Annotated in this window: 45 protein-coding genes and 2 pseudogenes (1 of these 47 cut by a window edge); 30 read left to right on the top strand and 17 right to left on the bottom strand. The window is 68.9% G+C overall.

Annotation, left to right across the window (positions count from 1 at the left end):
* Positions 1-462, bottom strand: the 5' portion of a protein-coding gene (locus Q8Q88_RS17975) for a GNAT family N-acetyltransferase (protein WP_305676557.1). 72 nt of this gene lie to the left of the window's left edge; 462 of the gene's 534 nt are visible here — the first part of the coding sequence; the start codon lies at positions 460-462; its stop codon lies beyond the left edge, outside the window.
* A 38-nt stretch (positions 463-500) separates the two neighbouring features.
* Here Q8Q88_RS17975 and Q8Q88_RS17980 point away from each other — a divergent pair, with 38 nt between their 5' ends.
* From Q8Q88_RS17980 to dxs, 5 genes are all read left to right on the top strand, one after another.
* The gene (locus Q8Q88_RS17980) at positions 501-1,427 is read left to right on the top strand and encodes a histone deacetylase family protein (protein ID WP_305676558.1); all 927 of its coding nucleotides are present in this window, start codon (positions 501-503) and stop codon (positions 1,425-1,427) included.
* Positions 1,428-1,475: 48 nt separating this feature from the next.
* A complete protein-coding gene (locus tag Q8Q88_RS17985; RefSeq protein ID WP_305676559.1) occupies positions 1,476-2,093 on the top strand; it encodes a histidine phosphatase family protein in 618 nt (205 codons plus the stop codon).
* Between the two features lie 64 nt (positions 2,094-2,157).
* Positions 2,158-2,400, top strand: coding sequence for an exodeoxyribonuclease VII small subunit (locus Q8Q88_RS17990; protein WP_305676560.1), 243 nt, complete (start codon positions 2,158-2,160; stop codon positions 2,398-2,400).
* Between the two features lies 1 nt (position 2,401).
* Positions 2,402-3,280, top strand: a complete 879-nt coding sequence (locus Q8Q88_RS17995; RefSeq protein WP_305676561.1) for a polyprenyl synthetase family protein — start codon at positions 2,402-2,404, stop codon at positions 3,278-3,280.
* A gap of 26 nt (positions 3,281-3,306) precedes the next feature.
* Positions 3,307-5,223 (top strand): 1-deoxy-D-xylulose-5-phosphate synthase, encoded by a 1,917-nt coding sequence (gene dxs, locus Q8Q88_RS18000; protein ID WP_305676562.1) that lies wholly within the window; start codon positions 3,307-3,309, stop codon positions 5,221-5,223.
* Here the strand turns inward: dxs and Q8Q88_RS18005 are convergent, their stop codons facing one another.
* Genes Q8Q88_RS18005 through flgF form a run of 6 tightly spaced genes read right to left on the bottom strand, consistent with a single transcriptional unit; the run spans position 5,224 to position 9,271 of the window.
* A complete protein-coding gene (locus Q8Q88_RS18005; protein WP_305676563.1) occupies positions 5,224-5,670 on the bottom strand; it encodes a hypothetical protein in 447 nt (148 codons plus the stop codon). It lies immediately after the preceding gene.
* A 33-nt stretch (positions 5,671-5,703) separates the two neighbouring features.
* Entirely contained in the window at positions 5,704-6,183 is a 480-nt protein-coding gene (locus Q8Q88_RS18010; protein WP_305676564.1) for a hypothetical protein, read from the bottom strand.
* A 58-nt stretch (positions 6,184-6,241) separates the two neighbouring features.
* Positions 6,242-6,973: a flagellar basal body L-ring protein FlgH gene (gene flgH, locus Q8Q88_RS18015; RefSeq protein ID WP_305676565.1), complete on the bottom strand. Its 732-nt coding sequence runs from the start codon at positions 6,971-6,973 to the stop codon at positions 6,242-6,244.
* A gap of 14 nt (positions 6,974-6,987) precedes the next feature.
* Positions 6,988-7,731 carry a flagellar basal body P-ring formation chaperone FlgA gene (flgA, locus tag Q8Q88_RS18020; protein ID WP_305676566.1) on the bottom strand — a complete coding sequence of 248 codons (744 nt, stop codon included), beginning with the start codon at positions 7,729-7,731 and terminating at the stop codon, positions 6,988-6,990.
* 2 nt (positions 7,732-7,733) lie between these two features.
* Positions 7,734-8,522, bottom strand: a complete 789-nt coding sequence (gene flgG, locus Q8Q88_RS18025; protein WP_305676567.1) for a flagellar basal-body rod protein FlgG — start codon at positions 8,520-8,522, stop codon at positions 7,734-7,736.
* A gap of 14 nt (positions 8,523-8,536) precedes the next feature.
* The gene (gene flgF / locus Q8Q88_RS18030) at positions 8,537-9,271 is read right to left on the bottom strand and encodes a flagellar basal-body rod protein FlgF (RefSeq protein ID WP_305676568.1); all 735 of its coding nucleotides are present in this window, start codon (positions 9,269-9,271) and stop codon (positions 8,537-8,539) included.
* A gap of 220 nt (positions 9,272-9,491) precedes the next feature.
* Here flgF and Q8Q88_RS18035 point away from each other — a divergent pair, with 220 nt between their 5' ends.
* The 5 genes from Q8Q88_RS18035 to Q8Q88_RS18055 are packed head-to-tail and all read left to right on the top strand — an operon-like array spanning position 9,492 to position 15,452.
* The gene (locus tag Q8Q88_RS18035; RefSeq protein WP_305676569.1) at positions 9,492-10,079 is read left to right on the top strand and encodes a flagellar basal body-associated FliL family protein; all 588 of its coding nucleotides are present in this window, start codon (positions 9,492-9,494) and stop codon (positions 10,077-10,079) included.
* Between the two features lie 28 nt (positions 10,080-10,107).
* Complete coding sequence (gene fliM, locus Q8Q88_RS18040) at positions 10,108-11,196, top strand: flagellar motor switch protein FliM (RefSeq protein ID WP_371129874.1); 1,089 nt, start codon at positions 10,108-10,110, stop codon at positions 11,194-11,196.
* On the top strand, positions 11,193-11,711 hold the full coding sequence (locus Q8Q88_RS18045; protein ID WP_305676570.1) for a DUF6468 domain-containing protein: 519 nt from the start codon (positions 11,193-11,195) through the stop codon (positions 11,709-11,711). Before fliM ends, Q8Q88_RS18045 begins: the two co-directional genes overlap by 4 nt.
* Entirely contained in the window at positions 11,708-12,514 is an 807-nt protein-coding gene (locus Q8Q88_RS18050; protein ID WP_305676571.1) for a MotE family protein, read from the top strand. The genes Q8Q88_RS18045 and Q8Q88_RS18050 overlap by 4 nt, the downstream gene beginning before the upstream one ends.
* A gap of 4 nt (positions 12,515-12,518) precedes the next feature.
* Positions 12,519-15,452, top strand: coding sequence for a tetratricopeptide repeat protein (locus Q8Q88_RS18055; RefSeq protein ID WP_305676572.1), 2,934 nt, complete (start codon positions 12,519-12,521; stop codon positions 15,450-15,452).
* A gap of 136 nt (positions 15,453-15,588) precedes the next feature.
* Here the strand turns inward: Q8Q88_RS18055 and fliP are convergent, their stop codons facing one another.
* Complete coding sequence (fliP, locus tag Q8Q88_RS18060; RefSeq protein ID WP_371129875.1) at positions 15,589-16,386, bottom strand: flagellar type III secretion system pore protein FliP; 798 nt, start codon at positions 16,384-16,386, stop codon at positions 15,589-15,591.
* The gene (locus Q8Q88_RS18065; RefSeq protein ID WP_305676573.1) at positions 16,386-16,670 is read right to left on the bottom strand and encodes a flagellar biosynthetic protein FliO; all 285 of its coding nucleotides are present in this window, start codon (positions 16,668-16,670) and stop codon (positions 16,386-16,388) included. The genes fliP and Q8Q88_RS18065 overlap by 1 nt, the downstream gene beginning before the upstream one ends.
* A gap of 101 nt (positions 16,671-16,771) precedes the next feature.
* Between Q8Q88_RS18065 and Q8Q88_RS18070 the strand changes: the two genes are divergently transcribed.
* From Q8Q88_RS18070 to Q8Q88_RS18095, 6 genes are all read left to right on the top strand, one after another.
* Entirely contained in the window at positions 16,772-17,191 is a 420-nt protein-coding gene (locus Q8Q88_RS18070; RefSeq protein ID WP_305676574.1) for a flagellar basal body protein, read from the top strand.
* A gap of 11 nt (positions 17,192-17,202) precedes the next feature.
* On the top strand, positions 17,203-17,622 hold the full coding sequence (gene flgC / locus Q8Q88_RS18075; RefSeq protein ID WP_305676575.1) for a flagellar basal body rod protein FlgC: 420 nt from the start codon (positions 17,203-17,205) through the stop codon (positions 17,620-17,622).
* 11 nt (positions 17,623-17,633) lie between these two features.
* Positions 17,634-17,939: a flagellar hook-basal body complex protein FliE gene (locus Q8Q88_RS18080; protein WP_305676576.1), complete on the top strand. Its 306-nt coding sequence runs from the start codon at positions 17,634-17,636 to the stop codon at positions 17,937-17,939.
* A 203-nt stretch (positions 17,940-18,142) separates the two neighbouring features.
* Positions 18,143-18,832, top strand: coding sequence for a hypothetical protein (locus Q8Q88_RS18085; RefSeq protein WP_305676577.1), 690 nt, complete (start codon positions 18,143-18,145; stop codon positions 18,830-18,832).
* Positions 18,833-18,902: 70 nt separating this feature from the next.
* A complete protein-coding gene (locus Q8Q88_RS18090; RefSeq protein ID WP_305676578.1) occupies positions 18,903-19,676 on the top strand; it encodes an ABC transporter ATP-binding protein in 774 nt (257 codons plus the stop codon).
* Positions 19,673-21,229, top strand: coding sequence for a glycine betaine ABC transporter substrate-binding protein (locus Q8Q88_RS18095; protein ID WP_305676579.1), 1,557 nt, complete (start codon positions 19,673-19,675; stop codon positions 21,227-21,229). The genes Q8Q88_RS18090 and Q8Q88_RS18095 overlap by 4 nt, the downstream gene beginning before the upstream one ends.
* Before the next feature lie 24 nt (positions 21,230-21,253).
* Here the strand turns inward: Q8Q88_RS18095 and Q8Q88_RS18100 are convergent, their stop codons facing one another.
* A complete protein-coding gene (locus Q8Q88_RS18100) occupies positions 21,254-21,649 on the bottom strand; it encodes a hypothetical protein (protein ID WP_305676580.1) in 396 nt (131 codons plus the stop codon).
* Between the two features lie 214 nt (positions 21,650-21,863).
* Between Q8Q88_RS18100 and fliQ the strand changes: the two genes are divergently transcribed.
* The 9 genes from fliQ to Q8Q88_RS18145 all read left to right on the top strand — a co-directional run bounded on the left by fliQ (position 21,864) and on the right by Q8Q88_RS18145 (position 28,822).
* A complete protein-coding gene (gene fliQ / locus Q8Q88_RS18105) occupies positions 21,864-22,127 on the top strand; it encodes a flagellar biosynthesis protein FliQ (protein WP_254836300.1) in 264 nt (87 codons plus the stop codon).
* Positions 22,128-22,137: 10 nt separating this feature from the next.
* Entirely contained in the window at positions 22,138-22,896 is a 759-nt protein-coding gene (fliR, locus tag Q8Q88_RS18110; RefSeq protein ID WP_305676581.1) for a flagellar biosynthetic protein FliR, read from the top strand.
* 1 nt (position 22,897) lies between these two features.
* A complete protein-coding gene (flhB, locus tag Q8Q88_RS18115) occupies positions 22,898-23,977 on the top strand; it encodes a flagellar biosynthesis protein FlhB (protein ID WP_305676582.1) in 1,080 nt (359 codons plus the stop codon).
* Between the two features lie 88 nt (positions 23,978-24,065).
* Positions 24,066-26,138, top strand: coding sequence for a cell cycle histidine kinase CckA (gene cckA / locus Q8Q88_RS18120; protein ID WP_305676583.1), 2,073 nt, complete (start codon positions 24,066-24,068; stop codon positions 26,136-26,138).
* Positions 26,139-26,160: 22 nt separating this feature from the next.
* Positions 26,161-27,078, top strand: coding sequence for a mechanosensitive ion channel family protein (locus tag Q8Q88_RS18125; RefSeq protein WP_305676584.1), 918 nt, complete (start codon positions 26,161-26,163; stop codon positions 27,076-27,078).
* A 104-nt stretch (positions 27,079-27,182) separates the two neighbouring features.
* Complete coding sequence (locus tag Q8Q88_RS18130; protein ID WP_305676585.1) at positions 27,183-27,536, top strand: helix-turn-helix transcriptional regulator; 354 nt, start codon at positions 27,183-27,185, stop codon at positions 27,534-27,536.
* Positions 27,520-28,020: an SRPBCC domain-containing protein gene (locus Q8Q88_RS18135; protein ID WP_305676586.1), complete on the top strand. Its 501-nt coding sequence runs from the start codon at positions 27,520-27,522 to the stop codon at positions 28,018-28,020. The genes Q8Q88_RS18130 and Q8Q88_RS18135 overlap by 17 nt, the downstream gene beginning before the upstream one ends.
* A complete protein-coding gene (locus Q8Q88_RS18140; RefSeq protein WP_305676587.1) occupies positions 28,017-28,373 on the top strand; it encodes a hypothetical protein in 357 nt (118 codons plus the stop codon). The genes Q8Q88_RS18135 and Q8Q88_RS18140 overlap by 4 nt, the downstream gene beginning before the upstream one ends.
* Before the next feature lie 68 nt (positions 28,374-28,441).
* A complete protein-coding gene (locus Q8Q88_RS18145) occupies positions 28,442-28,822 on the top strand; it encodes a VOC family protein (RefSeq protein ID WP_305676588.1) in 381 nt (126 codons plus the stop codon).
* Positions 28,823-28,825: 3 nt separating this feature from the next.
* Here Q8Q88_RS18145 and Q8Q88_RS18150 read toward each other — a convergent pair whose 3' ends face one another.
* Positions 28,826-28,993, bottom strand: a complete 168-nt coding sequence (locus tag Q8Q88_RS18150; RefSeq protein WP_305676589.1) for a hypothetical protein — start codon at positions 28,991-28,993, stop codon at positions 28,826-28,828.
* A gap of 168 nt (positions 28,994-29,161) precedes the next feature.
* On the opposite strand from Q8Q88_RS18150, the gene Q8Q88_RS18155 reads away from it, so the two are divergent.
* Positions 29,162-31,480, top strand: coding sequence for a TonB-dependent receptor (locus tag Q8Q88_RS18155; RefSeq protein ID WP_305676590.1), 2,319 nt, complete (start codon positions 29,162-29,164; stop codon positions 31,478-31,480).
* A gap of 381 nt (positions 31,481-31,861) precedes the next feature.
* On the opposite strand, the gene Q8Q88_RS18160 is transcribed toward Q8Q88_RS18155, so the two are convergent.
* Positions 31,862-32,296, bottom strand: a complete 435-nt coding sequence (locus Q8Q88_RS18160; RefSeq protein ID WP_305676591.1) for a hypothetical protein — start codon at positions 32,294-32,296, stop codon at positions 31,862-31,864.
* A 215-nt stretch (positions 32,297-32,511) separates the two neighbouring features.
* Between Q8Q88_RS18160 and Q8Q88_RS18165 the strand changes: the two genes are divergently transcribed.
* Positions 32,512-34,389, top strand: a complete 1,878-nt coding sequence (locus Q8Q88_RS18165; protein WP_305676592.1) for a DEAD/DEAH box helicase — start codon at positions 32,512-32,514, stop codon at positions 34,387-34,389.
* Between the two features lie 101 nt (positions 34,390-34,490).
* Positions 34,491-35,228, top strand: a complete 738-nt coding sequence (locus tag Q8Q88_RS18170; RefSeq protein ID WP_305676593.1) for a TVP38/TMEM64 family protein — start codon at positions 34,491-34,493, stop codon at positions 35,226-35,228.
* Here Q8Q88_RS18170 and Q8Q88_RS18175 read toward each other — a convergent pair whose 3' ends face one another.
* Positions 35,229-35,420, bottom strand: a complete 192-nt coding sequence (locus tag Q8Q88_RS18175) for a hypothetical protein (protein WP_305676594.1) — start codon at positions 35,418-35,420, stop codon at positions 35,229-35,231.
* 60 nt (positions 35,421-35,480) lie between these two features.
* Positions 35,481-37,103, bottom strand: a complete 1,623-nt coding sequence (locus Q8Q88_RS18180) for an acyl-CoA synthetase (RefSeq protein ID WP_305676595.1) — start codon at positions 37,101-37,103, stop codon at positions 35,481-35,483.
* Positions 37,104-37,447: 344 nt separating this feature from the next.
* Between Q8Q88_RS18180 and Q8Q88_RS18185 the strand changes: the two genes are divergently transcribed.
* Positions 37,448-38,107 (top strand): choice-of-anchor C family PEP-CTERM protein, encoded by a 660-nt coding sequence (locus Q8Q88_RS18185; RefSeq protein ID WP_305676596.1) that lies wholly within the window; start codon positions 37,448-37,450, stop codon positions 38,105-38,107.
* 28 nt (positions 38,108-38,135) lie between these two features.
* On the opposite strand, the gene Q8Q88_RS18190 is transcribed toward Q8Q88_RS18185, so the two are convergent.
* Positions 38,136-39,149, bottom strand: a complete 1,014-nt coding sequence (locus tag Q8Q88_RS18190) for a fatty acid desaturase (protein ID WP_305676597.1) — start codon at positions 39,147-39,149, stop codon at positions 38,136-38,138.
* Positions 39,150-39,339: 190 nt separating this feature from the next.
* Between Q8Q88_RS18190 and Q8Q88_RS18195 the strand changes: the two genes are divergently transcribed.
* Positions 39,340-41,160: a DUF885 family protein gene (locus Q8Q88_RS18195; RefSeq protein ID WP_371129876.1), complete on the top strand. Its 1,821-nt coding sequence runs from the start codon at positions 39,340-39,342 to the stop codon at positions 41,158-41,160.
* A 5-nt stretch (positions 41,161-41,165) separates the two neighbouring features.
* Here the strand turns inward: Q8Q88_RS18195 and Q8Q88_RS24795 are convergent.
* Together Q8Q88_RS24795 and Q8Q88_RS18200 are read right to left on the bottom strand one after the other, a co-directional pair.
* A pseudogene (locus tag Q8Q88_RS24795) lies at positions 41,166-41,351 on the bottom strand (GNAT family N-acetyltransferase); the annotation flags it as partial.
* Between the two features lie 15 nt (positions 41,352-41,366).
* Positions 41,367-41,489: pseudogene (locus tag Q8Q88_RS18200) on the bottom strand (IS630 family transposase); the annotation flags it as partial.

Below are 41,489 nucleotides of genomic sequence, written 5' to 3' on the forward strand. Positions count from 1 at the left end.
GTATTCGCCCGCGCGGACAAAACCGTGCCGCTCGTAGAATCGCTGCGCGCCGTGGTTCTCCGACCAGACCCCGATCCACAGGTCGCGCGGGCCATCGGCCAGCAGCCAGTCGACGGCCTGTGCGAACAACCGACGTCCGGTCCCGCCGTTCTGCCAGGACTTCAGCAGATAGAGGCGTTTCAGCTCGCCGCAGGCGGGTGTGACCTCGGGGTGAGGTAGGGTGCAGGGTCCGACCAGCGCATGGCCCACGACATCGCCGTCGACCTCGACCAGCCAGGTGGCCTTGGCGGGATCGGCCAGGTCGGCGCGGGCCCGCTCCACGTCGTAGACCTCGGCGAGGAAGACGGCCAGTTCGTCGGCCGGATAGAGGTGGCCGAACGTCTCGCTGAAGGTGCCGGCGCCGATGGCCGCGACAATCTCGGCCTCGTCGGGACGGGCGCGGCGGATTATGGGTTCCTGCATGCTGCTCGCTTCGATCTGCGGGGAAGGATGAGTCGCCGATGACCGTTGGGCTGTACACCCATCTCGACATGCTCGACCACCGTCCGGGCGAAGGCCATTACGAGCGGCCCGAACGGCTGAGCGCGGTGGTCGGCGCTTTGGACGACGCCAGCGACCTTCATCTGGACCGCCGCGAGGCCCCGCTGGTGGAAGCCGCCGACCTCGCCCGGGTGCATCTGGCCGACTATGTGGACGCCATCGTCGCCTCGGCGCCGACCACCGGGCGGTTGATGCTGGATGGCGACACCTTCATGTCCCCCGGCAGCCTGGCGGCGGCGCGACGCGCGGCCGGCGCGGTGGCCAGCGCCGTGCGTGACGTGGCCGCCGGGGACCTGCAGCGCGCCTTCTGCGCCGTACGCCCGCCCGGCCACCACGCCGAGCCGCACCTGCCCATGGGCTTCTGCATCTTCTCCAACGTGGCGGTCGCCGCGCGGGTGGCCCAGGCCGCGGGCCTGAAGCGCGTGGCGGTGGTCGATTTCGACGTCCACCACGGCAACGGCACCCAGGCCGCGCTCGGCGGCGTGGAGGACACCTTCTTCGTCTCCGTCCAGCAGTGGCCCATGTGGCCCGGCACCGGTCACCCGTCGGAGGCCGTTCCCGGCAATATCCGCAACGCCGTGGTGCCGCCCGGCGCCTCGCGGGAGGCCTGGCGCCAACAGTTCGAGGGCCTGATGACCCATGTGGACGCCTTCGCCCCGGACCTGATTCTGGTCTCCGCCGGCTTCGACGCCCACGCCCGCGACCCGATCGGCGACTCGACCCAGAACCTGGAGGCCGAGGATTTCGATTGGGCCACCAGGGCCATAGTCTCAGTCGCCAACGCCCACGCGAAAGGCCGGGTTGTGTCCTCGCTCGAGGGCGGCTACGACCTTGAGGCTCTGGGCCGCTCTGCGCTCGCGCATGTTCGGGCCTTGTCTTTGGGGTGAAGGGCGGAGCCGGGTCGCGCATTGCGCGGACAAGGGCTTTCAGATGACATGGCCGACGCTTTGACCGCCGACCCTCGATCCCTGCCCGCGAAACGCCCCGGCGCCATCATCCTGGCCCGCCACGGCGAACCCGCCCTGTCGCGCGATGTGGTCCTGACGGCCGGCGGCTACCGCGACTTCTGGGCCAAGTACGAGGAAATGGGCCTGCGTCCGGGCCAGACGCCGCCGACGGTGCTGATGGACCAGATCGCCTCCGCCGGGGCGGTGATCTCCTCGGTGCGCACCCGCTCGATCGAGAGCGCGATCGCCCTCTGCCGTGGCCGCGACTTCGTCCGCGACGAGATGTTCGTCGAAGCCCCCCTGCCGCCGCCCAACTGGCCGGGCTTCGTCAAGCTCGCCCCCAGGACCTGGGGCTTCCTCGCGCGCTTCTGGTGGTGGTTCTTCGATCACCATGAGGGCGGCGAGACCCGTCGCCAGGCCGAGGCTCGCGCCGATGAGGCCGCCTCGCGGATCGAGGCCCTGGCCGCCGACGGCGGCGACGTGGTGGTGCTGGCCCACGGCTTCTTCAATTTCATGGTCGGCCGCGCTCTGCGCCGGCGGGGCTGGAAGATGACCGCCAACCAGGGCTGGAAGTACTGGTCGACCCGGCGTTACGAGCGCCCCTGAGATCATCGTCGTTGCGGGGTTCCTCCGCCCTTACTAGGTTGCAGAGTTCCTCAAGGGATTTGGAATGGCCGAAGCCGCCGACATCGATGGGCTATCGTTCGAGCAGGCGCTCGCCGAGCTGGAGCGGATCGTCGGCCAGCTGGAGTCCGGCCAGGCGCCGCTCGAGGAGTCGGTGAAGCTCTACGAGCGCGGCGCGGCCCTGAAGGCCCATTGCGAGAAGCGGCTGGAGGCCGCGCGGCTGCAGGTCGAGAAGATCGTGGTGGGCGCGGGCGGTCAGGCGAGCGTCGAACCGGCCGAGTTCAACTAGGATGTCCCTGGCCCAACGCGTGGCCGAGGCGGCGGATCTCGTCACCGTGGCGTTGGACGAGCTGCTGCCCCGCGCCGAGGGGCCGGAATCGCGGCTGACCGAGGCCATGCGCTATGCGGCGCTGGGGCCTGGCAAGCGGCTGCGCACCTATTTCGCCATAGAGACCGGCAAGATGTTCGACCTGGCCGACCGGCCGGTGCTGCGCGCGGCCTGCGCCCTGGAATGCGTCCAGGCCTACAGCCTGATCCATGACGACCTGCCGGCCATGGACGACGACGACATACGCCGCGGCCGGCCGACCGTGCACAAGGCCTATGACGAGGCCACCGCCATCCTGGCCGGCGACGCCCTGCAGACCGTGGCCTTCGAGATCCTGGCCCATCCGGACACCCACAAGGACGGCAATGTCCGCGCCGAGATGGTGCTGAAGCTCGCCCAGGCGGCGGGCGCGCGCGGCATGTGCGGCGGCCAGATGATCGACATGCTGGGGGTGCGCGACGACCTGGGCGCCGTGGCCCGGATGCAGCGTCTGAAGACCGGCGCCCTGATCGCCGTGGCCTTCGAGCTGCCGCTGATCATGGCCCATTCCGGGGACGGCGAACGCCACGCCCTGATGGCCTTCGCCCAGGACCTGGGCCTGGCCTACCAGATTGTCGACGACCTGCTGGACGCCGAGGGCGAGAGCGCCACCCTGGGCAAGAAGGCCGGCAAGGACGCGGCCATGGGCAAGGCCAACTACGTGACCCTGCTGGGCGCCGAGGCGGCCCGCGAACGCCTGACCCTGTTGGCCGAACAGACCAAAGCGCACCTCGACCCCTTCGGTCCGCGGGCCGAATTCCTGCGGGCCAGCGTGGATTTCGTGCTAGAGCGCCGAAACTGATTTCATTGCAGCGTCTCCTGTAAAACATGCCGCCAGTCACGCCTCTGCTCGACAAGGTCTCGTTCCCCAAGGACACTCGCGGGTTCAACGCGGCCGAGCTTCGGCAACTCGCAGACGAGCTGCGCGCCGAGATGATCGACGCCGTCTCACAGACCGGCGGCCACTTCGGCGCGGGCCTGGGGGTGGTCGAGCTGACCGTCGCCCTGCACCACGTTTATGAGACCCCGGAAGACATCCTGATCTGGGATGTCGGCCACCAGGCCTATCCGCACAAGATCCTCACCGGTCGCCGCGATCGCATCCGCACCCTGCGCCAAGGCGGGGGGCTGTCGGGCTTCACCCGGCGCAGCGAGAGCGAATACGACCCCTTCGGCGCGGCCCACGCGGCCACCTCGATCTCCGCGGCGCTGGGCTTCTGCGCGGCTCGCGACGCGCACGGCAAGCACAACAGCGTCGTGGCCGTGATCGGCGACGGCTCGATGAGCGCGGGCATGGCCTATGAGGCCATGAACAACGCCTGCGAGACCACGGGCCAGCTCACCGTCATCCTCAACGACAACGACATGTCCATCGCCCCGCCGGTGGGCGGCATGAGCGCCTACCTGGCCCGCGTGGTCTCCGGCGGCGGCTACCAGTCGCTGCGCAATCTCGGCAAGTCGGTGGCCAAGGTGCTGCCGCGCCCCATGCGCGAGGCCGCCCGCAAGGCCGAGGAATACGCCCGCGGCATGGTCACGGGCGGCACCCTGTTCGAGGAGCTGGGCTTCTACTATGTCGGCCCCATCGACGGGCACGACCTGGACGCCCTGGTGCCGATCCTTAAGAACGTGCGGGAAATCAAGGACAAGCCGGTCCTGGTCCACGTGGTGACCCAGAAGGGCAAGGGTTACGCCCCCGCCGAGAGCGCCGACGACAAGCTGCATGCGGTGGTCAAGTTCGACGTGGTCACCGGCCTGCAGGCCAAGGCCGTCCCGGTCGCGCCGCACTACACCAAGGTCTTCGCCCAGGAGCTGATCAAGCAGGCCGAGCGCGACGACAAGATCGTGGCCATCACCGCGGCGATGGATTCCGGCACCGGCCTCGACCTGTTCGCCAAGCGCTTCCCCGACCGCACCTTCGACGTGGGCATCGCCGAGCAGCATGCGGTGACTTTCGCCGCGGGCCTCGCCGCCGACGGCATGAAGCCGTTTTGCGCCATCTATTCGACCTTCCTGCAGCGCGGTTACGACCAGGTGGTCCACGACGTGGCCATCCAGCGCCTGCCGGTGCGCTTCGCCATGGACCGGGCCGGACTGGTCGGGGCCGACGGCGCGACCCACGCGGGCTCCTTCGACATCGGCTTCATGGGCGCGCTTCCGGGCATGATCCTGATGGCCGCCGCCGACGAGGTGGAGCTGGCCCGGATGGTCGCCACCGCCGCTGTCATCGACGACCGGCCGAGCGCCTTCCGCTATCCGCGCGGCGAGGGCCTGGGACTAGCCCTGCCAGAGATCGCCGAGCCCCTGGAGATCGGCAAGGGCCGCATCGTCCGCGAGGGCACGGCGGTCGCCATCATCTCCTTCGGCGCCCGCCTGGCCGAAAGCCTCAAGGCCGCCGACCTGCTGGCCGCGCGCGGCCTGTCGGCCACGGTCTGCGACGCCCGTTTCGCCAAGCCCCTGGATATCGAGCTGATCCTGCGCCTGGCGCGGGAACATGAGGCCCTGATCACGGTCGAGGAAGGCGCCATGGGCGGCTTCGGCGCCTTCGTGCTTCAGGCCCTGGCCGAGCACGGCGCCCTGGACCGCGGCCTCAAGGTCCGCACGCTCAACCTGCCCGACGTCTTCCAGGACCACGACAAGCCCGACGCCATGTACGCCGAGGCCGGCCTCGACGCCGAGGGCATCGTCCGCGGCGCGCTCGCCGCGCTGGGCGTCGACAACGTCTCCGCCGCGGGCCGACGGGCCTAGCTACTTACAAGCGCCGAAGAACTTGCGCACCGCGCCCTTGGGCGCGGGCGGCGGGCTGATCGTCTCGCCCAGCGCGGTCACCGTGACCAGACCGGTCTTCCTGAACGCCGCCGCCATGGGCGCGAGTGTCGAGAACTCGGCGCCTGCAAGGGCGCCGCCGCGCAGGGGCTCGGCCCTGCCACGCAAGGTGACGGCAGCGGCCTCCGAGGCGACCGTCACGCTGGCGGGCTGGGGCGAGTTCACCGGCTTGTGGATCACGACGCCCAGTTCGACCTGGCCAGATTTGCGAACGCAGGTGAAGGCCAGCGGCTGGTCGTCGGTCTGTGGCGTCCCATAGCGCAACCATGCGTCAGCCTCCTTCGGCGTATCGACGCTCCAGACGCGGGTGTCCTGGGCCTGGGCGGCGGTGGCTGTGAGGGCGGAGATCAGGATCGTCGCGAGCTTCATGCGGCGAAGCTAGCACCGCGTCCGGGGCCGCATCTAGGCGGCGCGGCAGGTGGCGAGGAAGTTGCGGACCACCTGGCGCTCGTTGGCCCGGACCGGCAACTTGGCGCTCGAGCCGTCGCCGCCGATCGAGAGGTCGCCAGTTCTTGCGAAGTTCGCCAGGGTGGGGTTGGTGGCCGGGGTCTGAGCCTCGATCAGCGCCTCGCCCTCGGCCATGGCCGGGACGATCTGGCCGGGCAGGCGGGTGGTGCGGTCGTTCGACTTGAGCTCGATGGCGTGGGCCGGGCGGTTCTCCGGCGCCGCCACGGTGACCATGACCTCGCCCGAGCGGGCCTGGCAGGTCATCATCAGCAGCAGGTTGTCGCTGTCGGGCTCGCCGAAGGCCAGTTTCGCGCCCTCACCCTCGGCGTGATTCAGCGACCAGGCCATGGTCGCGGCGGTCGGCGACCCGGCCTGTTGGGCGCAAGCGGCCAGTAGGCAGAAAAGTCCCAGTCCGGCGATCGTACGGCGACGCATGACGACGCTCCCTTTGCATAGGAAACGTCGCCCCGAACCGAAACGATCCGTTTCGGGGTCAGAACGGGGTGAAACGCTCGATCAGGGACTGCCCCGCCGGGGTCTTCTGCACGCGGCTGATGTCGCCGCGGCCGCCGTAGCTGATGCGGGCTTCGGCGATCTGGGTGTGGCGGATGGTGTTGGCGGAGGTGATGTCCTCCGGCCGCACGATCCCGGCGACGGTGAGCTGGCGCAGCTCGGCGTTGGTGCGCACCTCCTGGGTGCCCTGAATCACCATGTTGCCGTTGGGCAGGACATTGGTCACCACCGCGGCCACCGTCAGGGAGATCTTCTCCGAGCGGGTCACCGCCCCGGTCCCCTGGTTGTTGGTGGTGGAGTTGGTGTTGATGGCGTTGGCCGGGTCGAAGCCGCCCGGCAGGAACCGGCCGAGGCTCGATTCCAGGCCCAGGAGGTTGTCCACCCCGGCGCTCATGCCCGAGGTCCGCGAGCTGTTCGAGGCATTGGAGGTCTGGGCCGAGTCGTTGATGTCGATCTGGACGGTCAGGATGTCGCCCACGCGGTTGGCCCGCTGGTCGATGAAGAAGGCGCGGGCCCCTGTGCGCCACAGGGAGTTGGCCGAGGCCGCCTGGGGCATGGGTTGGGTGGCCGAGACGAAGGTCGGCTGCTCGCGTCCGACCAGCTGCGAGGGATAGCCGACCGGGGCGAGCTCGGGGCCTTTCACGGCCTCCACCACGGTGGAGCAGGCGGCCAGCGGGGCCAGGGCGATGAGGGCGAGGACGGGAAGGCGCATGGGATGAAGGCTCACTAGCGAAGCGCGATTTGGGTGCGGCGGGCGGAGCGAAGCTGGTCGGCGGCGGGGCCGACGAGCGCCTGGCCGGGCCCGCTGGCCACGGCCTGGATCATCTTCTTGGAGGTGGTGTTCTGGACGCTCAGGGCCTCGCCCTGACTGGCGGCGGTCATCGCCTTGCCCTGCAGGGCCAGCGAGACGCCGTCGTTCTCGTAGAGCACGGTGATCAGCTCGCCGGCCTTGATCACCAGTGGCGCGGAGACGTCGCGGGCGGAGACCGCCGCCCCGGCCCGCAGGGGGCGCTTGGCGGCCAGGCCGATGATCGCCTCGGCGTCGCTGGGCGCGTCGTTGGGAGCCGCCGCGGCCTTGCCCCAGACCAGGTCCTGCGGCTGGACGATCTCGCCGGCCGAGAGGCTGCGGGCATAGGTCAGGACCTCGATATTGCCGCGGGCGGCCGAAGCCGTCGCGCCGGGCGAGCCGCCGCGGACCACGATGCGGCGGATGCCCTCGGCGTTGGCCCAGGCCAGGCCGTTGCGCCGGGCCAGGCCCTGCACAGCCCCGGCGTCCAGCACCGTGGAGGCGCCGGGCTTGGCCGCGACCTGGACCTTGCCAGCCGCGCCGGCGTCTTCGAACAGGTCGCCCAGCGTGACCATGCCGTCGTCGTCCAGGACCTCGGCCCTCAAGGTGACGCTGGTGGCGGCGAGGGCCGGGCCGGCGATCAGCCAGGCGACGGAGGCGGCGATGAGCAGGGCGCGGGTCATGATCAGGACCGGATGTTGCTGGCGGTGCGCAGCATTTCGTCGGCCGAGGTGATGACCTTGGAGTTCATCTCATAGGCGCGCTGGGCGACGATCAGGGCGGTGATCTCGCTCACCGCGTCGACATTGGAGGCTTCCGTGTAGCCCTGGCTGAGCGTGCCGATGCCGTCATTGCCCGGCGTGCCGGTGGTGGCCGCGCCCGAGGCGGCGGTCTCCAACAGCAGGTTGTCGCCGATGGCGTCCAGGCCGCCCTCGTTGACGAAGGTGGCGAGCTCGATATTGCCGATCACCTCCGGCTCGGTCTGGCCGGCGCGGATCGCCTGGACCTGGCCGCTCTTGGAGATCGCGATGTCGGTGGCGTCGCCGGGGATCGTGATGGCCGGCTGGATCAGGTAGCCGTCCTCGGTCACCAGCTGGCCCTGGTCGTTGGTCGAGAGGTTGCCGGCCCGCGTGTAGGCGGTCTCGCCCGCCGGCATCAGCACCTGGAAATAGCCGCGGCCGGAGATGGCGATGTCGAGCTTGTTGCCCGTCGCGGTCATCGTGCCCTGCTCGGTGATCCGGTAGACGGAGCCGGCCTTCACGCCGCCGCCGACCTGCACCCCGGTGGGCACGACATTGCCCTGGTCGGAGGACTGGGCGCCGGCCCGTTCCAGGGTCTGGTAGAGCAGGTCCTGGAACTCCGCGCGCTGCTTCTTGAAGCCCACGGTGTTCATGTTGGCGATGTTGTTGGAGATGACCTCAACATTCAGCTGTTGGGCGGCCATGCCGGTGGCGGCGGTGCGAAGCGCTTGCATCGACTAGACCTTCTTTAGTTCAGCTTGCCCATCCGCTCGATCGAGCGGCGGGAGAGTTCAGCATTGGCGTCCATCATCTTGGCCATCGACTCATAGGCCCGGGTGACCTCGATCATCCGGGTGATCTCGGTGATCGGCTTGACGTTCGAGCCCTCCAGCATGCCCTGACGGACGCGGGCGTCCGGGGCGGCCTGGGGCTGGTCGTTGGAGGTGTTGCGGTAGAGGTTGTCGCCGACCTTCTCGAGCACCGAGAGCTGGTCGAAGCGGGCCACGCCCACCTTGCCGACGATCTCCTCGCCCTGGCTGACGGTGCCGTCGGGGGCGATGGTGACAGCCCCCTTTTTCGGATCGATCACCAGCTCGCCGCCGTCGCCGAGCACGGCCAGGCCGTCCTGGGTGACCAGCTTGCCGGCCTCGTCCAGGCGGAAGCGGCCATCGCGGGTGTACTGCTCGCCCTCGGCGGTGGAGACCTTGAAGAACCCGTCGCCCTCGACGCCCAGGTCGAAGGTCCCGCCGGTCATCCGCAGGGTCCCTTGGCGGAAGTCGCGGCCCACGCCGCGGTCAAGAACGAACTTCACCGGACGGGGACCTTGCGCGGTCACCGCCGGCGACATGGGTTCGGTTTCCACCAGCAGGCTCTCGACCTTGAAACCGGTGGTGTCGGCGTTGGCGATATTGTTGGCCACGATGTCCATTTCGCGGCGCAGCGTCATCTGCCGCGACAGTCCGACGTAGAGGGCGTTATCCATCGAAAGCGGGCCTTAACCTGCGTCACTTTTCCCAGCCATCCCGCTGCAAACTTCGGGCCAACCCGAAACATCAGCAATTTCAATAAGAAACAAAGTTAACGCGGGCCGATCGGCGGATTCTGCCGGGCAGGATTCGTGGCGCGTTAACACCAGTTAAAAACCGATCCTTAACCATGGTCGGGCGATGAGACGGGGATAAGATTCTAAGGAGCGCGCACGCGTGGCCAAGGACAAGGTCAAGGAAGCCCCCGAAGGGGACGTCGCCGAGGGCGAAGAAGGCGAAGGCGCGCCTGCCAAGAAGAAGATCCCGCTCAAGTTCCTGATCATCGGCGGCGTGGCCGCCGTGCTGGTCCTGGGCGGCGGCGGGACCGCCGGTTTCATGCTGCTCAAGCCCAAGCCGGACGAGGCGCACGCGGGCAAGGAAAAGAAGAAAGAGAAAGAAAAGAAGGGCGACAAGAAGGAAGGCGAGAAGCTCGCGGGCGAGGTCCGCGAAGGACCCGACGGCATCCTGTTCTACACCATGCCCAATGTGGTGGTGAACATGCAGACCGCCGACGGCCGCGCCACCTTCCTGAAGCTGAAGCTCACCCTGGAAGTGCCCGACCAGGAGACGGTCGACCTGCTGGAGCCGAACATGCCCAGGCTGCAGGACATGTTCCAGACCTTCCTGCGCGAGCTGCGCCCCGAGGATCTGCAGGGGTCCCAAGGGTCCTACCAGCTACGCATGGAGATCCAACGTCGGGTGAACCTGGTGATCGCGCCGTCGAAGGTGAACGCCGTCCTGATCGAGGAGATGCTGATCAACTAGGCCCCGCAGGCCTGGTCGACGCGCAACCATGGACGAAGAACCGCAAATCATCGGGGGCATGCAGGGCGGGATAAACCCCGACGATCCCTCGACATGGGAGAACCCCGACGCCCAGGTCGAAGGCCTGATCGGCGCCGAGCGGATCCTGAACCAGGACGAGATAGACAGCCTGCTGGGCTTCGACCTCTCCGACGAGGAGGCCGCCGAGCGATCGGGCATCCGGGCGATCATCAACTCGGCCCTGGTCTCCTACGAGCGCCTGCCGATGCTGGAGATCGTCTTCGACCGCCTGGTGCGGTTGATGACGACCAGCCTGCGGAACTTCACCTCCGACAACGTCGAGGTCAGCCTCGACAACATCTCGTCGATCCGCTTCGGCGACTACCTGAACTCGATCCCGCTGCCGGCCATCCTCTCGGTGTTCAAGGCCGAGGAGCTGGAGAACTACGGCCTGCTGACGGTCGACTCCAACCTGATCTATTCGATCGTCGACGTGCTGCTCGGCGGCCGTCGCGGCACCGCGGCCATGCGCATCGAGGGCCGCCCCTACACCACCATCGAGCGCGTGCTGGTCCAGCGGATGGTCGAGGTCGTCCTGGCCGACGCCAAGCAGGCCTTCGAGCCCCTGACCCCGGTGACCTTCACCCTCGATCGCCTCGAGACCAACCCGCGTTTCGCCGCCATCGCCCGGCCCGCAAACGCCGCCATCCTGGTGAAGCTGCGGATCGACATGGAAGACCGGGGCGGGCGCATCGAGCTGCTGCTGCCCTACGCCACACTCGAGCCCATCCGGAAGATGCTGCTTCAGCAGTTCATGGGCGAGAAGTTCGGCCGCGACAACATCTGGGAAGGCCACCTGGCCACCGAACTCTGGACCACCCAGATGGAGGTCCGCGCCGTGCTCGACGAACAGCAGCTCAGCCTGCGCGAGGTCCTCGATTTCAAGGTCGGCGACACCCTCATGCTGAACGCCACGCCCGACAGCCAGATCGAGCTGCGCGCCGGTTCGATCCCCCTGACCCGCGGCCGCATGGGCCGCCGCAACCATCACATCGCCGTCCGCGTCGACAGTCCGCTGTCGCCCCACGCCAAAAAAGCCATCTCGAGGGTCAAATGAGCATCATCGCCATCGGCATGAACCTGATGCTGGCCGGTCTGCTGACCGCGGCCCTGTTGATGGGCTATCGGCTCAACGGCCGCCTGAAGGCCCTGCGCGACAGCCATGACGGCTTCGCCAAGGCCGTAGGCGAGCTGGACGCCGCCGCCGCCCGCGCCGAGCAGGGCCTGGCCGACCTGCGCGCCGCCACCGACGAGGCGCACGACGCGCTGGCCGACCGCATCGCCAAGGCCCGCGAGCTGACCGCCAAGCTGGACCGCCAGCTCCAGGCCGCCCCGCAGGCATCGGCTCGCGTCGAGCCGATGCGCGGCCGCGAGCGCGACCGCGAGGACCTGGAACTGGGCGATGTGGAGCGCGTCACCCACCGGCTGGGGTCGCTGCTCTCCGCCGCGCGCGAGCCGCGGCCCGAACGCGCCGCCCGCCGTGAGCTGGCGCCGGCGCGCGAACGCCCCCGCTTCGACGACGATCTGTTCGACACGGACAACGAGCCGATGCGCGCCGGAGGCCGTCGATGAGGAACATGCCCCGCATCCTGCCCCTGATCGGCGTCGCCATCGCCGGCGTGATGGGAATCAACGCGCTGGCGGGCGCCGAGTCGCTGCCGGACCTGGTGTCCGGCGCGCGCGCCTTCGCGGAAGAAGCCGCCAAGGGTCCCAAGGAAAAGCCGTCGAAAGACGAGATGAAGGCCGAGACCGGCCTGGCCAAGGACGCCGCGGGCAAGGTGGCCCTGCCGCCCGCCGCCAAGCCCCCGGCCGTCTGCGCGCCCACCGCCGCGGAGCTGGCCAAGGAGGCCGGCCTCTCGCCCGCCGAGCTGCAGGTGCTGCAAAGCCTGGGCGCGCGCCGCGGCCAGCTGGACAAGCGCGAGCAGGAATTCGACGTGCAGCTGGCCCTGATGGCCGCCGCCGAGGCCAAGCTCGACGCCAAGATGAAGGCCCTGACCGGACTGAAGGGCGACATCCAGGGCCTGATGGTCCAGGCCAACGGCAAGGAGCAGGCCGAGATCGACCGCCTGGTGAAGGTGTTCGAGACCATGAAGGCCAAGGACGCCGCGCCCCGCCTTGTGGGGCTAGACGACGCCGTGCGCGTGCCCATCGCCGCCAAGATGAAGGAGCGCTCGCTGGCGCCCATCCTGGCCGCCATGCCGCCGGCCGAGGCGCGCAAGCTGACCGAACTGCTGGCCCGCCGCTTCAGCGACGTGAAGAAGGTGGCCGAGGCCGCCAACGCCACCGCCGACGCGGCCGCCGCCAAGGCGCCCGCCAAGCCCGTCGCCCAGGCCGCGGCTCCCAAGGCCACCGCGCCGGCGCCCAAGGCCGGATAGGGCCGTGGGTCTGCGCCACGCCCTTCGCTCGACGGTGGCGGCGATCGCCATCGCGGGCGTCGTCGCGCCTCCGGGCCTGGCGGCGCCGGCCAAGGCCGTGGCTCCGCGCGGGCCGCTGGACGTGCACGTGGCCCAGGCGCGGGACTTTTCGCGCATCGAGTTCCACTGGTCGGGCGGCGCCCGCGCGGTCAGCCGCCGCGACGGCCAGAAGCTGATCCTCAAGTTCAACCGTGACGCCAATCCGGACATCGCCCGCCTGCGGGTCGATCCGCCGCGCTGGCTGAAGACCGCCGAGGCCAGGCGCTCGGCCGGCGGCGGCTTGGAGCTTGTGCTGACCCTGGCCGACAACGCCGACGCCAAGGTCGGCGTCGACGGCGGCGCCACCTACGTCAACCTGTTCGAGAAGCCGCCCGCCCCGGTGGCCGAGGCCGCCCCGGCCGAGGTCGCGCAGGCCGAGGCCCCACCCGAGCCGCCCCGCGCCAACCCGGTCCCGGCCGGCGGCGTGGTCCGCATGGAGGCCAAGGTCGCCAACGGCCAGGTGAGCTTCAGCTTCCCCTGGGCCAATCCCAACGGCGCGGCCGTGTTCCGCCGCGGCGACGCCATCTGGGTGGTGTTCGACGCCCCGGCCAAGCTGGACGTCTCCAGCGCCCCGCGCGGCCTGCGCCACTTCACCGGCATGCAGGCCATGACCGGGACCAGCTATTCGGCGGTGCGCATCGCCACCCCGGCTTCCACCCCGTTCTTCGCCGCCAGCCAGGGCGCGGTCTGGACCGTCACGCTCGGTCCCGGCGCTCAGGGTCAGCAGGCCAGCCTGGTGCGTATCGCCCGCGACCAGGCCGGCGGCCCCGCGGGCCTGAAGGCCGCGGTGGCCGGGATCACCGGGACCTTGGTGGTGTCCGATCCCGTCGTCGGCGACAGCCTGCAGGTCGTGACCGCGCTCGGCCCCGCCAAGGGGCTGCCCTCGCGCCGCGAGTTCGTGCAGATGGCCCTGCTGCCTTCGGCCCAGGGCCTGGCGGTGGAATCTTACGTCGAGGACCTGTCGGTCAGCCGCAGCGGCGACCTGGTCCATATCGGCCGTCCCCAGGGCCTGGCCCTGTCGCCGGCCGCGGCCGGGGCCGAGCGGGTCGAGTCCGTGATGGGCGCTCCACAGCAGGCCAGCATGCCCGGCCTGATCGACGCCACCTGGAGCAAGACCGGTTCCGGCGGCTTCCTGGCCCGCTACAACGCCCTGCTCTCAGCCTCCAACGAGGAGGCTGCCAAGGGCACGGACGCCCCATTGGCCGCGCGCATGGCGCTCGCTCGGTTCCTGGTCGGCTCGGAGCTGTCGTTCGAGGCCATCGGGGTGCTCAACGACGCGGTGCGCCGCCATCCGGCCCTGGCCGACGATCCCGAGTTCCGCGGCCTGCGCGGCATCGCCCGGGTCATGGCGCGGCGCTACAAGGAAGCCCAGGCCGACTTCTCCGCCCCGATCCTGTCCGACGATCCCTCCAGCGCGCTCTGGCGCTCCTATATCGCCACCCAGCTCGCCCAGTGGCCGGAGGCGCGCGCCCAGTTCGCCGCCGGCGCCGAGGCCTTCAACCAGTTCTCGCCCACCTGGAAGGCGCGCTTCGCCCGCTCCGACGCCCAGGCCGCGCTGCAGCTCGGCGACCTCAACGGCGCGGAGGGCCGCGTCCGGCTGGCCCTGATGGACAAGACCGAACCGCTGGAGGAACTTGCCACCCGCCTGGTCCAGGCCCAGGTGGTCGAGGCGCTCGGCCACACCGACCGCGCCCTGCGGATTTACGCGGCCGTCGCCGGCGCGCCGATCGAGAGCCTGTCGGCGCCGGCCCTGCTGCACGCCACCCAGATCCGCCTCGACACCGGCAAGATCACCCCGCTGCAGGCGGCCAACGTGTTCGACGGCCTGCGCTACCGCTGGCGCGGCGACGCCACGGAGCTGGAGACCATTCGCGCACTCGGTCAGCTCTATCTGAACCAGGGTCGCTATCGCGAGGCGCTGGAGGCGCTGCGCTCGGCCGGCCAGCGGCTGCCCGATCTGCCGGCCGCCCTGCAGCTGCAGTCCGACCTGGCCGCGGCCTTCCGCGCCCTGTTCCTGGACGGCGCCGCCGACGGGCTGGAGCCGATTCAGGCCCTGGCCCTGTTCTTCGACTTCAAGGAGCTGACGCCGCTGGGCGCCGACGGCGACCTGATGGTCCGCAAGCTGGTCCGCCGGTTGGTCGACGTCGACCTGCTGGACCAGGCCGCCCAACTGCTTTCCTATCAGGCCGAGAACCGCCTGGACGGCGTGCCGCGCGCCCAGGTGGCCACCGACCTCGCCCTCATTTACCTGATGGATCGCAAGCCCGAGAAGGCCATGCAGGCCATCAACGGCTCGCGCACCACCATCCTGCCGACCTCGCTCAACAACGAGCGCCGCCTGATGGAAGCTCGCGCCCTGTTGGGCCTGGGCCGTCTCGACCACGCCCTGGAGGTGATCGAGCGCGACGCCTCGCGCGAGGCCAGCGATCTCCGCGCCGAGGTGATCTGGAAACAGAAGGACTGGCCAGCCGCCGGCGCCCAGTTCGAGAAGAGCCTGGGCGACCGCTGGAAACAGCCCGGCGCCCTCACCAGTGAGGAAGAGGGCAAGCTGCTGCGCGCCGGCGTCGCCTTCAGCCTGGCCGGGGATGAAGCCGCGCTCGACCGCCTGAACCAGCGCTACGGCGGCTTCTACGACCAGGCCCGCAATCCCGAAGCCCTGCGCGTGGCCCTGACCGGCGTGCAGTCGGGCCGCCTGAACGTCGCCGACTTCGGCCGGGTGACCGCCGACAACGAGGCCTTCTCGGGCTGGGTCGACAAGATGAAGGTCCGCTTCCGGCAGAAGCCTGGCCCCACGGGCGGCGCCAAGCAGCCCGCCCCCACGCCCAAGCAGGCGGCTGCGACCACGGCGGCTAAGGGCTAAAGTCCCCCTCAGTCAGCTTCGCTGACAGCTCCCCCAGAGGGGGGCATCTAAGAGGTCTTGGATCCTCCCCCAGCGCGGAGCGCGATTTGGGGGAGGTGGCGCGTCGCCTTCTTCGGCGACGCGACGGAGGGGGTCTTCACCCCCCCCCCGCCCCCCGCTGGAAGCTCTCGACCAGGCTGCCCGCCACCAGCCGCCAGCCGTCCACCAGGACGAAGAAGATCAGCTTGAAGGGCAGGGACACCACCACCGGCGGCAGCATCATCATACCCATGCTCATCAGCACGCTGGCCACCACCAGGTCGATGACCAGGAAGGGGATGAACAGCAGGAAGCCGATCTCGAAGGCGCGCTTCAGTTCCGAGATCATGAAGGCTGGCGTCACCACCTGCAGCGGGGTCTCGGCGATGGTGGCCGGCCGCTCGATCTTGGAGAGGCGAATGAACAGGGCCAGGTCCTCGCGGTCCACCTGGCTCAGCATGAAGGTCTTCACCGGGGCGCTGGCCGCGTCGAAGGCCGCCGGGATCTCCATCTGCTGGTCCATCAGGGGCTTGATCCCCTCGTCATAGGACCGCTGCAGGGTCGGGCCCATGACGATGGCCGTCAGGAACAGCGCTAGGCTGATCAACACGGCGTTGGGCGGGCTCTGCTGCAGGCCGAGCGCCGTGCGCAGCAAGCCCAGCACCACCACGATCCGCACGAAGGACGTGGTCATGATGACGATCGACGGGGCCAGGGACAGCACCGTCAGCAGGCCCATGAGCTGGACCACCCGCTCGGTGAGGCCGGCGCCGGTGCCAAGGTCGATGTTCACCGCCTGGGCGGCCGCCGCGGCCGGGAAGATCAGCGTGACCAGGGTCGCCAGGACCGACAGGCCCGCGGCGCGACGCCAGTCGGCGGCCTTGAGATGGAACAGGGCGGAGAAGAGCTTGCGCATCAGGCCGCCGTCTTGGGTTTGCGCTGACCAGGGACCGGCGGCAGCACCTGGCCCTCGCCCAGCAGCAGCAGGCGCTCCTGGCCGTCGAACGAGACCACCACCAGCCGCCGGGAGGGGTCGAGCACCAGGCTCTCCACGATGGCCAGCCGCCGCGCCTTGCGGGTCGGCGAGAACCGCGCGAGCGCGTCGGGCCCGAAGCGCCGCAACGCCACGGCGGCCATGCCCACCAACCCCAAGGTCAGGACGAGCGCGAAGACCGCGCGGACGAAGTCGGCGAATTCCATCGGGGAGGGCGGGTCCGAAGACGAGGAGAGCGTGTCAGTTCAAGGGTTTGCCCCAAGGCTCCTTAAGGGCCGGTTAACCCTGTTTGTTCACCATAACCGCCATGAATCTCGCCGAAATCCCGCTGTTCTCCATGCTGCGCGGCCGGCTGGGCCACCTGAGCGAGCGCCAGAGGGTGGTCTCTCAGAACGTGGCCAATTCCGACACGCCCGGCTACACCCCCTCGGACGTGAAACCCTACAGCTTCGCGGCCCAGGTGAAGGGCGTGGTCCTGACCCCGGTCCAGACCGTCACCCAGCCTGGCCACATGACCATGCCCGGGGTCCGCAAGGGCCTTGGCGGCCAGTTCAAGGCCGTGAAGGCCCGCGACTCCGAGACCACCCTGGACGGCAATTCGGTGGTCCTGGAAGAAGAGATGATGAAGATGGCCGAGGCGCGCATGAGCTATGACGCGGCCATCGGCTTCTACCAGAAATCGCTCGGCCTGCTGCGCATGGCCAGCCGCGCCCCCGGCCGCGGCTAGGGGAGGCCTAGATGCCCAACATCAGGCCGGTCTCCGGCGCGCCCCAGGCGATCGCCACCACCGCCCTTCGCGCCCAGCAGGCGCGGATGCGGATCATCGCCGAGAACATGGCCAACGCGAACTCCGTGGCGCGTCAGGCCGGCGGCGATCCCTACCGCCGCCAGGTGCCGGTGTTCGAGCCGATGAAGACCGACGCCGGCCAGGGCGTGCGGATGAGCAAGGTCGCCCCCGACCCGAAGGACTTCCGCAGCGTCTACGATCCCGGCCATCCGTCGGCGGACGGCAAGGGCTATGTGAAGCTGCCCAACGTCGACCCGCTGATCGAGGCGCTCGATATGAAGGAGGCCCAGCGGGCCTACGAAGCCAACCTCAACGTGATCGAGACGGCGCGCGCCATGGAGATGCGCACCCTCGACATGCTCAAGAAATAGGGCGCTGACCGATGATGACCGCGCTTGCCGCCGCCAAGGCCTACGCCGCCACCCAGAACAGCGGGATCAAGGCGCCCACCGGCGCCCAGGAGGACGGAGGCCTCGACTTCGGCGCCATGGTCAAGTCGGCCGTTCAGGACGCCATGACGGCGACCAAGACCGCCGAGACCCAGATCGCCGCCAACGTGGCCGGCAAGGCCGAGCTGATCGACGTGGTCACCGCTATCTCCGCCGCCGAGGCCAGCCTGGAGACAGTGATGGCTGTCCGCGACCAGGTGATCAACGCCTACCAGGAAATTATGCGGATGCCGATCTGACGGCCCGCGTCGACCTAGGGCGTCACTAGGCACGACAGAGCAACACCTTGTTGGCGGGCAGCTGTGATGGTAGGCGTTGATCGTCTTAAAATCGTCACACGGAAGAACAAGTGCCGAGACGCGTCGATGAGATGGTAAGAGTCTCTGCGTCCAATCTATCGGCGACGTACCACTCCAGCAATCTAACTCAAAAGATCGTATGGATGGTCTTTGGGTTGAATATTTTCTTCATCTCAATTCACGTCTCGACGGTATTCCTGGCGCACGAAATTCCTGGGATATCCTGGATCGGAAACGACGTACTTCGGCTTGATCGAGATCGAAGCGTCGCGGAATTCTTCAACTACCTGCAGACATTCGTCACTGTGATGTTGCTGGGTCGCGCCTTTGTCTTGAGCCGCCAGGGTGTCTATCTGGCTTGGTCCCTCATATTCGCCTTCATCGTTCTCGATGACGCCATGCTGGTTCATGAACGCGTTGGCGGCTTTCTGGCGGCCAAGCTGGCCTTTCCCACGCTGTCCGGCCTCCGGCCACTGGATATCGGCGAACTCATGGTCTGGGCCGCCGCCGCCGCCCTGCTCCTTCCGCTCTTGGTCTGGGGATTCAGATCCAGCACACGCCAGGCGGCGGGATACGGCGCCTTGTTGACGCTCATATTCGCGGTGCTGGTGTTTTTCGGCCTGGCCGTGGACATGATCCATATCATCGTTGCGCCGTGGTCGCGCCTTGCCGACGCCGCGCTGGCGATCGCCGAGGACGGTGGTGAGATGCTCGCCCTCGCCCTGGCATGCTCGTGCGCCCTGCTCTTGCATCGCCGGCTGAGCACCCGGACAGAGACGATCGCACCCGACACGATCCACCACGATCGGGACCCCGCGCCACAGCCGGACTAGGCGCCTTGGAAGGGCTCTAAGCGCGGTCTACGGGGGAGCATCTTGGTTTTCGCCATGCTACGCCTTGGCCATGCCGTCACCCGCGATCGAGCTTGTCGACATCGAAAAGCGCTACGGCGCCCACGCGGCGCTGGACGGCGTCAGCCTGTCGGTCGGCCCTGGAGAGTTCGTGGCCCTGGTCGGCGCCTCGGGCTCGGGCAAGACCACCCTGCTCAAGACCATCAACGGTCTGGCCTGGCCCGACGCCGGGACGGTACGTGTCACCGGGGACCTCACCGCGGGCCGCGCGCCGCACGAACTGCGCCGCCGGATCGGCTATGTGTTCCAGGAGATCGGCCTCTTCCCCCACCTGACGGTGGGCGAGAACATCGCTATTACGCCGAAGCTGCTCGGCTGGGACAGGGCCAGGATGGCCGCCCGGGTCGACGAGCTGCTCGATCTCGTCGCCTTGCCGCGCGAGGTGGCGGCCCGGCTGCCCGCCGCTCTTTCCGGCGGCCAGAGGCAGAGGGTGGGCGTGGCGCGCGCGCTGGCCGCCCAACCCGCCATATTGCTGATGGACGAACCCTTCGGGGCGCTGGATCCGGTGACCCGCGAGGAGCTCGGCGCCGACTATCGCGCCCTGCACGAGAAGCTGTCCCTGACCACCGTGATGGTCACCCACGACATGACCGAGGCCGTGCTGCTGACCGACCGGGTCGTGGTGCTTAAGGCCGGGCGCATCGTCGCCGACGGGACCCCGGGACACCTGCTGGCCACCAGTCGGGACCCCGACGTCCTGGCGCTGCTGGAGGCGCCGCGCCGCCAGGCCGAGCGTCTGCGCGCCCGGCTGGAGACCGCCTCGTGAGTCCTCGCGTGGCGGACGCCTTCGCTCTCCTGTCGGAGTATCTCGGCTGGCACGTGCTGCTCAGCGCCAGCGCCCTGGCGCTCGGCCTGCTGATCAGCTTGCCGCTGGCGGTGGCCGCCAGCCGCAGCCCGCGGCTGCGCTGGCCGGTCCTGGCGCTCGCGGGCCTGATCCAGACCATCCCCAGCCTGGCCCTGCTGGCCCTGTTCTATCCGCTGCTGCTCGCGCTCTCGGCGCTCAGCCTGGCGACCTTCGGCCAGGGCTTCTCGGCGCTCGGTTTCCTGCCCTCGCTGCTGGCGCTCACCCTCTATTCGATGCTGCCGATCCTGCGCACCGCCACGGCGGGGATCCTCGGGGTCGATCCGGCGGTGCGCGAGGCCGCCGACGGCGTGGGCATGACCGCCCGCCAGCGCCTGCTGCAGGTCGAGCTGCCGCTGGCCATGCCGGTGATCATGGCCGGGGTTCGCACCGCCGCGGTCTGGACCATCGGGGCCGCGACCCTCTCCACCCCGGTCGGCCAGACCAGCCTCGGGAACTACATCTTCGCGGGGCTGCAGACCGAGAACTGGGTCTTCGTCCTGTTCGGCTGCGCGGCTTCGGCGGCCCTGGCCATGATCGTCGACCAGCTGCTGGGCCTGATCGAGACCGGCGCCGCGCGGCGCAAGCGCGGCCTGGTCGTGGCGGGCGTCGCGCTGTTGGCGGTCGGGCTGGTCGCCGGGCTCCTCCCGCTGGCCAGCTTCGGCAAGCCCGCCAGCTATGTGGTCGGCGCCAAGAACTTCTCCGAGCAGTACATCCTGGCCGAACTGATGGCCGAGCGGCTGGAAGGCGCCGGCGCCCAGGTGACCCGCAAGGAAGACCTCGGCTCCGCCGTGGCCTACCGCGCCCTCGCCGCCGGCGAGCTCGACGTCTATGTCGACTATTCCGGCACCCTGTGGACCAACGTCCTGAAGCGCGAGGACAATCCCGGCCGCGCGGCGGTGCTGGCCGAACTGACCACCGAGCTGAAGCGCCGCGACGGCGTGATCGTCCTGGGTTCGCTGGGCTTCGAGAACGCCTACGCCTTCGCCATGCGCGCCGATCGCGCCCGCGCCCTGGGCGTGACCAGCCTGGCCGACCTGGCCCGCGAGGCGCCGCGCCTGACCCTGGGCTCGGACCTGGAGTTCCTGTCGCGGCCGGAATGGAAGGGCGTCGACGCCGCCTATGGCTTCAACTTCAAGGCCGAGCGGTCCTTCCAGCCGACCTTCATGTACCGGGCCCTGTCCGGCGGTGAGGCCGACGTGATCTCGGCCTTCTCCTCCGACGGCCGCATCGCCGCCGACCGGCTGGTGGTGCTGACAGACCCCAAGGGCGCCCTGCCGCCCTATGACGCGGTGATCCTGATCTCGCCGAAGCGGGCAGGGGATACCCGGCTGATCGAAGCCCTGCGGCCCCTGGTCGGCGCGATCACCGTCGAGGCCATGCGCGCAGCCAACTACAGCGTCGACCGCGACGAAGGGAAGGCGACCCCGGCCGAGGCGGCGCGGGCGCTGGAGCGAAATCTGTCCGCACGCCCCTGACGCCGGGCGCTCGGCGGCCGGAACCTACCAGCACCCTTCTTCGCCATAGCGGCTCTGGATTGTTTGAATGCGGCCGTTCGCGTCGGTCCGCCACCGCACGCGCGCCTTCTGGACGCAAACAATATTGCTGAAGTCGAAGACTGCTGATCGTTCTCCGTCGGCGGTTTCACGCCAGTCGGGGACGAAACCCTGACGCTCCAGGGTGGTGATTAGGGCCGCTTCCGAAGAACCTGCTGGAAACGCGCGAGCGATCCGCTTGGCGAATTGGCGATCAGCGTCAGAATACTCGCTGCTGAGGTCAGTCAGCAGCTCGGGCGTCGCCTTCTGTTCCACTAAGGACATCAAGCCCGCCGCGCCGCCGCCGCCCAGGCAGGCGGCTAGAACCAGCATTCCGGCGAACTCAGGGATCGTAAGCTGCATCGTCCGTCCTCATGGCCGTCGGCGATCAAGGCATTGGGCGAGAAGCGTGCACGCAAGCTGCTTCGATTTGATTGCCGGCCAGCATCGTAAAGCGCCGCCGCCACTCCAGGTCGAGCCCGGCCATGGGCCCCGGATTCTCCCTTCGTTAACCATAGCTGGGCAAAATCCGCCTAGCTCTCAGCATATCATCCACGCGCTACCCAAGAGGCCCCCGATGAACGGCGCCGAAGTTCTGGACGTCGGCCGCGACGCCATCTGGCTCACCATCCAGCTGTCCGCCCCCGTGCTCATCGTCGGCCTGGTCGTCGGCGTCGGCATCGGCCTGATGCAGGCGCTCACCCAGATCCAGGAAGCCACCCTGGTCTATGCGCCGAAGATCGTGGCGATCTTCATCTCGCTGCTGGTCTTCCTGCCGCTGATGGGGGCCCTGATGAGCGGCTTCATGCGCCAGATCGCCGCGCGCATCGCGGCGATGTAGCCGGGCGCCGATGGAATCCTACGCGGTCGCCTCTCAGGTCTATGCCGGAGGCCTGATCTTCGCCCGTATCGGGGCGATGATCATGCTGCTGCCCGGGTTCGGCGACACCACCGTGCCGCCGCGCATCCGGCTGGCCTTCGCCTTCCTGATGGCGCTGATGCTGATGCCGGTGATCGCCAAGGGCCTCCCAGTGCCGGGCACGGTGTCGGGGGTCGGCACGGCGGTGATCAAGGAGGTGCTGATCGGGCTGATGATCGGCGCCATCCTGCGGCTCTTCATGTCGTCCCTGGCGGCGGCCGGCGAGATCGTCTCGATCCAGACCACGCTCGCCTTCGCCCAGACCGCCGCGCCGGGCCAGGCCGCGCCGTCGACGACGCTCGGCACCTTCCTGGGCCTGATCGGCATCGTGCTGATCATGACCACCGACCTGCACCACATGTTCCTGGCCGGGATCGTGCGGTCCTACGCCCTGTTCCCGTTCTCCCGCGACGTGCCGGTGGCCGACGCCGCCCAGCTGGCCATCGAGACGGTGTCCGGGTCCTTCCGCCTGGGCCTGCAGCTCGCCGCCCCGGTGGTGGTGTTCTCGCTGATCTTCAACATCGCCGCGGGCCTGGTCGGCCGGGTGATGCCGCAGTTCCAGGTGTTCTTCGTGGCCACGCCGCTGATGGTGCTGTTCGGCCTCTCGATCTTCGCGCTCAGCCTGGGCACCATCGGCATGGTCTGGGTCAGCCGCTATCGCGAGCTGATCAGCCTGTTCGTGGCGGGCTGACATGGCCGAAGAGAACGACGCAGCCTCGAAAACAGAAGAGCCGACACCCGGAAAACTTCAGAAGGCCCGCGACAAGGGCGACGTCGTCAAGACGCCGGACCTCGCCATGCTGGCCTCGTTCGCGGGGGCCGCCGGCGTGCTGGCCATCGCCGGCGGCTGGATGTCGAACAACCTGGCCAACGCCTTGGTGCCCTTCCTCGCCCATCCGCACGACATGAACCTTGAAGGCGGCGGCGGTGTGGACATCGCCCGCCACAGCATCATGGCCGCGGCCCCGATCCTGCTGGCCGTGCTGGTGGTGGCGGCCCTGCTGGGGGCGGGCGGGAACCTGATCCAGACCGGCTTCATGTACAGCCCCGAAAAGCTCAAGCCCGACTGGAAGAAGGTCTCGCCGATGGGCGGGCTGAAGCGGATGCTGGGTCCGGACGGCCTGATGCAGTTCTTCAAGTCGCTGGTGAAGATCATCGTCGTCGCCTGGGTCGGCTATGTGGTGGTCAAGCCCTATGTCGCCCCGATGCAGGGCCTGTCGGCCATGGACCCCGCGGCGATCCTGCCTTTCGTCATAGAGATCCTCCGCAAGCTGGTCTTCGCCGTGGCCGGGCTGATGCTGGTCATCGCGGGCTTCGACTGGTTCTGGCAGCGCCAGCGCTTCATGAAGAAGATGATGATGACCAAGGAGGAGCTGAAGGAGGAGTTCAAGAACACCGAGGGCGACCCTCATATCAAGGCCAAGCGCCGGCAGATCCAGATCCAGCGCTCGCGTCGCCGGATGATGGCCGCGGTGCCGGGCGCCACCATGGTGATCATGAACCCGACCCACTACGCCGTGGCGCTCAAGTACGAACCCGGCGAGACCGCCGCCCCGCAATGCGTCGCCAAGGGCATGGACGCCGTGGCGCTCAAGATCCGCGCGCTCGCCGAGGAGGCCGGCGTGCCGGTCATCGAGGACGCGCCCCTGGCGCGCGCGCTCTACGCCGCCGTCGAGCTCGACGACTTCATTCCCGCCACCCACTACGAAGCCGTGGCCAAGCTGATCGGCTTCATCATGCAGACGGGACGGCGCGCCGCCGGCGCGGCCTAACCCCGAAAAAACACTACGGATTCGTGAGAGTATCGCTGTGAGTGATTCGTCGGAGGTCATGGCCTCCTCAGTCAACCGGGGCCGCCCCATGGCCAAGTCAACGACCCGCGAAGGTGCGCGGCGCCGCTTCGACCCCTTGATGGGGTTCGCGGCCGTCTGCTTCCTCGCGGCCGTGGGCTTCGCCGCGGTGCCGGCCTTCAACGCCGGCGCCTCGACGCGGGCCGGCGTGATGCTGCTGGTCGGTCTCTTCGGCGTGGCGTGCCTGGGCCTCTTCGCCCTGCGCAACGCCGTCGAGGCGAACCCGGAGAGCGAGCCCGGCGTCGACACCCTGATCGACGCCTTGCCCGAGCCCGCCGCCATCGCCGCGGCCGACGGCCGCATCCACGCGGCCAACGCGCCGTGGCGCGCGGCCCTCGGCGCGGCCCAGCGCCTGCCCAAGGGCGGCCCCTCCGCGGCCAGCCTGTTCTCGGCGCTCACCGCCGCGCGGCGGGGCGAGACCGGCCGCGCGGCCATCCGCACCAACGGCTCGGAGCATGCCGCCACCGTCTCGCCCCTGGGCGAGCGCCGCTTCCTGGTGCGCCTGGACGACCGGCCGACCGAGACCCTGGCCCTGCCGGCCGGCGCGATGGAGGTGCTGACCGCCTTCAACACCGCCAGGCCCCCGCCGCCCAAGGTGCTGGACGCCTTCGCCGCGGCCTCGCCGTTCGGCGCGGCCCTGCTGGAGGGCGAGGACCCCTTCGCCGCCACCATCGTCGAGGCCAATCACAGCCTGGCGGCCGTGGCCGGCGGCGGACGGGCCGGCGAGGTGTTCGGCGAACTGATCGAGCCGGCCTCGCGGGTCGACGCGGCCCAGAAGCTGAAGGATGGCCATGTGGGGGCCCTGGAGGTCCGGCTGGCACGCGATCCGGCCAAGATCGCCCACCTCTATCTCTCCAAGAGCGACGGCCGCTGGGTGGCCTATCTGGTCGACGTCTCCGAGCAGAAGCAGATCGAGCTGCAGCTCTCCCAGAGCCAGAAGATGCAGGCCATCGGCCAGTTGGCCGGCGGCGTGGCCCACGACTTCAACAACCTGCTGACCGCCATCTTCATGCAGCTCGACGTGCTGGCCGCCCGCCACCCGGTTGGCGACCCGTCCTATGAGGGCCTGAACGAGATCAAGTCGACCTCGGCGCGCGCCGCCGACCTGGTGCGCAAGCTGCTGGCCTTCTCGCGCAAGCAGACCGTCCAGCGCGAGACCCTGGACCTGGGGGAGCTGATCAGCGAGTCCGAGGTGCTGCTGCGCCGGGTGCTCTATGAGGACGTGAAGCTCGAGACCGAATACGGCCGCAACCTGCCGCACGTCCGCGCCGACCGCAGCCAGATCGAGACCGCGGTCATGAACCTGGCCGTCAACGCCCGCGACGCCGTGCGCGCCCACGGCGGCGGCGTGGTCACCATCCGCCTGGCCCGGGTGACGCAGGAGGAGGCCGCGGGCCTCGGCTATCCCGAGGCCAAGGGCGACCAGGCCTTGATCGAAGTCTCCGACGACGGTCCCGGCATCCCGCCCGACGTGATGGACAAGATCTTCGACCCCTTCTTCACCACCAAGCCGGTGGGCGAGGGGACGGGCCTGGGCCTCGCCACGGTCTACGGCATCGTCAAGCAGTCCGACGGCTGGATCAGCGTCGATTCCAAGGCGGGGGAGGGCGCGGCTTTCCGCATCTTCCTACCGGTCCACGTGCCCTCGGCCGCGGCTCCGGCCCTGGCGCCGGTGGTCAAGGCGCCGCCCAAGGCCCGCGACCTCTCCGGCGCCGGGCGCATCCTGTTCGTCGAGGACGAGGACGCCGTGCGCGGGGTGGCCGCCAAGTTGCTGCGCGCCCGCGGCTATGAGGTGATCGAGGCGGCCTCCGGCGAGGAGGCCTTGGAACTGGCCGAGCAGCACGCGGGTTCCATCGACCTGATGATCTCCGACGTCGTCATGCCGGGGATGCAGGGCCCCGACCTCCTGAAGCAGGCCCGGGTCTTCCTGTGCGGCGCGCCGGTGATGTTCATCTCGGGCTACGCCGAGGCGGAGTTCTCGAACCTGCTCGAGGGCGAGGAGAACATCTCATTCCTGCCCAAACCCATCGATATCAAGATGCTCGCCGAACGGGTGAAACAGGAACTGCAGAAGGCGGCCTGAGGGTCTGCCTGCAATGGAACTCATGCAGGGATTTGAACGCGAGGTCAGCCGCCGGCTGGCCGACACGATCACCGCCGACGAGGACGTGATCCACAAGTTCATCGACGCCGCCGGCGACCTGGCGGTGAATCTGGTCGTGGCCGCCATCATCCTGGTGGTCACCTTCTGGGCCGCCGGCTGGGCCTCGCGCCTGGTGCGCCGCCTGATCGGCAGGGTCCACCGCGACGGGCCGCCCGACGTCACCCTGCAGACCTTCGGCGGCTCGGCGGCCCGCTATGTGGTCGTCATCGTCGGCCTGATCGCGGTGCTGCAGCAGGTCGGGGTCCAGACCACCTCGATCCTGGCGGTGGTGGGGGCGGCATCGCTCGCCATCGGCCTGGCGCTGCAGGGCACGCTCAGCAATGTGGCGGCCGGGGTCATGCTGCTGCTGTTTAGGCCCTACCGGGTCGGTGACGTGGTCGAGATCGCCGGGCGCACCGGCACGGTCAAGGCGCTGGACCTGTTCGTCACCGAACTGGCCACGCCCGACAACATCAAGGTGGTCATGCCCAACGCCAAGGTGTTCGGCGACGTCATCGTCAACACCAGCCACCACCCCAGGCGCCGCGTGGACGCGATCTTCCGCGTCGACACCAAGCGCGACGTGCCGGCCCTGCTGGCCGGCCTCAAGGCCCGCGCCGAGGCCAATCCCCTGGTGCTGCCCGACCCCGCCCCGATGGTCGAGATGCTGGGCATGTCCGAGACCTTCATCGAGGCCGTGGTCCGCGCCTGGGTCGAGCGCGAGGACTATGCGGTGGTCAAGGCCGACCTGATGCTGGCCGCCCGCCTGCTGGCCGACGGCGCCGACACCCCGCTGCCGCCTACCCCGAAGGCCAAGCTCAAGCCCGCCGCCCCGGCCCGCAAGCCGCGGCGCAACCTGGTCCGCCGCCTGCGGGGCTAGGCGCGAGCGTCCTTCTCTCGGAAATCGGGCGTCCGGCCGACCCGGCTTGACGGGCTTCATGCTTGGGTTTATTTAATCAATTGCTTAATTAAGGACACCATTAAATGAGAGCCGCGACCGACCCGTTGAGTGCGACGCTCTCGGCGCTGGCCGATCCCACCCGCCGGGCGATCCTGGCGCGGCTGGCGGAAGGCGAGGCGACGGTGGGCGAACTCGCCGAGCCGTTCGACATCAGCCTGCCGGCGGTGTCGCAGCACCTGAAGGTCCTGGAGACCGCGGGCCTGATCTCGCGCGGCCGCGAGGCCCAGTGGCGCCCCGCCCGGCTGGAGGCGGGCCCCTTGAAGGACGTCGCCAGCTGGCTCGAACACTACCGCCGCTTCTGGGAAGGCAGCTTCAACAAGATGGACGCCTATCTGGCCAAGCTCACCAAGGAGAAGCCCGATGGCCGCAAGCACTGAGACCGGCCGCCCGGCGCACGGCGCCCCGCTGGCCGACGACGAGATCTACATTGTCCGCGCCTTCGCCGCGCCCGTCGCCCTGGTTTTCCGCCTCTGGGAGGACCCAGCCCACCGCGCCCCCTGGTGGGGGCCGGGCGCGTCCATCTGCACCCATTTCGCCCATGAGTTCCGCGAGGGCGGCGCTTGGCGCGCCTGCATCAAGTCGGCCGAGTACGGCGAGCAGCGGCAGGGCGGCGTCTATCGCGAGATCGAACGCGACAAGCGGATCGTCTTCACCATGGCCTGGGACCTGGGGCCCGCCAGCGAGGCGGAGTCCCTGGTGATCGTCACCCTGGCCGAGCGCAGAGGCGCGACGATCCAGACCTTCCACCAGACCCCCTTCGCCACCGTCGAGCGGCGCGACGACCACGTGGTCACCTTGAGCCTGCTATTCGACCGCGAGCAGGCCTACGTCCAATCCATCTCCCAGGGAGAATCCCCATGATCGCCGTCGCCTCAATGAAGCTCCGAATCCTCGCGGCCTGCGCCGTCCTCGCCACTCTTTCCGCTGGCGCGGCTCTCGCCGACGACGCGATTACCGCCAAGCTGGCGGCGCCGGTCGCGGAAAAGACCAAGCTCATCGCCGGCGGCGCCATGTTCACCTGCGAAGGCGACACCTGTGTCGCCTTGACGCCGACCTCGCGGACCTTCGCCGCCGCCACCTGCAAGGCTATCGCCGACAAGGTGGGGCCGGTCGCCGCCTTCAGCGGTCGCAAGGCCCTGGATGACGCCAAACTCGCCGACTGCAACGAAAAGGCGCTTGCCAAGGCCGGCGCCAGCGCCCTTGCCAACAAGTAAGGCCGGTCCTTTTTTCGGGGTCAGGCGCGCGCAAACGCGCCGGCCCGCAGCCCGAATGGGAGATTTCGATGGATACGGTAAGCGTGCGTTACATCGTGACCGACGTGGACGCGGCGATCGGCTTCTATCGCGACCAGCTGGGTTTCCAAGTCGACTTCAGTGCGGCGCCGGGCTTCGCGATGCTCAGCCGTGGGCCGCTGCGGCTGCTGCTGAACCGCCCCGGCGCCGGCGGCGCGGGCCAGAGCATGCCGAATGGGGACGCGCCCGCGCCGGGGGGCTGGAACCGCATCCAGCTGGGAGTCGGCGACCTCAACGCCGAGGTCGAAAGACTCAAGGCCGCGGGCGGCCATTTCCGAAACGAGATCGTGCAGGGCAACGGCGGCAAGCAGATCCTCATCGAGGATCCCTCGGGCAATCCGATCGAGCTGTTCGAGCCCCCGGCTAGATAGGCGTCAGGCCTTATCCTCGGCCCGGCGGCCGACAATCTTCATGGTTTCCACCTGGGCCTCGGTGACGCGGCGGAGCCGCGTCAGCAGTCCGGTGGGGTCGCGACCCTCGGCGATCTGGCGGTCGAGTTCGGCCAGTCGTTCGGCGGGCGGGAGTTCTGTGCGGCGATCCATGGCCACGCATTTTAGTTGGCCTTTATGAGCCCCAGGTAAATCGCCGCCTCGTCCGCACCCCGTGTCGGCAAGTCGTCATGAAAGCTTGGCCGTCCCTTCAAGGAGCGCTGTTACCCCACGCCCCGGTCGGCGACCGCGAGGGGCGGAGCCGGACGTGAGGGCGCAATCATGAAATTCCATCTTCTCACCGGCGTGGCGCTTGGCGTGATGACGCTGGCCTGGGCGGGCGCGGCGGGGGCCCAGACGGCGGCGACCGGTGCGGCGGCCCTGGCCGACGCCGCGTCGGTCGATGAGCTCGTGGTGTTCGGCCGCGGCGAGACCCGCCAGGTCCAGACCGTGGGCGGCGAGGAGCTGCAGCTGGAGGTGGCCGGCGCCAGCCCGCTGAAGCTGGTCGAGAAACTGCCCAATGTGAACCTGCAATCCGCCGACCCGTTCGGCGCCTATGAGTGGTCCGCGCGGATCACCATCCGCAGCTTCAACCAGAACCAGCTGGGCTTCACCCTGGACGACGTGCCGCTGGGCGACATGACCTACGGGAACCACAACGGCCTGCACATCTCGCGCGCCATCGCCGGGGAGAATGTCGGTCAGGTGGAGCTGGCCCAGGGGGCCGGCGCCCTGGAGACCGCCTCGGCCAACAATCTGGGCGGCACGCTGAAGTTCAGCTCCCGCGATCCGCTGACCGAGTTCGGCGGCCTGGCGGCGGTCACCGCCGGTTCCGACAGCACCTATCGCGGCGTCCTGCGGCTGGAGAGCGGCGAGCTCCCCAGCGGCGCGCGCGGCTATCTCAGCTATTCCTACAACACCGCCGACAAATGGAAGGGCGTCGGCGAGCAGCGCCAGCAGCAGATCAATTTCAAGGTCGTCCAACCCATCGGCGAGGGCTCGCTGACCGGCTGGGCCAACTGGTCCAAGCGCCGCGAGAACGACTACCAGGACCTGTCACTGGGGATGATCCAGCGGCTGGGCTCGGACTGGGACAACATTTCCGGCAACTGGGCCCAGGCCGTGCAGGTCGCCGAGATCGGCAATAACCGCGGCGACACCGGGGTTCCACCCCGCTTCCCGTCGTTCGGCACGACCTATCCCGCGCCGATCACCTCGGTCGACGACGCCTATTTCAACGCCTCGGGGCTGCGCGACGACCTGATCGGGGCGATCACCCTGGCCCTGCCCGCAAGCGAGGCCTTCGATATCAAGGCCACGGTCTACGGCCACGACAACCAGGGCCAGGGCCTTTGGTACACGCCCTATGTGCCGTCGCCGAACTACGGGGTGGCCGGCGCGACCAGCAACGACGCGCCGATCTCCATCCGCACGACGGAGTATGACCTGCAGCGCTACGGCGTGGTGGCTGGCGGGACGCTCACCCTTGGCGGCCACAAGATCAACGCCGGGGTCTGGTATGAGGACAACAGCTTCAACCAGGCCCGCCGCTTCTACGGCCTGAACCGCGCCGCGCCGCAGCGCGACAGCCTGAAGATGCAATCGGGCGCCTTCTTCACACAGTGGGAATACGACTTCACCACCACCACCTGGCAGTTCCACGTCCAGGACACCTGGACGGTGAGCGACGTCCTGGCGGTCAATTTCGGCTTCAAGTCGCTGTCGGTGGAGAACGAGGCCAAGACCCTGGTCGGCGCCAACAAGACCGGCAAGATCGAGGCCAAGGAAGAGTTCCTGCCCCAGGCCGGGGTTCGCTTCGACCTGAGCGACGACAGCCAGCTTTTCGCCTCCTTCGCCCGCAGCATGCGCGCCTTCCCGAGCTCAGGCACGTCCGGGCCGTTCTCCGCCTCCCAGGCCGGCTTCGACGCCATCAAGGACAAGCTGAAGCCGGAGATCTCGGACACCTTCGAGGCCGGCTGGCGCTATAAGACTCCTGACTTCCAGGGCGTGCTCGCCGTCTACCACGTGAAGTTCAAGGACCGGCTGTTCGGCGTGCCGGTGGGCTCCGGGATCGTCGGCAACCCCTCGGCCCTGTCGAACGTCGGGGGCGTCACCGCCCAGGGCTTCGAGGCCGCCGGGTCCTGGGACTTCGCTCCCGACTGGTCGCTGTTCGCCTCCTACGCCTACAACGACTCGACCTATGACGACGACACGGTGGACGGCAACGGAGTGGTCGTGGCCCGGACCGCGGGCAAGACCACGGTCGACACGCCCGAGAACCTGCTCAAGGCCGAGATCTCCTACGACAACGGCGCTCTCTTCGGCCGCGCCTCGCTCTCATATCTGAGCAGCCGCTTCTTCACCTACGAGAACGATCAGAGCGTGCCGTCCCAGACCCTGGCCGAGCTCGCCGTCGGCTATCGGTTCTCGGGAACGCCCCTGCTGGAGGGGCTGGAGCTGCAGCTCAACGTCACCAATCTGTTCGACGAGGACTACATCTCGACGATCAATTCCAACGGATTCCCCCTGCGCGGCGACAGCCAGACCCTGCTGGCGGGCGCGCCCCGCCAGGTCTTCGTCAGCCTGCGCAAGACCTTCTAGTTTATCCCCCGCCTTGGGAGCCGGGCGGCGACGCCCGGCTCTCTTTTTTTCGGGAGTACAAACTCAAGTGTGCTGACTGGCGCGCGCGGTCCTTCTCCCCTTGCGGGAGAAGGTGGCCTTGCGGAGCAAGGTCGGATGAGGGGTTTCTCAGAACTCGACGGCTAGGTCGGCGAAGCAAGATCAAACCACGGACTCCACCGAAAGCACGGAGGAGTCCACCGGGCGGCCGCACGGCGCGTCCGTGACTTTCGTGTTTTCAGTGGCCCCGTTTTTGGACGTTGGCGGCTTACGGTAGTCCGAAAGGGCGGTGCGACCCCTCATCCGACCCCGCTCTCGCGGGGCCACCTTCTCCCGCAAGGGGAGAAGGACGTAGTTGGCCTCCTACCGTCGGTCCCTCCGAAACGCCGCGGCTTCCTTGGCCAGGGACGACTTCATCGGGTCGGGCTCGTCATCCTCGGGAACGAACGGAAGCTCGCCCGCCACCCCGCGCAGGGCCAGCCAGAGCTGCTGGCTGAAATGGCCCAGCATCCGAAGCGGCCGGCGGTTCTCGCCGGTCACGTCCCAGCCCTCGGCCTCGAAGGCCATGACCTGGTCGCGCTCGGGCTTGCGATCGATATGGTCCCAGCCGTCCGGACGGACCACGTCGTCGGCCTCCTCGGCGGTCAGGCCGAAGATGGCGCGGGAGGCCTCGTTGATCTCCGGGAACTCATAGGCGGCGTCGACGTCGGCGTAGCGCGGCTTCATGAGCGCCTTGCGCTCCAGCTCGGCGATACCCGGCAGGTCGCGCAGGCGGCGCAGGGTGGGGGACTTTTCCATGGGCGGACGCTAGCGGGGCCCTCGCCCTTTCGCCAGCGGTCGCGCGTTTGGCGGCTCAGAACCCGCGATTTTCGCCTCATTCGCCTCTTGAGCGACTGCGGCGCGTGCGCGCTGTGGATAAAATCGACGTCGCAAGGCTTGCGGCGGCGGCCCGCTTGCCCTCTAAGGCGCAACCGCGCGTTTTCTTTTCGTTGCGGCTTGCGAAACGGACTGAAATGGCCTTCCCCGAAATCCACCCCGCCCTGGCGCGCGCGCTCGCGAGCCAAGGCTATGCCGAACCCACCCCCGTCCAGGCCGCCGTCCTGGCGCCCGACGCCGCCGGACGGGACCTGCTGGTCTCGGCCCAGACCGGCTCGGGCAAGACCGTCGCCTTCGGCCTGGCGGCCGGGCCGACCCTGTTGGGCGAGGCCGAGAAATTCGGCCAGCCCGGCTCGCCCCTGGCCCTGGTCATCGCGCCGACCCGCGAGCTGGCCATCCAGGTGGCCAAGGAGCTGACCTGGCTCTACGCCCCGGCCGGCGCGCGGGTGGAGACCTGCGTCGGCGGCATGGACCCGCGCCGTGAGCAGCGGGCGCTCAATGTCGGCGCCCACATCGTGGTCGGCACCCCCGGGCGCCTGAAGGACCACCTGGAGCGCGGCAATCTCGACCTGTCGGCCCTGCAGGTCGTCGTCCTCGACGAGGCCGACGAGATGCTGGACATGGGCTTCCGGGAGGACCTGGAAGAGATCCTCGACTCCGCCCCGGTCGGCCGCCGCACCCTGCTGTTCTCGGCCACCCTGGCCCGCGAGATCGTGGCGCTCGCCAAGCGCTACCAGCGCGATGCGCTGCGCATCGACACCAGCCGCCGCGACGAGCCGCACGGCGACATCGAGTATCGCGCCGTCCGCGTGGCCCCCAACGAGATCGAGTTGGCGGTGGTCAATGTGCTGCGGTTCTTCGAGTCTCCCGGCGCCTTGGTGTTCTGCAACACCCGCGAGGGCGTACGGCACATGCATTCGGCCCTGCGCGAACGCGGCTTCGCCGTGGTCGGGCTGTCCGGCGAGCTGGACCAGAAGGCCCGCACCGACGCCCTGCAGGCCCTGCGCGACGGCCATGCCCGGGTCTGTGTCGCCACCGACGTGGCCGCTCGCGGCCTGGACCTGCCGGAACTCGGCCTGGTCATCCACGCCGACATCCCGGTGAACAAGGCCGGCCTGCTGCACCGTTCGGGCCGCACCGGCCGGGCTGGCCGCAAGGGGACCTCGGTCCTGCTGGTCTCCCACACCCGACGCCGCAAGGCCGAGCAGCTCCTGGCCTCGGCCGGGATCGAGGCCGTCTGGCAGGGGCCGCCCACCGCCGACGAGATCCGCGCCAAGGACCAGGTCCGCCTGCTGGAGGACCCGATCCTCACCGAGCCCATGGCCGAGGAAGACCTGGCGCTCGCCAAGCTGGTGCTGGAGAACCGCACGGCCGAGGAAGTGGCCGCGGCCCTGATCCGCATCCACCGCGCCCGGCTGCCCTCGCCGGAAGAGCTCTATGACGACGCGCGCATGCGCGACAGCCAGGTGCGTGAGCAGGGGCGCCCGAAGCGCACCTATGATCCGTCCGACCGCGGCGACCGTGGCGACCGTCCCGAGCGTGGCGAGCGCGACGGACCCTTCGGCAAGCCCGAGCGTCTGGACCCCAACGAGGTCACCTGGTTCCGGGTGACGGTGGGCCGCTCGAAGAACGCCGACCCCAAATGGCTGATCCCGCTGATCTGCCGCCTGGGCCATGTCACAAAGCCCGATATCGGGGCCATCAAGATCTTCGACCGCGAGACCAAGTTCGAGATCGCCAACGCCGTCGCGGCCAAGTTCTCCCAGGCCGTGAAGGCCACGGCGGACGAAGAGATCAAGATCGAGCCCTCCGGGCCTCCGGGCGGCCCGACCTCGCCGCCGCGCTCGAAGTTCAAGCCGGCCTACGGCAAGGGCGCTTCGAACGACGGCAAGCCGCCGCACCGCAAGGGGCCGCCGACCAAGGGCTTCGCTCCCAAGGCTCCGCTCGGCGCGCCCGGACCCAAGGCCGGAAAGCCGCCCTGGAAGAAGAAGTCCAACGACCAGCGCGCCAAGTAGCCGCAGGTCGCCTTGCCGGCGTCGCAAATTCGGGACTAGCCTTGGATACGGACGCTCGCCGGAGCGTTCCAGGTCGCACGCGTCGTGGGAAGCGAGAGCGAATGACTGATGGGGTCTCCCGGTCCCTGCGGGGACGCTTGAAACGGCTCGGCCGCGCGGCGCCGGCGGTGTTGCTGGCCGCCGCCGCTGTCGCCCTCTACGCCAGCGGCCTGGCCACCGACATCTCGCTGGGCAATCTGCGGGCCAACGAGATCGGCCTGCGCGCCGAGATCCTCGCCACGCCACTGCTCGCCCTGCTGGTCTTCACCGGGCTCTACGCCATCGCCACCGCCGCCTTCGTGCCTGTCGGCCTGGTGCTGATGCTGGCGGGCGGCTTCCTGTTCGGGCCCCTGACCGGCACGATGGCCACCATCGTCGGCTCGACCCTTGGCGCGGTGATGGCCTATCTGGCGGCCCGCTTCGCCGCCGGGGAGGCGATCCGCGACCGCCTGGCCGCCGGGCGGCTGGGCAAACTTATGGCTGGGTTCGAGCAGAGCCCCTTCGCCTACCTGCTGACCCTGCGCCTGCTGCCGCTGAGCCCATTCGGCCTGGTCAATGTCGCCGCCGGGGTCGCCCGCGCGCCGGTGCGCAAATATGTCGCCGCCACGGCGGTCGGGGCCGTGCCCTATTCGTTGATCTACAGCTATCTGGGCGCCGGCCTGGGCAAGGCGGTCCTGGCCGGGCGGGCCGCGGAGCTGACGGTCCTGGCGCGGCCCGAGGTCGCCCTGCCGCTGGCGGCCCTCGCCGTCATCTCGCTGATCACTGGCCGGATGGGCGCCCGCGCGCGGCGTGCGGCCTAGCTAGAAGCTGCGCATCTGCGCCGACTTGGCGTCCGGGCGCACGACCTTGAGGCATTCCGCATAGGTGGTGAGCAGCCACGCCCGATCGGGACCGCCGCTCTCGCGCAGGGCCGCCGAGGCGCCCTCGATGGCCATGACGTCGCGCATGAGCTGATAGGCCACCGCTTCCGGTGTCTGGGGCGTGTCGGCCATGGGATGGTTCCTCGTTCGGGGCCACCCTGCGCCCAATGGCGTGAAGGAATTGGTTGAGGCCTAGGCCCCAACCCCCAACGCCGCCAGCGCCAGATCGCGGGAGGCCTTGTAGTCGACCTTGCCGTTGGGCGCCCGGCCGATCGAATCGACGACCACCAGTTCGCGCGGCGCCTTGTAGGCGGCCAGCCTCGACTTCACATGGGCCGCCATCGCCTCCAGCGTCAGGGCGTCCGGATCGCCCTCGACCACCGCGCAGATGCGCTCGCCGAACCGGGCGTCGGGCACGCCCACCACCACCGCGTCCCGGACTCCGGGGTGGGTCTTCAGCGCCTCCTCGACCTCTTCGGGGAAGACCTTCTCGCCGCCGGTGTTGATGCACTGGCTGCCGCGGCCCAGCAGTTTCAGCGTGCCGTCGGCATTGACCTCGGCCCAGTCGCCCGGGACGCTCCAGCGCTGGCCCTCCATGGTCTTGAAGGTCTTGGCGCTCTTCTCCGGGTCCTTGTAGTAGCCGACCGGCAGGAAGCCGGTGACCGCCACCAGGCCGCGCTCGCCCGAGCCGGGCGCCACCCGCCGGCCGTCCTCGGCGAACACCGCGCAGTTGGGGCCTAGCATGAAGGCCGCCGTCGCCGCCTCCGCCCCGGGCGCGGAGGCTGAAGCCCCCAGGCCGACCGCCTCGGACGATCCGAAGCTGTCCATGATCATGGCGTTCCTGGCGAAGGACAGCAGGCCGCGCTTGTTCTCCTGGCTCCACATGGAGCCCGAGGAGCTCATGGTCTTGACGTAGTCGAGGTTCCAGCGGCCGGGATTGGCCTCCAAGGCCACCAGCATGGGGGTGGAGAAGGCCAGGCCGACAATGACGATCCCGTCGGCCTTCAGCCGCACCGCCTCGTCCCACAGCTCCATGGCGTTGAACTGGCGCGAGGGCAGGGTGGCGACCGTGCCGCCGACATTGAGCGTGATGAAGGCCGAGAACTGGCCGGTGCCGTGCATCAGCGGGCAACAGACCAGGGTCCGCCGCTGTTCGTCGGTCAGCCGCTCGGCGGCCTCCTGCGGGCTGGTCAGGGGCGGGACGCCCTGCAGGACATTGCCGCCGGCCCCGATGACGTTGAACAGATCGTCCTGGCGCCACATGACGCCCTTGGGCATGCCGGTGGTGCCGCCGGTATAGAGCAGCAGCAGATCGTCGGGCGAGCGGCCCCACGGCGCCTTGAACGGCCGCTCCCCCGGGACCTTGGCGACCACGCTCTCATAGTCGTCGGCCCAGGCCGGGACCGGATGGCCGGGCTCGGCCGCGGCGATCCAGCGCTTCACGGTTGGCAGGTGGCCGCGGATCGCCTCGATCATGCCGGCGAAGCTGGAATGAAACACCACCGCCTCGGCGTCGGCGTTGTCGAACAGATAGGTCAGCTCGTCGCCGCCATAGCGGTAGTTGGTGTTGATCGGCGCCAGGCCGGCTTTGAAGGCCGCGTAGTAGGTCTCCATGTATTCAGGACCGTTGTAGAGATAGGCCGCGACCTTGGCCTCGGGCGTCAGCCCGCTCGCCACCAGATGGGCGGCCAGGGCGTCGGCGCGGGCGTCGAACTGGCCCCAGCTCACCACCCGCTGGCCCTGGATCAGGGCCGGGCGCTCCGGCTGCGCGGCGGCGATCGCCTCCCAGACGTCGGCGAAGATCCAAGCGGTCACCGCAGTCCTCCCACATTTCTTGTTTTGTGGGAGCCAGTTGGCGGTCAGGCCCGCGCCTCGGTCAACCCTGACGCCAGGGCAGTTGACGCACGCGGAAGGTTAGGCCTGCGGTCACCACCTAGAATAGAGATGTCACATGCAAAACCATGAGGGGGTGTTGGGAAAAAATCCCGCGAGAGGACCGGATTCAAGTTTTCGAAATGACAATCTCCTAATTGGGGAAACCGATTGTTGCCGACGAAAACTGGGCTTTAACTTTCAACAACCACAGAGCTCCTTAGGCGATCTCGAAAGTGGTCGCTGCCAACAATGGCGTCGGATCTCCGTGACCTTGGAGGCTGGGCATGAATATCGACAAGGCACTTCTATGCGGCGCGGCCGTGATGGCCGCTGTGAGCCTGGGTTCGACCGCGGCCACTGCGGCGGCCATCATCAACGGAAGCTTCGAAGTGGGCGTGCCGATCCCGCCCGGCGGCTTCGTCTCGGTCGGCGCGCTGGACAGCACCTCGATCACCGGTTGGACCGTCGGTGGCGGCGGCGTCGACTATATCGGCACCTATTGGGAAGCCGCCGACGGTGAGCGCAGCGTCGACCTCTCGATGCTGAGCGAAGGCAGCGTGTCGCAGACCATCACCACGGTCGCCGGCGTGACCTACAAGGTGTCGTTCGCCCTGGCCGGCAACCCGGACGGCCCCGATGAAAGCAAGATCGCGGTGACCTCGATCAGCGGTTCCCTGCCGCAGATCGATTTTTTCACCGTGACCCCGGCCCACACCCACGCAAGCATGGGCTGGCTGTACTACGACTACACGTTCAAGGCCTTCGACGCGACATCCACCCTGGTCTTCGCGTCCGCCACGGACACGCCCTATGGGCCGGCCCTGGACAATGTCTCGATCTCGGTGGTCCCCGAGCCGGCGACCTGGGCGATGATGATCGTGGGTTTCGGCGGAATCGGGCTGATGGTGCGCGACGCCCGCCGCAGGCGTCTCGTCGCGGCCTGAACGAACGGCGCTGGCGGCGGCCTCTTCCCTAGGCCGTCGCCGCCCGGCCCCGGATATCGCGGAACGAGACCAGCCGCTGGTTCGACTCGTCCCAGAGCGCCAGGCGGGCGTTCTTGAAGCTCTCGACAAGGCCGATGCGGCTCATGTCCTTCAGCTCGGGATGGTCCTTCAGCACCTGGGGCAGGCGGTAGAAGGGGATGCGGCTGGACAGGTGATGGACGTGGTGGATGCCGATATTGGCCGTCAGCCAGCGCAGGGGCTGGGGCAGGTCGTAGTGCGACGAGCCCAACAGGGCCGCCTCGTCGCGCTTCCAGTCCTTGTTCCTCGACCAGGCCACGCCCTCGTACTGGTGCTGCACGAAGAACAGCCAGACCCCGATGGTGGCGGCGATCACCATGGTGGTGAAGTTGACCAGCATCACGGGCGCCAGGCCCAGCAGCCAGATCATCACGCCCACGCCCGCCGCGACGATGGCGGTGTTGCCAAGGGTCGACAGCCAGGGCTTCCAACCGGCCTTCATCAGGCCGAAGGGCAGGCGCTGCTGCAGGAAGAACACGAAGCTCGGCCCCAGGCCGAACATCACCGCCGGATTGCGATAGAGCCGGTAGGCCAGCCGCCGGCGTGGGCTCAGCGCCAGATATTCGTCCACGGTCAGCATCTCGATCACGCCGAGGCTGCGACGGTCCAGATTGCCGGAGGTGGCGTGGTGGATGGCGTGGGTGTGGCGCCAGTATTCGTAAGGCGTGAGCGTCAGCAGGCCGATGGCCCGGCCCACCCAGTCATTGGCCGCCTTGGCCGCGAAGAACGAGCCGTGGCCGCAATCGTGCTGGATCATGAACAGTCGCACCAGGAAGGCCGCCGCCGGCACGGTGAGCAGCAGGGCCAGCCACCACAGGCCGAAATGCATGGCCACCCAGCCCAGGGTCCACAGGCCACCGAGCGCCGTGGCGGTCAAGACGAGCTCGAACAGGCTGCGGCGCCAGTCGGGGCGCCTATAGGGGGCGAGTGTGCGATTCCAGTCGGCGGGTTTGGTCTCGGTCACGTCGGAGTAACTTCCAGGAAATGAGGTCGCGGCGAAAGCTACGCGCAGAATGGGGTGGTTCTGCGACAGGCCCATTACGGCGCTCAGCCTGCATTACGCCGAATTAACCCGCCACGCCACGCCGTCGTCTTGCCGGCCTTGCACACCGCCCCATAGGGTCCCGTCACATTGTAGCTCCGGGGCCTGATCCATGACCATGTTCGACCGTCGCGCCTTCCTGGCGACCACCGCCGCCGGCGCCCTCGTCGCGGCTGCGCCCGCCCTGGCCCAGGGATCGGAAGACGCCCGGCTGAAGACCCTGCTCGACGCCATGTTCGAGGAGATGATCGACGACAGCCCCGAGCGCGCCACGGGCCTGGGCCTCGACAAGGGCCCCCGCGCGGCGCTCAAGAGCCAGCTCGACGACTATTCCGAGGCCGGCCGGGTCAAGCGCCTGGGCAAGACCCGCGACCGCGTGGTCAAGCTGAAGGCCATCGACCGCGCCGCGCTGTCGCCAGCCTCCAAGGTCGACCTCGACACGGTGCTCTACGGCCAGGAGAACGCGCTCGCGGCCGGCGAGCGCTTCAAGTTCGGCTCGGTCGGCGGCCGCTTCAGCCCCTATGTGGTCAGCCAGCAGACCGGGGTCTATCAGGACATCCCCGACTTCCTGGACAACCAGCACCGGGTGGTGACCGCCGCGGACGCTGACGCCTACATGGCCCGCCTCAAGGCCTTCGCCGTGGCCCTCGACCAGGACCTCGACCGGATGAAGACCGACGTGGCCGCAGGCGTCGTGCCGCCGGACTTCATCTGCGACCTGGCGCTGGGCCAGATGCGGGCCCTGCGCGACCAGGCGCCCGAGGCGACCATCATGGTCACCTCCATCGCCGGCAAGGCCAAGGCCGCCAACCTGCCGGGCGACTATGCCGGGCCGGCGACCAAGATCGTGGCGGGAGAGATCTTCCCGGCCCTGGACCGCCAGATCGCCGCCATGACCGCCGCGCGCGCCATCGCCACCCCCGACGCCGGGGTCTGGAAGCTGAAGGACGGGGCGGCCTATTACGCGGGCGGCCTGAAGGCCTCCACCACCACCGACCTCTCGGCCGAGGAGATCCACAGGCTGGGCCTCGACCAGGTGGCCGACATCACCGCGCGCCTCGACGTGATCCTCAAGGGCCAGGGCATGACCCAGGGCACGGTGGCCGAACGGCTCACCGCGCTCAACGCCGATCCCAAGCAGCTCTACCCCAACACCGACGAGGGCCGCGCCGCCCTGATCGCCGACCTCAATGTCCAGGTGGCCGCCATCGCCGCGCGCCTGCCCCAGGCCTTCGCCACGCTTCCCAAGGCCGAGGTGACGGTCAAGCGGGTGCCGGCCTTCATCCAGGACGGCGCCTCCAACGGCTACTATCAGAGCGCCGCGCTCGATGGCTCGCGCCCGGCCGCCTTCTTCATCAACCTGAAGAACACCCACGAGTGGCCGAAGTACAACTTGCCGACCCTGGTCTATCACGAGGCCACGCCCGGCCATCACCTGCAGATCGCGCTCAGCCAGGAGAGCACGAAGATCCCGATCATCCGGCGTACCGGCGGCGGTTTCTCGGCCTTCACCGAGGGCTGGGCGCTCTATGCCGAGCAGCTCGCCAACGAGATGGGGGTCTATAAGGGCGACCCGTGGGGGGAGGCGGGCTACCTGCAGTCCTTCCTGTTCCGCGCCTCGCGGCTGGTGGTCGATACCGGCCTGCACCACAAGCGTTGGACCCGTGACCAGGCCACCGACTACATGGTCAGCGTCACCGGCTATCCGCGCTCGCGCGCCCTGCGCGAGATCGACCGCTACTGCTGCTCGCCCGGCCAGGCCACCAGCTACAAGGTCGGCCACACCGTCTGGGCGCGCCTGCGCGGGGAGGCCAAGGCCAAGCTGGGTCCGAAGTTCGACCTGAAGGCCTGGCACGACGCGGCCCTGCTCTCGGGCTCCATGCCGCTGACCGTGCTGGAGCGGAACCTGGGCGAGTGGGTGGCTCGGGTCTAACGGTCTTAGGCTAGGCGGTGGTAGAGGCGCTCGGCCCTGCCACCCACCTCGTACGCCCCTATATCGGCGAAGCCCAGCTTGGCGAGCACCCGCTGAGAGCCCAGGTTTTGAGGATGAACGCATGCTGCAAGGCGGGCGAGGCGCAGCGTCTCGAATGCGTGGGCGACGATCTTCGTGGCGGCTTCGGTGGCTAGAGCGTTTCCCGATCATGTTGACGCATATCCTGCGGCCTTGAAGTAGTTGGCGCAGATCTCTGGTGTGAACTGGTCGAGGATCTGGCCGATGCGGTTCCAGAGGGCGTCGACGGATCGTTCGGCGGCCTTTCTGAG

It is taken from the genome of Phenylobacterium sp. (assembly GCF_030697925.1).
Taxonomy (GTDB): domain Bacteria; phylum Pseudomonadota; class Alphaproteobacteria; order Caulobacterales; family Caulobacteraceae; genus Phenylobacterium.

Excerpts from the sequence above, each read along its gene's own strand:
- Q8Q88_RS18135 (WP_305676586.1), top strand. The coding sequence starts at position 27,520 with ATGGCCGCAAGCACTGAGACCGGCCGCCCGGCGCACGGCGCCCCGCTG.
- cckA (WP_305676583.1), top strand. The coding sequence starts at position 24,066 with ATGGCCAAGTCAACGACCCGCGAAGGTGCGCGGCGCCGCTTCGACCCC.
- Q8Q88_RS18155 (WP_305676590.1), top strand. The coding sequence starts at position 29,162 with ATGAAATTCCATCTTCTCACCGGCGTGGCGCTTGGCGTGATGACGCTG.
- Q8Q88_RS18130 (WP_305676585.1), top strand. The coding sequence starts at position 27,183 with ATGAGAGCCGCGACCGACCCGTTGAGTGCGACGCTCTCGGCGCTGGCC.
- Q8Q88_RS18005 (WP_305676563.1), bottom strand. The coding sequence starts at position 5,670 with ATGAAGCTCGCGACGATCCTGATCTCCGCCCTCACAGCCACCGCCGCC.
- Q8Q88_RS18170 (WP_305676593.1), top strand. The coding sequence starts at position 34,491 with ATGACTGATGGGGTCTCCCGGTCCCTGCGGGGACGCTTGAAACGGCTC.
- Q8Q88_RS18090 (WP_305676578.1), top strand. The coding sequence starts at position 18,903 with ATGCCGTCACCCGCGATCGAGCTTGTCGACATCGAAAAGCGCTACGGC.
- Q8Q88_RS18080 (WP_305676576.1), top strand. The coding sequence starts at position 17,634 with ATGATGACCGCGCTTGCCGCCGCCAAGGCCTACGCCGCCACCCAGAAC.
- dxs (WP_305676562.1), top strand. The coding sequence starts at position 3,307 with ATGCCGCCAGTCACGCCTCTGCTCGACAAGGTCTCGTTCCCCAAGGAC.
- Q8Q88_RS17985 (WP_305676559.1), top strand. The coding sequence starts at position 1,476 with ATGGCCGACGCTTTGACCGCCGACCCTCGATCCCTGCCCGCGAAACGC.
- flgA (WP_305676566.1), bottom strand. The coding sequence starts at position 7,731 with ATGACCCGCGCCCTGCTCATCGCCGCCTCCGTCGCCTGGCTGATCGCC.
- Q8Q88_RS18185 (WP_305676596.1), top strand. The coding sequence starts at position 37,448 with ATGAATATCGACAAGGCACTTCTATGCGGCGCGGCCGTGATGGCCGCT.
- Q8Q88_RS18050 (WP_305676571.1), top strand. The coding sequence starts at position 11,708 with ATGAGGAACATGCCCCGCATCCTGCCCCTGATCGGCGTCGCCATCGCC.
- Q8Q88_RS18145 (WP_305676588.1), top strand. The coding sequence starts at position 28,442 with ATGGATACGGTAAGCGTGCGTTACATCGTGACCGACGTGGACGCGGCG.
- Q8Q88_RS18065 (WP_305676573.1), bottom strand. The coding sequence starts at position 16,670 with ATGGAATTCGCCGACTTCGTCCGCGCGGTCTTCGCGCTCGTCCTGACC.
- Q8Q88_RS18070 (WP_305676574.1), top strand. The coding sequence starts at position 16,772 with ATGAATCTCGCCGAAATCCCGCTGTTCTCCATGCTGCGCGGCCGGCTG.
- flhB (WP_305676582.1), top strand. The coding sequence starts at position 22,898 with ATGGCCGAAGAGAACGACGCAGCCTCGAAAACAGAAGAGCCGACACCC.
- Q8Q88_RS17980 (WP_305676558.1), top strand. The coding sequence starts at position 501 with ATGACCGTTGGGCTGTACACCCATCTCGACATGCTCGACCACCGTCCG.
- fliQ (WP_254836300.1), top strand. The coding sequence starts at position 21,864 with ATGAACGGCGCCGAAGTTCTGGACGTCGGCCGCGACGCCATCTGGCTC.
- Q8Q88_RS18160 (WP_305676591.1), bottom strand. The coding sequence starts at position 32,296 with ATGGAAAAGTCCCCCACCCTGCGCCGCCTGCGCGACCTGCCGGGTATC.
- flgF (WP_305676568.1), bottom strand. The coding sequence starts at position 9,271 with ATGGATAACGCCCTCTACGTCGGACTGTCGCGGCAGATGACGCTGCGC.
- fliM (WP_371129874.1), top strand. The coding sequence starts at position 10,108 with ATGGACGAAGAACCGCAAATCATCGGGGGCATGCAGGGCGGGATAAAC.
- Q8Q88_RS18045 (WP_305676570.1), top strand. The coding sequence starts at position 11,193 with ATGAGCATCATCGCCATCGGCATGAACCTGATGCTGGCCGGTCTGCTG.
- Q8Q88_RS18150 (WP_305676589.1), bottom strand. The coding sequence starts at position 28,993 with ATGGATCGCCGCACAGAACTCCCGCCCGCCGAACGACTGGCCGAACTC.
- Q8Q88_RS18010 (WP_305676564.1), bottom strand. The coding sequence starts at position 6,183 with ATGCGTCGCCGTACGATCGCCGGACTGGGACTTTTCTGCCTACTGGCC.
- Q8Q88_RS18100 (WP_305676580.1), bottom strand. The coding sequence starts at position 21,649 with ATGCAGCTTACGATCCCTGAGTTCGCCGGAATGCTGGTTCTAGCCGCC.
- Q8Q88_RS18125 (WP_305676584.1), top strand. The coding sequence starts at position 26,161 with ATGCAGGGATTTGAACGCGAGGTCAGCCGCCGGCTGGCCGACACGATC.
- Q8Q88_RS18085 (WP_305676577.1), top strand. The coding sequence starts at position 18,143 with ATGGTCTTTGGGTTGAATATTTTCTTCATCTCAATTCACGTCTCGACG.
- fliP (WP_371129875.1), bottom strand. The coding sequence starts at position 16,386 with ATGCGCAAGCTCTTCTCCGCCCTGTTCCATCTCAAGGCCGCCGACTGG.
- Q8Q88_RS18175 (WP_305676594.1), bottom strand. The coding sequence starts at position 35,420 with ATGGCCGACACGCCCCAGACACCGGAAGCGGTGGCCTATCAGCTCATG.
- flgC (WP_305676575.1), top strand. The coding sequence starts at position 17,203 with ATGCCCAACATCAGGCCGGTCTCCGGCGCGCCCCAGGCGATCGCCACC.
- Q8Q88_RS17990 (WP_305676560.1), top strand. The coding sequence starts at position 2,158 with ATGGCCGAAGCCGCCGACATCGATGGGCTATCGTTCGAGCAGGCGCTC.
- Q8Q88_RS18140 (WP_305676587.1), top strand. The coding sequence starts at position 28,017 with ATGATCGCCGTCGCCTCAATGAAGCTCCGAATCCTCGCGGCCTGCGCC.
- fliR (WP_305676581.1), top strand. The coding sequence starts at position 22,138 with ATGGAATCCTACGCGGTCGCCTCTCAGGTCTATGCCGGAGGCCTGATC.
- Q8Q88_RS17995 (WP_305676561.1), top strand. The coding sequence starts at position 2,402 with ATGTCCCTGGCCCAACGCGTGGCCGAGGCGGCGGATCTCGTCACCGTG.
- Q8Q88_RS18195 (WP_371129876.1), top strand. The coding sequence starts at position 39,340 with ATGACCATGTTCGACCGTCGCGCCTTCCTGGCGACCACCGCCGCCGGC.
- Q8Q88_RS18165 (WP_305676592.1), top strand. The coding sequence starts at position 32,512 with ATGGCCTTCCCCGAAATCCACCCCGCCCTGGCGCGCGCGCTCGCGAGC.
- flgG (WP_305676567.1), bottom strand. The coding sequence starts at position 8,522 with ATGCAAGCGCTTCGCACCGCCGCCACCGGCATGGCCGCCCAACAGCTG.
- flgH (WP_305676565.1), bottom strand. The coding sequence starts at position 6,973 with ATGCGCCTTCCCGTCCTCGCCCTCATCGCCCTGGCCCCGCTGGCCGCC.